Below are 57,671 nucleotides of genomic sequence, written 5' to 3' on the forward strand. Positions count from 1 at the left end.
CCGGCTGGTGTTCGAGTCTAAAGGTTTTTCGGCGTCGTGGGACGGCACCATCAAAGGTGAAGCATTGCCACCCGATACGTATTACTATACGATCGATCTTCAGTACGGCAATAAACGGTACAAAGGCATTGTTACCATCCTGAAATAATTCGCATGAGATTAACGTTTACAGGTATATTTATTTTTGTATTGGTATGGACTGTCCGGGGGCAATATATTCCCAACAGCGGGCAGATGTTCCAGTTCGCGCCGGTGTACAACCCGGCGTTTAGCGGGGTGGAGGACTTTACGGATGTGAAGCTGGGGTATCGTCAGCAAATGACGAGCTATGGCGAGAACTCCCCGAAGTTTGTAAACCTGCTGGCTAATTTCAGGCTCAAGCAACCGTTGGATATTTCGACGAATACGTTGCGGCCCAGCAACGCCAAAGCGGTATCGCGGCCGGGATTCGCTCCGGCGGGCAAACGCATGATCATTGGCGCGGGCGTGAATGTGTTTAATGAAAAGGTTGGCCTCGTGGAGCGTTTGGGTGGCGGCCTGACATACTCCATGCATTATCCGCTTTCAAAGAAGGTCCGGCTGTCGGCCGGCGTGACGGGTTTGATCGAACAGATCAACCTGGACAAGGATGGCATCTATCTGGGCCGGGAGCCTGACGCCGATCCGTTCTATGAGTATTTGATGAATGGATCGTCTAAACAGACCAACCTGAGTGTGCGCGGGGGCATGTTGTTATATGGTCAGAACTTTTATTTGGGCGTTTCGTATCTGCCTATTGTGACGCACGTGCTGAAAGCCTCGGAGGTAAATTTTTCATCGTCGTATTATCGCGCCACCGGCCAGTTTGGACTTGCGTTGCCGGCGGGTGCGGATTTTGTAGTAAAGCCGAGTGTGCTGGCCATTATGCAAATGGATAACTCGTTTTTGATAGACTATAGCGTGAAGGCGGACATCGGCCAACGCGCGTGGGTGGGGTTGACATACCGCGATATCAAGGCCGCCGTATTGCAATTAGGATTTGATTTTACCCCGGTGATAGGAGCCGGTTATTCATACGAAATGTCTGTAGGCGAATTTAAACAATTTAATGACGGCAGCCACGACCTGGTGCTGTCTCTACGTCTTAACAATTTCAAAAGCCAGCGTCAGTATACATGGTAAGATCCACGTTTTTCCTGATCGCTTGCCTGTCTGTACGCGCATTCGGCCAGGACATAAGCTTCCAGACCGTTCAGAAACTGCCGGGTACGGTAAACTCGGAGTTCGAGGAATCGATGCCGCTGCTTTCACCGGATGGTGCGACGTTGTATTTCACGCGGTTTATGCACCCATCAAATATCGGCGGCAAATACTCCGGCACGGATGTGTGGGTGAGTACGGTTGATGCGGCCCGTCGCGGCTGGCAGAAAAGCGACAACCGCAAGGTGAGCTTTAACAATCGTGGCAGCCAGGCAGTGGTGGGCATTTCGGCTAAGGGTGACGTACTGTATTTGCTCAATACTTCGTCGACCAAAAAGATCAATGGCATTTATTTTTCTAAGCTATTGTCGTCGGGTTGGACTACTCCCGAATTGGTGCCTGTGGAGGGGATCGATTCGCAGGGTTTTTTCAGTCCGTATGTATCACCCGATTTCGATGTTATCATCTTTTCGATGAAGGGAGCTGATAGCCGTGGGCAGGAGGATTTGTACGTAAGCACCAAGAATGCAAACGGACAATGGGCCAAGCCAAAGAATATGGGGCCTACGATCAATACAAGTGGTTTTGAGATCTCACCGTTTTTGTCGGCCGACAAAAAGCGACTGTACTTTTCGAGCGACGGGCATGCAGGCAAGGGCGATGCCGACGTGTTCTACAGCGACCGGATGTACGACAACTGGGAGACCTGGTCGGCGCCCAGGAACCTGGGCGAGCCGATCAACACGAAAGGATTTGATGCGTATTTTTCCCTGTATGGCGATAGTGTGGCATTTTTTGCCAGCAATCGCGAGGGTAAATTCAGCGATATCTACCGGGCTTCCGTTAATAAACAAAAAAGTGTGGCATCGGTGCAACAAACTGCCGCCGAAAACGCTTACCAAACTGTACCGAAAGCGGATTCAGTGAAGTCCAAAGAGGTTTATCTGACGAGCGCTGAAATTCAGGCGTTGTTGGGCCTGAAACTTGATACACGGATCAAGTTTACTCCGGGATCGTTTCAAGTGGAAGACAATTCGCGCGAATTACTGTTTTTTATCGCCAACAAGGTGGCGTCCCGAAAGGATGTTGCATTACGGCTGATAGGATATTCAGACAGGACCGGATCGGAGGGATACGGCCTGGAGCTTGCGCGGATGCGTGCTGCGTCAATACGTGACTTTTTTATCAGTAACGGATTGGAGTATCATACCATTGTTTCGCAAGGAAGCGCAGACAGAAATGCCAGTCAAACCGGGTTGGTCGAAATTTTATTTTACAAAAGATAGCTCATTGCTTAAATTGGTACTTTTATAAGGATTCACTATGGATGTTCTGGTTATTTGGAGGCTTTTGCTGCGGAGAAAATGGATTTTGATACTGGTGCCGACGGTAGCTGCCTCCATCGCCTTTTACTACAAGTTCACGGCCGCCCGTGAATTCCGGTCTACCTTGCAACTGGCGACCGGGTTCACCATCAATGAGCAGGTTCGTGTCAGCGACGAGCGCTTCAGTCTGTACGAAGCGGATGTAAAGTTTAACAACCTGATCGAGTCGATCAACTCGCCGCAGGCCATCGGCCTGCTGTCGTACCGCCTCATGCTGCACGACTTGCAAGACCACGCCCCCTTCCGTAGCCCCAAGAACCCGGAAACACTTCGTAACAAAGCATTCCTGGAAATTGCCGAAAAGATATTGCAGGCCAAGGCCGATTCCATGACCATGCTTAATGCCAGCAACTCGGATGAGCGCCGCGTGTCCGGCTTGTTGAAAGAGTATGGTTATGATGCCAAGTCGCTGCGGAAAAGCCTGGCTGTGAAGCGCGTCAACTTTACCGACTTTGTCTCCGTGGAGTATTTGTCGGAAAACCCGCGGCTGTCGGCCTTTATGGTCAACACGCTGGCGGACGAATTCCTGCGCTACAACCGCGTTGCCAAAAATGAACGTTCGAACGAGTCGGTGGACTTCTTCAAAGACCTGGTGACGCAGAAAAAAGAAACGCTCGACATTCTGGGTGAGAAAATGCGCCAGTATAAAGAGGCGAACAACGTATTGAACATCGAGCTGCAAAGCGCGACGAACATCGACCAGATCAGCGATCTGGAAAAACGTCGCACGGAAGTGGAGTCGGATATCAATCAGTACCGTCTTTCGATCCGCCGTCTCGACAAACAGATCGGGCAGCTGAGCGGCGTTGGTACGACGGAAAACCGGGGGAATGACAATCATAAGATCGTACGCCTCAGGAATGCCATCAACGAAATGAATTCGCGCTATATCGCGGGTGGCTCTTCCGACCGAAGGCTGTTGGATTCGATCAAGACCTTGCGCGACCAATATAGTGCGATGAGCAGCGCGTCCGCCACCACCAGCAGTGACGCCGGCGTGAGCCCCGCCGCCAAGGTGCGTGATCTGCTCGAAAAGAAAGCGGAATATGAAACTTCCCTGGAAGTGTCGGAAGCCAGCCTGGCTTCGCTTACTTCGAAACTGAATGCGCTGCGCTACAATGTGTCGGGTTTAACCAGCAAGGAGGCAATTCTGGCCGATATTCAACGCGAGATCGATGTTGCCACGCAGGAGTACCGCGAAGCGCAGGAGAAGTATAACCTGGCACAGAACACGGCGAACGTCGGTAACCCGCTGCGCGTAATTTTGCGCGGCCTGCCGCCGGCGGAACATGAGCCGTCTAAGACAATCGTCGTAACATTGCTGGCCGGTGTAGCCAGTTTCTTTCTGTGCGCGTTCACCATCATCTTCCTGGAGTTTGTAGACACCCGCGTGAAGTCGCCGTTCTACTTCCAGAAGTCGGTTAACATGAGCCTGGCGGGTACGCTGAACGTGATCAAGGGCAACACAGACTTTGCCTTCCTGTTCGATAAAAACATTACGGATAACAACCTGCTGACCTTCAAACAGCTGATCCGCAAGCTGCGCTTTGAGATCGAGCGTCAGAACGCCAAGGTGATCCTGGTGACCAGTATGAAGCAGGGTGAGGGTAAGACCTTTACCATTTTAGGCCTGGCATTTTCGCTGAGCCTGATTCAGAAGAAGGTATTGATCATCGATACAAACTTCAAGAACACGGCGCTGACCAAATTGCTGGTGAAATCGAAATTTAAAAAGTTGAAGGGGGCGAATGGCGTAACGACAGAAGGCGAAGCGAACCAGCTGTTAAGCCATGAGCCGGAAGACGACTTCAGCAAAGAGCGCGATTTTATCTCGCACACCAAATACAAAAACATTCACGTGATCGGCAGCCGGGTAGACAATGATTCGCCGTCGGAGATCCTGTCGGGTCGCGACTTCCTGGGCATGCTTACCGAGCTGAAGATGGTATATGATTATATCTTCCTGGAAGGTGCTGCGATGAATGATTTCCCCGATACAAAAGAGCTGATCGGTTATGCCGACAAGGTAGTTGCCGTATTCTCGGCAGAATCTGTGGTGAAACAGCTGGACAAAGAATCCATTGGTTATTTGAATCAGTTCAACGGCAAGGTCGTTGGTGCTGTGCTTAACCGTGTAGAAGTAAAAGACCTCGACCTGTAACCCCTAATCAATCCCATGGATTCGCGCGAATCGATTCTCCGGCAGTCAAAAGTTAAGCGAGTATTACAGTATATTGAAAAGTTCGGCTTTTTTACCGCGATGCGGCTGGTGCTCTCCCTGAAAATGGGAAAGGGTCAGACGACCTTCAAATATGGTAAGAACGTGTTGTATATACGCAAAGGCACGTCCGACGTGCAGGCGTTCGAGCAGATCTTTCTGCTGGACGATTACGATATTAACATCCAGAATTTATCACCGCGGCTGATCGTCGATGCCGGTGCCAACGTGGGCTATGCGTCGCTTTACTTCGCGAACAAATATCCCGAGGCTACGATCGTGGCGGTAGAGCCCGAGTCGCAGAACTATAAGTGGCTTTGCCAGAACACGGCGGGCTATCCCAACATCAAGGCTGTAAAGTCAGCCGTGTGGAATGAAGACACGTATCTGCGTGTGGTGGACCAGGGCCTGGGCTCGTGGGGTTTTACGGTGGAGTCGTGCGGGCCGAATGATTCGGGTGCTTTTAAGGCGACGTCTATCGGCACATTGTTGAGCGACACGGGCAAGACCCGCATAGACATCCTGAAGATGGATATCGAAGGCGCGGAAAAGGAAGTGTTCACGACGAACTATCAGCAGTGGTTGCCAAACGTGAGCGTCATGATCGTTGAGCTGCACGACCGGATCAAGGCCGGAACCTCGGACGTTTTTTACAAGGCGATCGAGGGGCAGAATTTCTCCATCCAGGAGAAGGGGGAGAACCTGATCTTGTCGAAGCGTTAATTATGAATCCCCACACACGGCATGTCCACACAGGGTAAAGGATATTGGCTCAGGTCAGGAGCATACACCATCATGCAGCGTTCCTCTATGCTCCTGTTCGGCGTAGGCAGCTTTATGATCCTGACGCGGATGTTGCCGAAAGACGAGTTCGGGATCTGGTCGCTCTTCCTTTCCATTACAACGCTGTTTGAAGTTGCCCGCAACGGGCTGATCCAAAACGCGCTGATCAAATACCTGAATTCAAATGACCATCCCGATCATCCCTCCATCACGGCGGCATCGGTATACCTCAACATTATTCTTACGCTGATCGGCCTGGTGGCGATCTACTTTCTGGCTGATCTTTCGGCTATGCTGTTTGAAACGGATAAGATCAAGCCGCTATTTTATGGCTATATGCTGATCTCGGTAATATTGGCGCCGTACTCGCAGTTTGAATTTTTACAGCAGGCCAACTTTCGGTTCCAGGGCATTTTCGTCTCTACCTTCGTTCGTCAGGGGTTATTCTTTGTTGGCGTGGTGACGGCATTCCTGGTAGGGTGGAAGATCACCTTAACGTACCTGATTCTCGGACAGACGGCTGCCCTGACAGTGGCCACCGTCGTGTCGTATTTCTTTACACGCGACTACCTGGCCCTGGACTATCGCTACCGTGCGGAGTGGATCTGGAAGCTGTTCCACTACGGCAAGTATGTATTCGGTACGAATATCAGCGGGAAGATCTTCAGCAGCATGGACCAGATCCTGCTGGGCAGCATGATCTCGACCAGCTCGGTGGCCGATTATAATGCTGCTGTGCGCATTACGATGTTGGTCGATGTGCCGACCAGCTCGGCGGCGCAGGTTGTATTTCCGCAGAGCGCACGCATTGCCAATCAAAATGACAAGCATGCCTTGCGCTTGCTGTATGAAAAGTCGGTGGCGGTCATTCTGCTGTTCCTGATCCCGTTTGTGATCGGTATATTTTTGTTTCCCAAGTTGATCGTGTACATCATTGCCGGTGGTGCGTATTATGAAACGATTGACATTCTGCGGGTGACGATCCTGTACTCGGTGTTAGTGCCGTTCACGCGGCAGTCCGGTACGATCTGGGATTCGATGGGATTGCCCCGGTTGAGTTTTTATTTTACGTTGGTCATTGCCCTGCTGAATATCGCCCTGAACTACTGGTTCATTTTGCAATTCGGTGTGATTGGTGCCGCTTACGGCACTTTTGCCAGCTACTTTATAGGCTTTGTGGTGACGCTGGTGGTGATGCGCCGGATGCTTGGCGTACGGCTGTCGGAGATCCTGCGGTATGTGGGATATTATTTCCGGTATAGCATAACCCTGGTTTCGGAACGGATCAACTCAAAACGCATTAGCAAGACCCTCTAATGATAACAGGCAAAGACTTTGTTTTTTTTGGCATGCAGTCGTGGGATACTCCCATTGGCAGCAACTGTAAAAATATTGCCATGGAGGTGGCTCGTCACAACCGGGTGCTCTATATCAATCGTGCGGCGGACCGCTATTCGTTGTGGCGTGGTGACAAATCCCCCGAGGTGGTCAATCGTCGCCGCGTGATGCGCGGTGAGCTGCCCGTCATGGAGCAGCTCTCCCCGAACTTCTGGGTGTATACACCGCCCGTTGTACTCGACTCGGTCAACTGGGTGCGCCCGCAAGCGTTGTTTGATGCCTGGACGAAGATCAACAATCAACGCCTGGCGCGTTCGATTCAGAAGGCTGTTCAACAAGTAGGCTTTAAGGATTTTTACCTCTTCAATGACAACGATTTTTTGCGCGGTCCCCATATTCAGGAGGTGTTGAAGCCGGCGGTAACGATCTACTACATCCGCGACTTCTTGCTGGCGCAAGACTACTTCAAGCGGCATGGCGAGCGTACGGAACCCGCGCTGATGAAGCAAGCCGACGTGGTGGTGGCCAACTCGACCTACCTGGCCAACTATGCGCGTCAATACAACAAACATTCCTACTTCATCGGGCAGGGCTGCGACCTCTCGGCGTTTTCGCCGGAGGCCGGGTACGCCATTCCCGACGACATAAAACCGCTCCAGCGGCCGATCATTGGCTATGCCGGGGCGTTGTTAGAATTCCGCCTGGACATTGCCACGATACGCCACCTGGCCGTTAGCCGGCCCGACTGGCACGTGGTGCTGGTTGGTCCCGAAGACGATGCTTTCCGCCGCAGTGATTTACATGGTCTGCCCAATGTACATTTTCTCGGTGCCAAGCCTTTTGACCAGGTGCCGGCGTATATCAACAGCTTTGACGTCTGCATCAATCCGCAGGCGCTTAACCTGAACACGGTCGGCAACTATCCGCGCAAGGTAGACGAGTACCTGGCGCTGGGCAAGCCGGTGGTGGCTACGGCCACGGAAGCCATGGAGCTTTTCGCCGGGCATTCGTATCTGTGTGCTAACAAGGAAGCTTATGTCGGCCAGGTCGAGCGTGCGCTCGCGGAAGACGATGCTGACCGCCAACGTGCCCGCCGGGTGTTTGCGTTGGGGCACACCTGGGAGAACAATGTAACAGAATTATATCGCGCCATCGATCTGGCTATACCTGAAGCTGTCTATGCGAAATAGTATACCGAATACCCCGAACGACAAGAAGGAGGAGCTGTCAAACAACACCAAGCTGCATGCATCGCTGGTGATTGCTTTTATCGCCACGGTCTATTTGGCCATGTTTGTAAAGATGTTGTTCCTGTAGGCATATGTTGTTTAAGAAATCGGCCACCGTTCCTAAGAGGAAAGACGCAGGAAGCAGTCACCTGAGACCGCTGATCGGCGCGGCCCTGCTTTCCTGTGCTGTTGCCTGGCTCATGGGGCACCTGGATTATAAGCTCAGCTGGGCGTTTGCCGCCGTGTTTGTGGGGCTGCCGTTCGTGTTCTTTGCCTTTACGTTTCCGCGTTTTGGTTTGATGACGGCGCTGGGCCTGTCGTACTTTATATTCTTCATCAAGCGTCTGGTCTACAACTATGAGCTGCCCGTGGGGTTGGTGGTGGAGGTGCTGCTGATCACGTCGGCGGTGGGTGTGCTGGTGCGTTCGTTTTTGCACGACGAGATGCGCCCCGACTGGTATAAAAACAGAATTACCGTCATGGTGGTGTTGTGGATTGCGTACCTGCTGTTGCAGGCCGTCAATCCGAACATGACCTCCATGAGTGGCTGGCAGCTGGCGTTTCGGGGCATCATCAGCTTTATTGCCACGTATTACGTCAGTTTTTACGCCTTCAGCTCGCTGAAGTTCGTGCGCGACTTTACCTGGTTATGGGTGGGGCTGGCAGCCTTTGCTGCGGCCTACGGTATATACCAGGAAGTGGCCGGCCTGCCGCCGTGGGACTTGAAGTGGGTGACCAGCTCGCCGACGCTGTTTGCCTTGAACTTTATCCAGGGCAAGTTCCGGAAGTTCTCGATCCTGGGGAACGTGAGCGCGCAGGGTATCTTTATGGCCTATGCCGCGATTTTCTGCCTGATTATGATGATGGGGCCGTTCAAGGCCAGGATCCGGATATATATGGCGATTTCCGCCGTGTTAATGCTATTGGCCATGGCCTTCTCGGGAACCCGTACCGCGTATGCACAGGTGCCCGCAGGCATTGCGCTGTACGTGCTGATGACGATTAACAACCGGCGCACGCTGATGCTGGCCATGGGCGCCATGGCGGTGTTTGTCTTTATTCTGTTCGGACCGATCTATACGCCGCAGATCATCCGCATCCGGTCGGCGTTTTTCCCAAATGAAGACTCGTCCATGCAGGTGCGCGACAAGAACCGCAGTCGTATACAACCCTATATCTGGACACACCCCATCGGTGGTGGTATCGGTACCAGCGGCGAGCATGGACGCGAGCACGCGCCGAACCACGAGCTGGCAGGCTTCCCGCCGGACAGTGGCTACCTGGAAGTCGCGGTGGAGATGGGCTGGATGGGCTTGTTGCTGAACATGGCCGTGAAGTTTGTCATCCTGTTCACGGGGGTGCACTTCTTCTATCGTTGTAAAGACCCGGAAGTGAAGATTCTATATGCCGCCTATATTTGTAGTTTCTTTTCGATCACGGTGGCGCACTTTGCACAGGTGGCGACGGGGCAGCTCCCCAACGGGATGATCTACAATTGTACGTATGTGATCCTGATTAAACTTATTGAATTTGATCGGTCCGATCAATCTTCTTCCTATTTTAGCAGTTAAATTCAAAATGTCATAGTATGGTAAAACGGTTATTAATCGCGGGGATAATTATAGCACAAGCCGGTGCTTTGTGCCACGCACAAGGACAGCCACAGAGTACGGTGGATTACAATAAGATCATTGTTCCGGGATCGAGCGCCAGTCTGAATGCAGAAGAGCGGTTGGTGCAGATTGCCTGGCGCAACTATCCGGATAACGAAGCGCTGTGGCACGAGCTGGAGGCAGCCGAGGCCGACGTTCGCATTACGCAGTGGGCATGGCTGGATCAGATTTTCATACAAGGCAACTTAAACGAGTTTACCATCGATCCTGACAAAGCGCCGCAAGGTGGTAACTTCTTTCCCCGCTATAACGTCGGTGTGACGATGCCGCTCGGTAAGTTTATAAGCATTCCGAACAACAAGCGCAAAGCGAGAGAGGCTTACCGAATAAAAGAGCTCGACATCAACAAGCAGAAGTTGTTTATCCGCTCGACCATCCTTGGTCTGTATACTCAATACATGACCATGCTTGAAATTTACAAGATCGAGAAGTCGACCAGCGACGATGCTGATGGTGCGTTCCGCATCGATGAACAGAAATTTAAAAATGGTGAGATTACCCTGGAGAAGTACAACGCGGCACAGGACTATCGCGGCATCAAGAAAATTCGTGAAATAACTGCCGAAAACGACTACAGGCAAGTGAAGTTCAAACTGGAAGAGTATCTGGGCATGCGCCTGGAAGATGCCTTGAACTAAGCAACTTTCCAATCTTTATTTCTTCCCTGCGACGGCAGCATTGTCTTTCCTGCGAAAGACAGTTCTGCCGTCGATTGTTTTTACCTCATCATACTCCCGCGCCAGGTACGGCGCCAGCAAACTGTAGAACGTGTTTTCGGGTAGTTTACGACTGATTATATACCGCGGCTTTTTATCGAGTATGCTGCGGATCTCATGGGCAGGGTCGATGCCGGATACATGCCGGAAGTGATCATCCAGAAAGAACGGCGGATAGGGGAACCGCGTTGGAATACGGGCACCGGTTAGATAATAGATCACGGGTTGCGCTCCCGCTACAAAGATATAATCTCCCGCTTGCAGGTCTTGTTTTACCAGTGCGGCAATCTCAGCCGAAGCGTCGTTCCAATAAGGATTCCCTTCTACCTTACGGAAATAGAGCGTCATGACGGTTTCTTCAACCACTGGCAGTACCGTTGTCAGCATGACAAATAGGGTCAGGCAAGCGACGGCAGCGAAGCGTGATGCTTTTTGCAGGTTGCTGTAAAGCGGTGCCCAGACCACAAAAAAGAGGATACAAAGGGGCGGCAGCGCTTGTAAAAAATAGTGTGCATAGAACTTTTTGGTAAGGGAGATGCTAATAACGTCCAGAAGCAGCCATGCCCAAAGCACGAGCACGGTCCATTTTTGCGCGTTTGAACGAGTACCGCGCGCAATCCAAAAAAGCGCGGCGACAGCGGAGCCCCACAGTATGAATTGGTCACGGAACTGCAGGTAGAACTTGCCGGCAGTTTTTACGATCGAGACGTCGCCGTGGGTGCGGTGTTGGACGTTTGCGCTGAGGGTGGCCGTAATCAGGTCTTGTAAGTGCCCTTGCGCATGGAAGTAGTAGAGTATTGCGGCGTTGGGTAACACAAAGCCGAGCAGGAGCAGGGCGCCGATGCGGAGCGTATTGCGCAGTGCTATTGCGAGCGGTACTGTTAGAAATTGAAAGACCGCGATGCCCCCTGCGATGGCCAGGAGGTCAAAGGCCACCAGGTATTTGATCTGAAAAGCAAAGCCCAGTAACACGCCGCCGATGATTAACAGCCATGGGCGCGAGCGCCAGGTGCCCGTGGCGACATCGACGCAGGCGACAATACACCACACACCGGCGGTAACAAAAGGGATGAAAAAGATTTCGGTGTTGGCGGCCAGTCCTTGATTGACCAGTGTAAAAACAATGTACAGCAGGCCGGGAGCGTACGCAAACGCGCCACTGTTGGGGGCTAACCGTTGACAGATGCGGTAGAGGAAATAGGCGGCAAAGGTGACGGCCAGCACGCACAGTACGCGAATGCCGAGCAGCAAGTCGCCGGCGCCGAAGATCTTACCCAGGAGAAAACACAGGTACACGCCGGGAGGCTTCTGATCCCAGATCTCCACGTATGGAATAGAACCCTGGCTCCAGGCGTCAGCAATAAGCAAATAGAGGGTTTCGTCCCAATCGATTACGGAATAAAAGAACGAATACGCGCGAAGCAACAGGGTGACCAGCAGGAACGACAGCCAGACGAGTACGTTTTTTTTCATTCAAATGATTAAAAGGTAAATCTATTGGTTTTACTCGTTAAAATTATACTACTATCTTGCGTAATTGATTCTGTCGTGGTTTTTAAGTTTGGCTTCACTTTAATCTTGTAAATGTTTTCTTTCTGGCGTACCCTCCCTGACCGTTTGTCACGTGTCACTTCCGGTGGTAAGTTCATTTCCGAAATCGACGGCTTCCGGTTTCTGGCCATTTTGCCCGTCGTGATAAACCATGTAAGTCAGCGTGTGGAAAGGCATGCCACCGTTGCGTTCGAACCGGCGCTCGACCAGGACCCATTTTTCTTCTGGATGTCGCGCGGCTATGTAGGCATCTACGTGTTTTTTGTCATCAGCGGGTTCATCCTGTGTTTGCCATTTGCCTCGCATAATCTGCTCGGCACAAAGAAGGTGCGCTTAGGCGACTACTTCGTGCGTCGCCTGACGCGCCTCGAGCCGCCGTATATCATCGCTATGACGATCTTTTTCATCGTACTGCTCATTCAGCACGCGCCGTGGGACGACCTGTTTCCGCGCTATCTCCACAGTCTGACGTACACGCACAACCTTTTCTATCTGCGCTGGTCCAAAATCAACCCGGTGGCGTGGACACTCGAAGTAGAAGTACAGTTTTACCTCATGGCCCCCTTCCTGGCCATGGCGTTTTTCAGCATACGCGACCGGTGGATCCGCCGTTGTACGCTCATTGCATTCATCATAGGCCTGGTGTGTGTGCAGCAATATTTCGGGTGGTGGAATTATCCCTGGTCGTTTTTTATTTTGGGACACCTGCATTACTTCATGATAGGCTTTGTACTGGCCGACATCTACCTGCTCGACTGGAACGTGGGAAGAAGCCCCAGGCTGCTACTGGACATCCTCTCCGTGCTGTGTATCCTAAGTCTCTTTGTGTTTACCGACCACGACATTGTCAGCCGCCTGGCGTACCCCGTCATTTTATTCTTCTTGTTTTATGGGGCGTTCCGGTCCGTGTACGTTATTCAGGCCTTCCGCAACCGTTGGATTGTAGCCATCGGTGGCATGTGTTATACAATTTACCTCATTCACCTGCCCATGGCCGAGGGCTTTGGAAAATTAGCCGGAAAATTCCCCGTCACAAATCACTATATCGTAAACCTTTTGGTGCAACTTCCCGTATTCCTGGTGTTGCTGTTTGCGGTAAGTGTGGTATTTTTCCTGGCCATCGAAAAGCCCTGCATGAACAAAGACTGGCCGAAGCAGCTTAAGGAAAAAATCGTGCAGCGTTACCGTCTTTTAAAATCGTAGGTCGTGAAGTATATCAATTTCGTTGTCGCCATCATTTTTGCATTTATCTATTACAGTGTAAAGATCCCGCCCACGGAGAAGTTTAACCTGTGGCTCTGCACCTTTGCGATACCAGTGGTATTCGTGATTAACATTGTGTTGTTTTTGCTGTATGCCGTTCTGCGGCGTGTCTCAGCGATCTTCTATTTATTGCCGCTATTGTTCAACCTGCAATTTGTCACCGAAACGTATGGCGTCAAGCGTCTGTACCGGGCCGAGACCACGTGCTCGCAAGACACGACCGCAGCCTTTTCGCTGCTTAGCTATAATGTTAGCGGTCTGAAAAAGCCTGAGCATGCCAACATGCATACCTTCGGTAGCAAGGACGACAAGGACAGTGCCACCTACAAGCTGCGCCAATGGATCCTGGAAAACGACTACGATGTGCAGTGCTACCAGGAGTTTTTCGACCACACGCAGAATTCGTATTTCAAGACGATTGAAGCCATAAAGAAAAAAGGGTACTATTACTTCTTTTCCAAGAATGCCGGTGCCAACGGCGACGCTGTGGGTTTGCTTACCGTATCACGTTTCCCGATTGTAAACAAGGGGAATATTCTGATAAGCGATAACGGGTTTAATCGTGTTATCTACACGGACATCAAGATCGGGCCTGACACGGTACGGGTGATCAATGTGCACCTGGAGTCCATGCGGATGAAGAAAGACAATCCGCTTTATACGGACGATCGCGATGCGCAAAAACACCGCGTGAAGGTGATCCTGCATAAATTAAAAGATGGTGTGTTCGAGCGCAGCAAACAAGTGGAAGAAGTGCTGGCCGTAATCGATACGTCGTCTCACCCGGTCGTTTGCGCGGGTGACTTCAATGAGCTGCCCTATTCGTATACCTACCACTCGCTTCGTAAAGAACTGAAGAACTCTTTTGAAGAGAAGGGTAAGGGTTTTGGTTTTTCGTACAATGGCAACACGCTGCAGTTTCTGCGCATCGATAACCAGTTCTTTTCGTCAGGATTGGACGTCGTGGACTTCGAGACGCGCCAGGATGTGACTTATTCGGATCACTTTCCGCTCGCGGGCAAATACGCTCTTTGCCGGGAGCAGCCGGAGTGAGGCGTCTGTTCAATAAAAAACCACCGAGATACCCGGTGGTTTTTTATTGCGGATGGTTATACCGTTGTTAATATGGAATTTATTGTTCGACCTGGTTTTCTGAAGTGCCCGGAGTAACTGCCGTTGTTTCTGCGGCAGTTTTTTTCCGGACGTACACCTCAATGGTGGCATTCGTTGGTCTTCTGGGCGCCAGGAAGGTGTCTACGCGATCGTAGTGCTCTTTCAGGCAATCTTGTACCGCATAGGGGTAGAAATTGTTGAGCATCGCTACATCTTCGAAGAGCACGACGTCATAATATTGCTTGCCAATGAGGTCGCAAAACAGGTCTACTTCTTTATCAAACATGGCCACATTCCGGTGGTACCAGAGAGGCCGCGGGGTTTCTAATTCATAGCCGATTTCGTGCGCCAGCGGTGTGAGCTCGGTCATGTTGAGAACCAGCGGTTTTTCTTTGCCTTTGATCTCGGGCCGCTCCAGCAGGCGGTTAATGCCATCGATCGTAGAGACCGGCATATATACACCCGAGAATGCTTTTAGTCCGGACGATTTCCATTCTGACATATCTACGTCGAGGGTGGTGCTGTCGGTGTTCACCATAAAATTATGGCGGGACACGATGTTGCGATCGGTTACTTCCGCGGTGCGCGGGAAGACACGGTCTACGATGCGTTGTACGTATTTGTAATATGTACCGGACCACCAGAAGAAGATCATGACCACGGTCAGCCCCAGCGGCACCAGACGGTTTAGGTTGAACGATGCTGGAACAAGTGTAATGAGATACGCAAAGGCAAAGCTGTGGAAATAGATGTTATTGTCGGGTGGTGTATAGCTTGTTACCTGGATGATCAGTGCCTGGACGAGTATGCCACAGGTGAGCAGAAAGAATGTGAATGCTTTGGAGTCCTGGAAGAAGCCCTTTATGTTGCGGAAGCTATCGGTCTTCACGAAGCCTACGAGGAGGATCAGCACGAAGTAGAACTTCGCCCATTGGGAGGCGCCGAAAATTTCGTCGATCATGTCGTGCATGCTGACGCGTGAATAGTGGGGTGGTTGACCGTAGTTAAACCAGTAGCCGATACCGTGCGACAGGAAGGGGAGAATAAGCGCCATAGCGGTCACGGCGAAGCCTGCGATAAAGACTATGATGGGAGCAAACTTGCGCTGGCCAATGGCCTGGTAGCCGAGAAGGGCCAACGCGAGCAATAGTGCCAGTGCGCCGCCATCCTGCTTGGTAAAGAATGACACGAATACAAAAAAGCCACCGAGGAATGCAAAGGCATAGCTCCACCGGCGGTTCTGAGAGAAGATACTCCTGGTGACGAAAAGCAGGCCTACGAGCTCATAGACAAAGACGGAATGGTTGTACCACGGCCAGAAGTTAAAGAAGGAGTAGGAGAGGCAGAACAGCAGCACGCTGAGGAAACGCTGGCCGCTCACCAGATCGAACTGTTTGAGCAATGACCGGAAAGAGAATCCCGCCACCAGGTTGATAAACACCTGCGCTTTTACAAGTGAGAACATGTATGGGCCGAATATTTTAAAGAAGACGGCGGGAATAACCCAATAGGCGAATCCCATGGGCAGGCCAAAATCCTTGTAGGGGACCTGTCCCAGGTACAGGCGATAGGCTCCTTCCCAGGAAAGGAAGATGTTCACCCGGTACGGGTACTGGAAGAAGAGGGGAAACAGGGAAAAGCCCACAATTACAATGATCTCTGCAATCGAAATTTTTCGATCTGAAGGGTTCAGGAGGTTGTTCATTTGGCGGAGTAAGCTGCTTTTGCGTAAGGGTTAAAATTAGTAACTAAAAAATAACTGGCAATGAGCGGGTAAGTGTTAATCTTTGATTTTATATTGTGGGTTGAAAAAAACTGTAGAGGCTTTTAATCATGAAATATCTGCGTCTTGTGCGAGCGCATCAATGGATTAAAAATTCATTTTTGTTCTTTCCACTTTTTTTTGCGGGGGACTTGTTAAACATTCCCCAGCTGTTATCGGTTGCGTATGGCTTTCTGGCCTTCAGCCTGGTGGCATCGTCCATCTATATCCTGAACGACTACAACGACATCGAGGCCGACCGGCAACACCCGACGAAGTCGAGACGTCCACTGGCCTCGGGTGAGATCAGTAAGAGCACGGGGCTGGTCGTGATGGTGATCACGCTGGTGGCCGGCTTTTTCCTGGCGTACTCCATCGACATCCGGTTTTTGTATGTGACACTTATTTACTACGTCCTTAACCTGGGGTATTCCCTGGGGTTAAAGCACATCTCCATTCTCGACATCCTGATCGTCGCCAGCGGCTTTCTTTTGCGCACGGTAGCGGGCGGTGTAATTGCCCAGGTGCGGATTTCCGAATGGTTGATGCTGATGGTATTCCTGCTGGCGGTCTTCCTGGCACTGGCCAAACGTCGCGACGACATTTTGCTGGCGCAGGAGTCGGGCAAGGTGATGCGGAAGGCGAGCGCCAAGTACAATATGGAATTTGTCAACGGGGGGCTTACCATGCTGATGTCGGTTATCCTGGTGTGTTACATCATGTACACGATCTCAGACGAAGTCACCGACCGCTTGAAAACCCATTACCTGTATGCTACCGCCATCTTTGTGATTGCGGGGCTGATGCGGTATATGCAAATCACCGTGGTGGAGAATAAGAGCGGCTCGCCGACCAAGATTCTGTACACCGACCGGTTCTTGCAAATCACACTGCTGGGCTGGATCGTATCCTTCTTTAGTATCATCTATCGTCATAATTTAATGTCACTATTCGGTTTGTCTCTGTAGGACGATCGGAAACCACTATGAAAAGCGTATTGATCTTAGGCGCCGGCTCCGACGTAGGGGTGGCGCTGGCCAAAGTATTTGCGCAGCAGGGCGCTACGGTTACCCTGGCAGGCCGCGATATTCCTTACCTGGAAACCATTGCAGCCGACTTGCGCATACGCTATACCCGCGCGTCGGTCTATGTGCAGCCGTTTGATGCTGTCGCATATGACACCCACGCGGCATTTTACGCCGGGCTACCGCAAGCATCCGATGTCACGATCTGTGTGTTTGGCTACTTGGGCGACCAGGAGAAAGCGCAGCAAGACTTTGCTGAGAGCCGCAAGATTATCGAATCCAACTATGTAGGCGCCGTGTCGATCCTGAACGTCGTGGCCGAAGACTACCAACGCAAGGGCAGCGGTGTGATCGTTGGCGTCAGCTCGGTGGCGGGTGATCGCGGGCGTCAGAGCAACTACGTGTATGGCAGCGCCAAGGCCGGCTTTACCGCGTATCTTTCGGGGCTGCGAAACCGGCTGGTGAAAAACAATGTTCATGTCATGACGCTCAAGCCCGGGTTCATTAAAACCAAGATGGTGGCGGGCCTGCACACACCGCCGGCGCTTACAGCCTTGCCCGACAAGCTGGCGGCGTATGTATACAAGGCGATCGGCAAGAAACGCAACGTGGTGTACTACCTGCCTTTATGGCGTTATATCATGACCATTATCGTGCTCATTCCCGAAAGCATCTTTAAAAAACTCAAGCTGTAACGGTATGGCGACTGCAAGCGGCGAAAAGGTGTTGGTACTGTTCGACCTGGACGGGACGCTGACAACAAAGGATACGTTTCTCGAGTTTATCAAGTTCTATCACGGAGCGCCTAAATTCTATGGAGGTTTTTTATTACTCTCGCCGTGGCTGGTGTCCATGAAGCTGGGACTTATTCCGAACTGGAAAGCCAAGGAGCGCGTGCTACGTTACTTCTTTGGTGGCGAGGACGAAGCTACCTTTCGCAGCAAAGCGGAGGCGTTTGCCGATCAGGTCATTCCCACCATGTTGCGCCCGGAGGGCTTGACAACGCTGCGCAAGCATCAGGAGGACAACCATCACGTCGTGGTCGTTACGGCTTCAGCCGAAGATTGGGTGGGACCGTGGTGCAAAGCCCGCAACCTGCAGATCATCGGCACGCAGCTGCAGCGTGATGGACAAAAGATTACGGGCACGCTGGCCACGAAAAATTGTTACGGCGAGGAGAAAGTTTGTCGTATACGCGAAACGTTGGATTTAACAGCCTACGATACAATCTACGCCTATGGCGACAGCAGTGGCGATAAACCTATGCTGGCGCTGGCGCATCATTCCTTTTACAAGCCTTTTCGGGGCTGATCAAACGATCAGCCCTCTTCTTTTAATTTTCCACCCGGCGGGTAGAACAGGAATGTCATGTTGTAGCGTCGGCAGAGGTTATAGAAGATCATCGGCACCAGGCAGCCCAGTGTGGTGCTGATGAGCGCAATGAGCCCGCCATTGGTTACGTGGAATACTTTAAAGAGTACGATGCGGATGGGCGCGCTGACCAGTACGTGCATGAGGTATATATAGAGCGAGTGGAAGCCTGCCACGCGTACAAACAGCAGCCAATCGACATTGGCCAGGTGAAAGGAGATCATGATCGTGAGCACGCTGCCGACCAGGGCAATGATGGCATATACGAAGGGCTCGAGGTTTTCGAAGTTCAGGTAAAGATACTGCGTGGCAATAAACAACGCTGTGAATACGAATAGCCAGGCGTAGGAGAGGATCGTGCTGCGGTTTTCTTTATTTAAGACGAAGGACGACGTGAGATCGCCGATGACGATATAAATAAAGTTCTCGAGTATATCATCGATAACATGTATGTCGATAAAACGGTTGATGAAATAAAAAACTATGCCAATGACGAAGAGGGCGATCTTGTTGCCTTTCGTCAGGTGGAAGAGCAAGAGATACACGAGCGCCAGGTTGAAGAGGGCATAGATAAACCAGAACTGGTCGATCGATCGCGGGTTGATGAAGACCGCGATATAGTCATGCCAGGTGCGGTCGGCATTGATGTAATTGGAGAATACAATCTGTACGGAGATTTGAATGAACGTCCAGATGAGATACGGGTATAGCAGCGTGCGCAGCTTGCTTTGGACGAACTCGCCGGCGGTACGCTTCAACAGGCTGGACCGAAGGAAGAAGCCGGAGAGAATAAAGAACAGCGGCATCCGGAAGCTGTAGGTGATATCTGCAATCGTTCGATACGCTTCGTGAATCGGAATTTCACTGCGTTCGATGCCGATGACGATGTGCCGGAAAACTACCATGATGATGGCGGCCCCTTTGGCAAAGTCAATCCAGGTAAGCCGGCTTTTCCGGATAGCAGATACGTTAAAGAGCGCGTCGAGAGAAAACATTTGTTTTTTATGGATAAAGTCGTTGTGAGATCAGATTATTTTTTACTTTGCTGAGTCTATTAGTCTATTGTCTTTTACTGGAGTATGTAGTATGGCTCAATCTAAAACGTATCTCAATTACATTCACAATTTCCGTGGTGTCGCCATCATCTTTGTGGTGGGTGGGCATATCCTGTATGGCTGGCATGATAAGTCGTCGATCGGGTACCAAATTATCAATTCTGTATTTCAAAACGGTACTGTTCTCTTCATTTTTATAGCGGGCTATCTTTTTCAGCACCTTTCCAGGGGGTTTGAATACAAGTCGTATCTGGAAAAGAAAGTGACCAATGTGTTGTTGCCTTATTTGATCGTCTCGCTGCCGATCTTATTGGTGCGGCTTTACAGCGGTGCGCCTGACTACCTGGTGGAGCTCGAACCGGACTACGCCCACTGGTCTGTGGCCCATCGATGCTTCTGGCTGCTCATCACGGGGGCACATTTGCTGCCGCTGTGGTTTGTGCCTATGATCACGCTGTTTTACCTGTGCGCACCGTTGTTGCTGGCGATCGATCGCCGGCCCCGGTACTACTGGGTTCTGATTCTGCTGGTCATTGTTTCGTTGCTGGTGCCGCGGAAAGAGCTGGAGAATATTCCGCGTATGTTTATCCATTTCCTGTCGGTATACGTTTTCGGCATGTTTTGCAGCCATTACAAAAATGAGCTGCTGGAATTCTCTAAACGCTGGTGGCAGCCGATGACGGCGCTGACGGTGGTGGTTGTGATCGCAAGTTTGTTTAAAATTCCACTGTACGATCAGATGATGTACGTGCAGAAAATGCTGCTTTGCTGGTTCTTTATTTATTGGTTGTGGCGTTGGGATGCGCATGTGCCCAAGATCACCGGCTTCCTGGCGGAAATCAGCTTCGGGATATTCTTTGTGCACTTCTATTTCGTCATTGGCCTGCGCTACTTACAAGAGCGCGTGCTGCATATTGAAATCCGGGAGATCGTCTTATACTGGTCCATCCAGTTTATAGGTGTCATGGTAACAACATCCCTATTTATTTGGGTAATGCAGAAAATCTTCGGAAAACGAAGCCGGATGCTGATTGGGTGTTAACTATACCTGTGTCCAATAAGTGCGCTTTTGGCGATTGATATGCGCCATTCACCGATGTAGTGTTCTTTCGACGCCGGAATATACTTCTATTTGCATACGCTTCGAACAACCCCATTAAAAGCCAGTCGCCCAAGGCTTTCGTAACATTATATTAGGAGTTTTATTGTGCAACGGAGATTAAAGTTATACCTTTAAGACCGGCATCGGCTTGTCTTAAGCGTAAGTATGCTGAGATCTCTCGGAGCTCTGTCTTTCAGGAGATTCAATTCACAACCAAATTAACATGATTCGCCCCTCTACGAATTCTGTCCCTACCCGGTGGTATACCCTTTTGTCTGGTATTACTATCCTCTTCCTTTTGGCATCCCTGACTACATGTGTATGGGGGCAGGGTGTTCAAGTTGAAAAGCGTAAAGGCACTACCGCGGCGCAGTATGGCTATTACGAGTATTTGCCCGTGGGCTACGACACAGACGCTACCAAGAAATGGCCAGTGCTCCTTGTTTTGCACGGCCAGGGCGAGCTCGGTAACGGTACAACGGAGCTATACAAAGCTATTGTTAACGGCCCTGGAAAGGAGATTAAGAAAGGACGCAATTTTCCGATGGTTGTGCTCTCACCCCAATCATTGTATTGGTGGGGTGCGCCAACCATCGACCTGTTTGTCGAGTATATCAAGAAAACGTACCGCATCGATACAGATCGCTTTTATTTGACGGGACTGAGCATGGGGGGTATCGTTGCGTGGGAATATGCCGCTAAATATCCCGACAAGATTGCCGCGTTGGTGGCCATTGCCGGTAACGGAAATGCGCAGGACCCCTGCCAGCTCGCGAAAGTACCTATCTGGGCTTTTCACGGTGATGCCGATAAGACGGTAGACAAATACGGTTCTATAAATATAGTAGCGGCTGTAAATAAGTGTACAAGCCCCGTAGCGAACCCGCAAGCTAGGTTGACAATGTATCCCGGTGTGGGACATGATTCCTGGACCAGGACTTACGACGGGAGCGCGGGCCATGATATTTATACCTGGATGTTGGGTTTCTCGAAGACAGGAGCGGCTAACGCACCGCCCATTGCAAATGCAGGGGCGGACAAATCGCTGCAATTACCGACCAACCAGATCATTATTACCGGCACAGGCAGTGATCCGGAGGGCGGGGCAGTAACCTATGCATGGACCAAGACCAGTGGCCCTGCGGCGACCCTGGCAAATGCAACCACGGCAAGCCTCACGGCGAGCGCGCTGGTAGCGGGTACGTATGTATTTACATTGACGGTGAAAGATAACCTCGGCAATGTAGCCAGTGATCAGATGTCGTTAGTCATCAGCCCAGCGGCGGTAAACGCGTCTCCTGTTGTCAACGCCGGGGCTGATCAGGTCATTACGCTGCCGCAGAGCAGCACCATCATTACTGGTACAGCATCGGATGATGGTACAATCGCTCAATATCTGTGGAGCCAGCGGTCAGGGCCGTCGTCCGTGATATCGGATACGCAGATGCCGCAGATTACAGTGAGCGGTCTCTCACAACCTGGCGTCTATGTATATCGCCTGACGGCAACGGACGATAAAGGTGCTACTGGTTTAGACGAGGTACAGATTACCGTGAACGCCGCGCAAGTCAATCAAAAACCGGTTGTGACGTTGGGTACAGACATTTCGATTACACTGCCACAGAACACTGTTGTTATACCCAGCGCCGCCACGGACAACGATGGCACGATCGAAGGTTATCTGTGGACGAAGATCAGTGGGCCCGCGTGGACGCCTGTCAATGAAACTACACCGGAGCTCACGGCAAGAGATTTAGTGGCCGGCATCTATGTCTTCCGCCTGACAGCGCGCGACGATATAGGCGAAGAGGGGTATGATGAAATAAAGGTGACGGTACTCGACGCTGTCAACCAGACGCCGACGGCATCGGCTGGGGCTGATAAAACTGTGGTATTGCCGACGAATACCGCCAGCCTGATCGGCAGTGGCAATGATCCCGACGGTGGCATTGTGACGTATCAATGGGTGAAAGTGAGTGGCCCGGATGCGGACCTTGTCAACGCTACGAATGCACATGCGACAGCCAATAACCTTGTCGAAGGTGTATATGTCTTCAGTCTGACGGTGACTGACGATAAGGGAGCCTCGGCCATAGACGAGATGACATTAACGGTACAGGCCGACGGCGTCAACCAACCGCCGACTGTCAACGCCGGTGACAACGTGAACGTTATATTGCCGCAGGCCGCGGTAGCCCTGACGGCAACGGCGAACGACCCCGACGGTACGATTCAAAGTTATCAATGGATAAAAGTGAGTGGTGGCGCCATTACGTTTACCGGTGCCACGACGAATCAGATTGGCGTGACCGACCTGGTGGCCGGTACGTTCCGCTTCCGTGTGACGGTGACAGACAACGATGGTGCGACGGCTTTTGACGACGTTGACCTGATCGTGTCGCCGCCAACCATCAACAATGCCCCGGTGGTGACTGCCAGTGCGAACGTAACGCTCATGCTTCCTATAAACAATACCGTACTGACGGCGGCGGCGAACGACCCGGATGGTACCATTGCAAGTTACGAGTGGATGAAGGTTAGTGGCCCGACGGCGGGTACACTGGAGGGTGCAGAAACGTCTGCGCTCACGCTTTCCGATTTAGTGCAGGGTACCTATATTTTTCGTATCACTGTGACCGACGATGCCGGCGCCAGCGCCTCTGACGAGGTGTCGGTAGAAGTACGTCCTTCGGGGACGCAGACGTGTAACTGTGACCACGTAATTGAAGCCAAGAGCGACTACATCAAGGCGATGGATATGCCTAAGCCGGTGAAGCCAGGCGACGTGGTATGTGTTCGGGCGGGTAACCGCAGTTACTTACGATTCCTGGACTTTGTAGGAACGGCGGATAAACCCATCACGTTCATTAACTGCGGCGGGCAGGTTGTGATCAACAACCCGCTTACGGACGGTTCGTTGAGCTTCACACGCTGTAAGTATTTCCGGGTAACAGGTACGGGTGATCCTAATTTCTTCTACGGATTCAAGATCGCGGTGTCTACCAAGAATACGGCGATGTTCATGTCGGACAGTGACTTCGAAGTAGACCACATCGAGATCGCTAACTCGGGTTACGCCGGGATCATGTGCAAGATTGACCCGACATGCGCGAATCCGCAGTACCACCGTGGTAACTTTGTGATGGAGAATATTAAGTTGCATGACAACTATATCCACGACACGAACGGCGAGGCCTTTTATGTTGGGTATTATGCCTATGGTGGCATTGAAAACGGGACTTGCGGAAAGATATACCCGCACGATATCAAGAATATCAAGATCTACAACAACATCATCCGCAATACGGCGGCCGACGGCTTGCAGGTAACGTGCGCGGTGGAGGGGTGTGAGATCTATAATAACTCGATCGAGAACTACGGCCTCAATCCGTTCTCGGCGGATCAAAATAACGGTATCATCATTGGTGGCGGTACGTCGGGGCTTTGCTACAACAACTACATCCGGAAGGGGAGTGGTGTGGGGATGGCTGTCTTCGGTTTGGGAGGTAATATCATTTTTAATAATATCATTACCGAGACGGGCTCACACGGTGTATACTTCGGGATAGGATCGACCATTCCGGGACGTGGCTTTAGCTTCATCAACAATACCATCATGAATACCAAGCTGGATGGTATTCGCTATGAAAACCAGGTGGCCAAAGGCAGCAAGTTCTATAACAACCTGGTGATCAATCCGGGTACGTACGACACGTATGAAAGGGCGGACTTCTGTGCGAAAGGAAAAGATGCGTTCTTCTACTCCAACTGCCGGATCGGTATGGACTACGACTCGTCCAACTTCTTTTTTGTGCGGAATATTGCTTCGGTGAAGTTTGTCAATCCCACCAACTTTGATTTTCACCTGTTGCCAAATTCGCCGGTGATCGACATTGGTCGCGATGTGTCGGCTTACAATGTCAACTTTGATCATTTCATGCTGACGCGTCCTTCGGGCCTTAAATATGACATTGGGGCGACCGAATATCAAACCAGCGGATCGACGAATAAGATTCCGATCATTACGATGCCGGCCAACCAGACATTGACCTTGCCGACCAACTCGACGACGTTGACGGCGTCGGCGGTTGACCAGGACGGCACGATCGCGGGGTATTCCTGGATACAAGTGTCCGGACCGACCGATGCGCAGCTGGCCAATGTCACGACTAAAACATTAACCGCGAGCTCCCTGGCCGAAGGCGAATATGTCTTCCGTCTGACGGTGAAAGACAATGAGGATGCTCCGGCCTCTGCGGACGTGAAGGTGACCGTGAAGGCGCTTGCCGCCAATAAACCACCCATCGTGAACGCGGGCACCTATCCGTCTATTACGCTGCCCACCAACACGATCGTGCTGAAAGGCATTGCTTCCGACGAAGATGGCACCATTGTGAAATATGCCTGGACGAAAGTGAGCGGCCCGACGGCCATCGGTTCGAGCGTGGACAAAGCCAGCGCAACGTTTAGCGGACTGGTAGCGGGTATTTATAAATTTAGGCTGACAGTAACGGATGACGATGGCGCAACGGCATTTGCCGAAGCGAGCGTGACTGTACAGTCTGCGGTGGTGAACAAAGCGCCGGTGGCCAATGCGGGGGCCAACCGTGACATTACGCTGCCGATCAACGGTCTTACCTTGAACGGTAGTGGTAGCGATGCGGACGGTACTATTACGAAGTATGCCTGGAACCAACAAGGTGGTCCCACCACGATAACGCTTACGACGACAAATCAACCGAACCTGACAATGACAGGCCTCGTGGCCGGTGTCTATACCTTCCGCCTGACGGTGACAGACAATGCCAATGCTACTGCCTTTGCGGATGTGCTGGTGACAGTGCACATGGCGGATGCGCCAAAGCCGCCGGTGGTGTCGGCAGGAAATGACCGGGAGCTCTCCTTGCCTACGAATACGGTAACGTTAACCGGTACCGCCAGCGGTGAAACGACACTCACATATCAATGGACCAAACGCAGCGGGCCGAATGCCACGTTGGCGAATGCGACCACTCCGACGCTGCAGCTAACGGAGCTCGTGCAAGGTACATATGTATTCCGTTTGACCGTGCGGGATGAAAATTCGCTGTCGGCGTTTGACGACGTGACGGTGACGGTATTGCCGGAGGCAATCAACATTTTACCTCTTGCCGATGCGGGTGGAAACCAATCCATCAAGCTTCCGACTACTTCGGTGACGCTGAATGGTACAGGTAGCGACGCGGACGGCAACGTGGTGACTCTTCTATGGTCTCAGTTGACGGGCCTGCCGGTGAGCATTACCGAGAAGATACCGGGTCAAGGCGATGTTGTTGTCGTAGAAGGTTTCGATGCAGGTACCTATACATTCCGTTTGACAGTGACGGACAACGATGGCGCCACGGACACCGATGACATGGCGGTCGAAGTAGGCACTGTGACGGCCAACCTGCGGCCGATTGCCGATGCAGGCGATGATGTCACAAAATTTCTTCCCGATAACACTGTAACGCTACGCAGCGCGGGTACTGACTCTGACGGTACGATAAAAGAGTATAAATGGGAGCAAGATTCCGGGCCGCGACCGCTGGATTTGCCGCCGCCGTCTCCTACGCCGGGTGACTTTGTTATCAACGACATGATCGCAGGCGTCTATAAAGTCTATCTGGTCGTGAAAGACGACAAAAACGCCATGGCGGCAGACACGTTGATGATCACTATTCTACCCGAAACGGTGAACCAGGCGCCGCGGGCAATCGTCGGCGAAGACATCACCGTACGCCTGCCGATCGCGCAGGTGGTGATAGAGGGTAGTGGCACCGACCCCGACGGACAGATCGTTTCGTATCAATGGACAATGACCGGGGGGGAAGGGATCACGCTGAACAATGCCGATACTCCCACGCTGACGGTAACAAACCTTCTGGCCGGTGAATATACGTTTGTGCTGACGGTGACGGACAACGACGGCGAGACAGCAACGGCCCAAATGGCGCTGATTGTGGGGCCGGAGCGCACAGGTCCCGAGGCCTTTGCCGGTGCTGATACCGTGGTGAGCATGCCCGTGGATGTTGTGAAGCTCGTAGGCTTTGGCAGTGTAACGGAAGGCGCGATCACGGAATACATGTGGGTAAAAACATCCGGTCCGGACGTGGTGTTGGAGAATTACGAAACGCCCGAGCTTGATCTTACGGGTGTACATCCGGGCGAATACACGTTCACCTTTACGGTGACGGACGACCAGGGTGCTTCCGCATCCGACGATGTCTTTGTGGTCGTGACGGAGTCGCTTGGAGCGCCGAAGGTCTTTACGCCCAACGGTGACGGACAGAACGATGTCTGGGCAGTCAAGAACGTTGCCCTGGTGAATGGGTGTCCGCTGGCCATTTATGATAAGCTTGGTAACAAGGTATATGAGTCCACCAGCTATGGCAACGAATGGGATGGGCAATATAAAGGACGTAAGCTGGAGCCTGGCCCTTATTATTACGTCTTCAAGTGTGGTGGTGCGAATGTCTTCACTGGTGGCGTCCGGTTAATACGATAAAGACCCTTGCTTTGATAAAATTCTACCGAACCATTTGCCTGAGCGGTTTACTTCTTTTGTGCTGCGCGCGCGTGCAGGCACAGAACTATCCGCTGTATAATCAGTTCTTAGCAAACCCGTATTTTTATAATCCGTCGTTTGCTGCCAACAACGGCTATAGCGAGCTGAACCTCCTCTATCGAAAACAGTGGTCGGGAATCGACGATGCCCCGGAGGTGAATGGCTTTGCCTTGCAATATGCCACACGCAACAACATCTCGCTGGGCTTTAATTTTTACACAGAGAAGTCGGTTGTGTATAAGTCTTCTTCGGGCATGCTGACCTTTGCCTATAAAGTGCCGCTGACCAGTGACAGCTATTTAAAGTTTGGGTTATCGGGCGGTCTGGGAGTGTCATCGCTAGACATGGATGCGATAAACGAAGCGGGCACCAATACCGGGCTTGATCCTGCGCTGGCGAATGCTGCCGGTACGACGTATGCCCTTCGGGGCAACTTCGGCGTGCATTATCGCTTCCGGAATTTTACTCTTGGCTTTGCCTTGCCGAACATTTTCGAATCGCACGAGAACGATACGATGCAGGTGAACGACGTAAAGGTATCCAGGCTGAGCGACCAATTGTTTACACTGAGCTATAAAGCGTTGCTGAGTGACAAGTTTACCGTGGAACCGTATGTTCTGTACCGCCGTCTGAATGCGATACAAGACCAAAAAGAAGCCTCGGTACTATTATACTATCGTAACCAGATCTGGGTAGGAGGGGGGTATCGCCTGAACTACGGCCCGACACTGACGATTGGAATGGCCTTGCGCGACATTGTACGGGTTGGCTATTCGTACGAGATCCCAGCCTCGCAGAAGGCTATTTCGACGTATGGCTCGCACGAGGTGCAGCTACAGATACGCCTGGGCAAACCAAAGGGGCCCAAGTCCAAGACGGCGGCCACAGCGTTGACGCAAGTTGAGCTCGACTCGGTGAAGGCTCAGATTGATTCGATCAAAACCGCGAAACAGGAGGCCGATATTAAAGCACGCAACGAACGGCTGGAACGCGAGGAAGCGGAGGCCGCCCTGGCGAAAGAGCGCAAGGAACGTGAGCGGTTGGAAAAAGAACGCCAGGCAACCGAGAAGGACAACCAGGTGGCTGCCCCAGTGACCGAGCCTGTGCCTCCGACACAACCTGTTGTCCCAGATAATTCCGATAAGGAAACGAAGAAAAAGGCAAACGAGGCAATCCGGCTTACGCCACCGGGTCACCTCTCGCCGGGAATTTATGTTGTGGTGGGAGCCTTCAAAGTCCATGAACATGCACTGGATTACCAGCGTAAAGCGCTGGCGGCGGGCTTCCCGACGCAGTTAGGGGTTGGGAAGAAAGGATTGTACTACGTGTATGTCTACACGTCAAATTATCTTGAAAGTTCAAGAAAAATGAGGGATCATATCCGACAATTAAGGGTACTGGATTTCAAGAAAGCCTGGGTAATGGAAGTCGATTAAAATTAGCTTGCGTGATATTTTTACAATTAAAGCACTGTATATCAGTGCTTTAATTTTTTATAGGTCCAACAATTTTTTAGATGTTTTTTGGTTACTTTTGTTCAGCCGTAGTATTTATTGCTGATGTAATATTTTTACGGTTTGTCTACTGTCTACTGTCTAGTGTCTATAGTTAATCTCCTTTAAACCTTATATGAAAAGACTGGCTTTAATCCCGCTGTTCTTAGTATGGGTATTATGGGCGGCCGCGCAATCAACGCCGTTTCCAGGATCCCAACCCAATTGGGGGCAAATCGGCCCTTGGGGGAACACAACAAATGGTACGAATTGGGACACGTCTCCCTACAAGCCCTACATTTACAAGGGTATTCCTTTCCGGGCGATGGAGCCCGTGAATTTCAACGCGGCCCGCGCTGAAAAGTATCCCCTTATTCTCTTCCTGCACGGTGCCGGGGAGGGTGGAAACGACAACAACCTGCAACTGAAGCACAGCGGCAAAGAGCAACGCGATGCGGTACAGTCGGGTAAGTTCGAAGGCTTTCTGCTTTATCCGCAAAGCTATTACAGCTCGTGGGGTGGTTCGCTGAACGACTATGTAGTAGAGATTATCAACATTTACATTCGCGACAAGAACGTAGACCCGAACCGGATCTATGTTCACGGTCTTTCCGGCGGTGGCGCCGGAACGTGGATGATGCTGGCAAAGTACCCCAAGGTATTCGCGGCAGGTCTTCCGATGTCGAACGCGCTGACTACTTTGGTGCCCGACATGCCGAAGTTTAAACACGTGCCGCTGTGGTATGCACAAGGCGGCCTGGACAAGGCGCCTCCTCCGTCGGCGGGTGAGTACATGGTGGCTCAGTTTCGTGCTGTAGGCGGTAACGTGCGTTACCAGTTCTTCCCGTATTTGGGCCACGGCACATGGACATCGATGTATGCGATGCCTGACTTCTTCCCCTGGATGCTTTCGAAATCCAAATTGACGATTCGTGTATTTGGCGACAGAACAAACTTCTGTACGGGTCAGACGATCAATGTCAACATGGGCATCACGGCCGGCTTTGACGGCTATGAGTGGAGAAAGAACGGTGTTCTGATGGCCGGTGCTACTTCCAACGAAATTCAAAATAATGGAGCCGGTTCGTATCAGGTACGCTTTAGACGTGGGAATGTATGGACAGTGTGGTCTGAACCCGTGGTATTACAGTATGGAGCTCCTTCGCCGACGCCGGTTATTCTGGCCTCTGGCGGAACAACGTTCCCGGCACTCGACGGTCGCACATCGGTTACGCTGTCTGCTCCTGAAGGGAAAGAAGTTTACCTGTGGTCTACCGGTGCTACAACACAAAGCATTACGGTAAGCGCCGCTGGTAACTATACCGTAAAAGCTACTGACTTCAATGGTTGCGAGAGTGCAGTTTCTGCGGCTGCCGTCGTAACGACTACCAATGCTGCGGGTTCGCCGGTGGCGCCTACAGGCCTGGTGGCAAGCTCTGCCTCTGAAACACAAATCCACGTGAGCTGGCTCTACAGTGCCACGAATCATAAGAAATTTGAGGTATATCGTGCAAAAGGCACCGACGCGGGGCCGTATACGCTGCTGGCCATTCCCGAGAAAGATGAGCGCGAGTACTTCGATGATGAACTCGAACCCAACACGGCTTATTTCTATAAGGTACGCGCGATCAACGACCAGGGTGGTTCAGCCTATGCTGGTATCGATGCCTTTACATTTAAGGACGTAGAAGCGCCAACCATTCCTACGGAGTTCGCTGTTACCAGCACTTCGGAAAAGAGCGTCACGCTGAAATGGAAATCATCTGTTGATAACATCGACGGCCTGGGTTCACTTACCTACGACCTGAAAGTGAACGGTCAGTCGATGACGATGAACAGCGCGAACACCATTTATTTCCCCAACAACGTAGCGCAAGGTAAGCCGGGCAACCAGTCTACCAGCGAGGCAACCAACCGTCTGGCTACTGCTGCTTTGGACGGTAACCTGAACTCCTATTGGTCAAGTGCCGCCGGTACCCTGGAACAACAGGACTGGATGTATGTCGACCTGGGCGAGCCCTACAACGTGAATTCCGTGAACCTTCGCTGGACTTCGGACTATGCTGTAGGCTATAAGGTTCAAATTTCCAGCGACGCTGCTGCGTGGAGCGATCTACAAACAGTTTCTGGTAACGCCGCAGTCGTCAACAACTTTGTTGGCCTGACTGGCACCGGACGTTATGTACGTGTACTGGCGACGCTCCGCCGCGGTAATAATAACCGCGTACGCCTGGCCGAACTGAACGTATACGGTAATAAGGTTGCCGGTGGTGACCAGACTTATATCGGCGCGGTGTTGAAGAATCTCAACCCGCTGTCCGTTTATACCTTCAGCCTCGCGGCACGCGATGCGTCCGGTAACGCATCGGGTTATACTTCGCAGCTCTCGGCTTCGACCATCAACACGGGGCTGACGTACGACTATTACGAGACGTCCGTCACGACGCTTTCCGCCCTGGCGAACGTATCGCCGCTCAGGAGTGGCACGGTGCCGAATTTCTCGCTTGCTCCCAGAACTTCTGGCAGAACGGGTGATTTCGCCTTTATCTACAAAGGTTTCATTACGGTGCCGACACAAGGCCTGTATACCTTCTATACCACATCGGTGGATGGTAGCAACCTGTACATCTCCGACTACCTGATTGTGAACAACGACCTGGTGCATGCTTCTCAAGAGCGGTCGGGCCAGATCGTACTGGCACCGGGTACATATCCTATCCGTGTAGATTATTTTAAGAGAGGTTCGGGTACGCTCCAGTTGGAAGTTCGGTACGAGGGCCCTGGTATCACCAAGGTGCTGATTCCGGATGCTGCCATGAACAGCACATTTACACCGCCGGCGAAGCCTACAGGACCGACCAGCATCACCGCGGTGGCGGCATCACATAAGTCTGTCCAGCTGGATTGGCAATACAGTGGTGCGGCAACGACAGGTTTTGAAATCTATCGCAGCACAACCCGCAATGGTACGTACGCACTTGTCGGCACAGCTGCTGGTTCAGCCCGCACGTATACGGATGCTAACAATCTTACGCCACTGACGCAATATTTCTACAAGATCAAGTCGATCGGTGGCTCAGGTGAATCAGATCTGATTCAAGGTAATAACCTGAGCGCAGGTCTGGCCTACAAGTATTATGTCGGTAATTACACGACGCTGGCTGAGCCCTTGTTTGGCGGTGTTGCACCGACTTCTACCGGCACATTGCCGAACTACGCGCTGACACCGAAAACACAGAATACCAATTTTGGTTTTGCATTCGAAAGCAACATCACGATTCCGACAGCTGGTGTTTATACATTCTATAACAAGTCGGATGATGGCAGCATGCTGTATATCGACGGTACGGCAGTCGTGAATGACGATTTCACCGACGGTACTACCGAGCGTTCCGGCACGATCACGCTGACGCCCGGTGTTTATCCGATCCGGGTTACATTCCGCCAGAATTCAGGTTCTTCCGCACTGGAAGTACGGTATGCAGGCCCCGGCATTACGAAACAGTTGATACCGAACACGGTCCTGGCACAATTCACCTACCTGGTAGCAACAACACAGGCTATCCCGTCGGCTCCGGCACTGCCCACAGCACTGGCGGCGACTGCCGGTGGTAGCAAGAAGATCAACCTGTCGTGGACTCCTGCCGCAACAACGGAAGGTGTGAAGATCTTCCGTTCGGAAACTTCGGGCGGTGCGTTCACACAGATCGCTTCGGTGAAGAACGTGACGGCATATGCTGACACGACGGTGTTGTCACGCAAGACGTACTATTACAAGCTCAGCGCCTTTAACGATGGAGGCGAATCGGCTCAGACGGCAGCGGTGAACGCGGCTACGCCGAATACTGCGCCGACCGTAGAGGCGATTCCCGACCTGAACATGCTGATCCTCACCAACACCGTGATCGAGGTCAACGCACAGGACGCCGATGGTGATGAATTGCAGTATGCTTTCACGAACCTGCCTTCCTTTGGCACGTTTGAAAACTTCGGCGGTGGCCAGGCCAACCTGACCCTGGCACCGGGCGCGACCCACGCCGGTACGTTTAACAACATTATCCTGACCGTAACAGATGGTTTCGGTGGCATCGCCCGCGATACGTTTAAGATCGTGGTCAATGGCAACCACCTGCCGGTATTCCAAACGGTTGCAAATCAGTCGATCACGGCGGGTAAGACCGTGGTGTTGCCGATTGTGGCAACCGACGGAAACCCGGCTGACGTTCTGACGATCACTTCACAGAACCTGCCTTCGTTCGTTACGATGGCGCCGGTGTCGAATGGCAGAGTTAACCTGACCATTGCGCCGCCACTGGCTGAGCGTGGCACATACAACGATATCCAGCTGATGGTGGATGACGGTCAGGGTGGCGCGACCAGCGTACGCTTTAACCTCGAGGTAAAAGAAGCCAAGACCGGCTACACCGTGTCAATCGACTTCAACGACCGCTTTGACGCGGCGCCTCCAGCCCCCTGGAACGGTACACAACGCTACCCGAACGCCGGCGAAGTGATCAGCAACCTGCTTGACCACGACGGCGCTAACTCAGAGATCTCGTTGACGTTGGAAACTGCGTGGGGTGTAAACTACACCGGCCCGGTAACCGGCGCCAACACGGGTATCTATCCGGACAACGTCATGAAGACTTTCTACTACATCTGGGATAACCGTGTAGAGTCGATCAAGATTGGCGGTCTGAACCCGAGCCTGAAGTATGCTTTCAAAATGCACGCGGGTACTACAAACGCTTCGGTAGGCGGTTCTACCCTCTACACGATCGGTACGCAGACGGCCCTGCTGAACCCGCTGAACAATACAGCCAACATAGCGACGATCAGCGATATTACCCCTGACGTGAATGGTAACGTGTGGCTGAAAGTGCAAACCGGCCCTGGCGCGATCTATAGCTACGTAAACGCAATGCAGATCATTGCATCGTTCGACGACGGTCTGCCTCCGGCTACACCGACCGACGCGGTAGCCGCGATCTCGGCACAGCAAAACTCGGTGGCCCTGACCTGGAAAGACAACTCGCCGAGCGAAACCGGCTTCAAAGTCTTCCGCTCATTGACAACAACCGAAGCGGACTACGCAGAGGTGGCTTCCCTGCCGGCAAACAGCCAGGAATATGAGGACGTAGCGATCGCTTCGAACACGACGTATTATTATAAGGTATCGTCTTCGAATACTTACGGTACATCGGCCTACAGCAACGTGGCTACTATTACAACGCCTGTATTGGCGCCTTCACTGACGCTGAGCTCTGACTCTGTGTCAATGGAAGCCACACAATCGGTGGTCATCAACATTACTTCGACGGACGCCGGCAACCAGGCGGTGACGATCTCGGCTACAGGCCTGCCTTCGTTCGCACAATTTGCGACCACGGGTGCGGGTACTGCTACGCTGACGCTGCTGCCGGGTGTAAACGATCTGGGCGATTTCACCGCTACGATCACGACTCAAAACACAGGTGGTGCTTCCAGCGCACGTACGGTGAAGATCAACGTGACGCCGAAGCAGGTGAAGATCATATACGTGAACTTCAACTCCAGCGACCCTGCCGGTACTCCCTGGAACAACACGAACCTGGCACCCCTTGCCAATGCTACTTTCAGCAACCTGAAAGACGCGCAAGGTGTTGTTAGCGGCCTCACGATCAAGTTTATCGAATCTTGGGGTGGTGTAAACAACGTCGGTACGGTAACCGGTAACAACTCCGGAATCTATCCCGACGCTGTTATGAAAACACAGTTCTGGGAGTCGACAAACAACGTGAAGAACGTTCAGGTAAGCGGCCTGGATCCTCAGAAAGTATACGACTTCTCGTTCTTTGGTAGCCGCGAGGGTACTGGTGACAGAACTACTGTATACACGATTGGTACCAAGTCTGTATCCCTGAACGCTTCAAACAACACAACACAAACGGCTGACATCAGCGGTATCATTGCACCGAGTGGTACGATTACCTTCCAGGTACAAAAAACCGCTGCGTCGAGCTTTGCTTACCTGAACGCCCTGGTGATACGTGCGTATGGTCAGTCGGCCGTACCGGAAGCGCCGACCAACGTTGCAGCCAAGGCGAAGCACAAGACCAAGGACGCTATCGAGCTGAAGTGGGTAGACCGCTCTTACAATGAGACGGGCTTTGAGATCTACCGCGCGACGCTGGCGAATCCTACCTTCGCGTTGGTAGGTACAACCGGTGCTGATGTATCGACATACACCGATGGCTCGCTGCAAAGCAACACCACGTACCAGTATAAGGTCCGTGCCATCAATGGTAGCTCGGCATCGGTTTACAGCAACGTAGCCAGCGCAACGACGATCCTGTACTATGTGTACATGAACTGCAATAACGGTTACAACGTGGGAACTCCCTGGAACAACCTGAGCTTTGGCCCTCCGATCCCCGGCTCGAACAGGACAAACCTGCGGGATGACGCCGGTGTCCAAACAACTGTATCATTTAGAGTAGTAGAGCATCCGAGCGGAACCACCTTTGGCGGTGCGAACCCTTTCGGTAGGATGACCGGTAATAACTCGGGTATCTATCCGGACGATGTACTGCGTACGTTCTTCTTCACAGAAGCAACCGAAACCGCCCGCGTGGTGATCGGCGGTCTGTCACAGAACTACAAATACAACTTTGTATTCTTTGGTAGCCGTGATGGTGACGGCAACCGTGCCACGAACTACACCATTGGAGGTACAACAGTAACACTCAATGCAGCCCTCAACACCAGCGCTACGGTTCAGATCGATGCGATCCAGCCGGCGGCTGACGGTACAGTGACATTCGACATGGTGTCGGCTCCGGGTTCTGTATACGGCTACCTGAACTCCCTGGTATTGGAAGTATACACCGAAGTACCGATCGTAGGTGGTAGTGCGAATGCCAGAACAGCGAGCACTGAGGTTCTGGCTGAAGAGTCGGTCGCTTTCAGCGCGTCTCCGAACCCCTTCCAGTCTGACCTGAGCATCTCGATCAACGGCATCGGCGAAGCCACCAGCTTCAACGTGTCGCTGCTCAACCAACTGGGCATGAGCATGCACGAAGAAACGTTTGGTCTGGATCGACTGGATTCCGGCAGCGGAGACCTGCGCTTCACGCTGAGTAACCTCGATGTTCCGGCAGGTATCTACTTCGTGAACATTGCGACGAACACCAACGTACGGAAAGTGATCCGCGTGGTGAAACGATAATCGCCATAAGCGAATACTAAAAAAGCCATCCGGTAAATTCCGGATGGCTTTTTGTTTTTAATAAGGGCAGCGATTGGCTGCCTTTCGTTTATCGTACAGATTATAGGTTGCCGCGTAGCTCCTGCTCGCGTTCGATGGATTCAAACAGAGCTTTGAAGTTACCTTTGCCAAACGACTTGGCCCCGTTTCGCTCGATGATCTCGAAGAACAGTGTAGGGCGGTCCTGGATCGGTTTGGTAAAGATTTGAAGTAAGTAGCCTTCTTCATCCCGGTCGATGAGGATGTTCTGTTTCTTCAGCTCCTGGAGGTCTTCGTTGATCGTTCCTACGCGGTCCAGCACATCCTCATAATAATTGTCGGGAACGTACAGAAACTCTACACCACGTTCGCGCAGGGCACCGACAGTATGAATGATGTCGTCCGTTGCGATGGCGATGTGTTGTACGCCGGGACCTTTGTAGAAGTCGAGGTACTCTTCGATCTGTGATTTCTTTTTGCCGTCGGCCGGCTCGTTGATGGGGAACTTGATATAGCCGTTACCGTTGGATACAACCTTTGACATCAGGGCGCTGTACTCGGTAGAGATGTCGCTGTCGTCGAACGTTACCAGCAGCTCGAAGCCCATGACCTTCTCGTAAAACCCTACCCACTCGTTCATTTTGCCCAGCTCGACGTTGCCTACGCAGTGATCGATGTATTTTAAGCCGATGGGTGTCGTCTTGAATGTGCTCTTGCGGGGTTTGTAGCCAGGCAAGAAAGGGCCAGTGTAGTTCTTTCGCTCCACGAAAGTGTGAATAGTTTCGCCGTAGGTTTTGATCGATGCCATGACCACTTCGCCAAACTCGTCTTTAAGCACCGTGGGCTCGGCGGCCGGCTCGGCTCCGCGCGTGACGGTTTCCATAAAAGACTTGCGGGCGTCGTCAACCCAGAGGGCCAGCACCTTCACGCCATCGCCGTGCTTGCTTACGTGATCCGCAATAGGCGAGGAGGGTTGCAGGGCGGTGGTCAGGACAAAACGTATTTTGTTTTGTTGTAACACGTAGGAGGCCTTTTCGCGTACGCCCGTTTCCGGACCTGCATACGCTACCAGCTCGAAGCCAAGGCAGTGCTGATAATATAGCGCGGTTTGTTTGGCGTTGCCGACGTAAAATTCGATATGGTCGGTGCCATTAATGGGAAGGAAATCCTCTTTCATTCTTTTAACAATTAGGGTTGGTCTCTAACAATCGTTGTTTAGGTAAAAGTACAGGTTCACTGGCCGGGAGTAAAGCGATACAAAGGAGATTCCGTCAAATGGCTTTTTGGGCGCTTTTATTGGCAAAGCCTTTGGCAAACGGGCCAGGAGGCAGAATTTTATAGTGGCTTACCGATGATTTTTTTTTGGTGCTTTTCAAATCCAATGAATTCTTTAATCTTTGGGGAAAATAATAGCCATGGATATTAAGGCACTTGACAAGGCCCTGCAAGAGATCGTCGCAAAGCGTAAGGAACTGGAAAAGATCGATTATAACAATCCGACGTACGACGACCTGGAAGAAGCACTGCACGACCTGGAGGACGCGTTTCAGGACGAGTACGGCGAGTACCTCGAAGAGGTACTGCAAGAAGTGCATGATACGCTCTGCCCTGATAACGATGTGCTGATGCCGATTGCTTACCTGGGCAAAGGGGTGTTTGTTGAAGTCGACAAGTATGCTGGTAAAGACACCAAGCTTGTATTGGAAGCTAACCCGCCGCGCGTTCTGCTGACCGTGGGTAAAGACAAGCAGGAAGTTGTTTGGACAGCAAAATGATATAAAGCAAAGAGCCTCCGATCGGAGGCTCTTTTAAATGGCTTTACGAATAGCCTAGTTTCTGTCGAACGCGGCCCAGGACCTCCCGCGCGATTACACGCGCTTTTTCTTCGCCTTTTTCCAACTTGCGGTCCAGTTCGTCGAGGTTGCTCATATAGTGATTAAAGGCCTCACGCTCTTTGGCAAACTTCTCGAGGATAAGCTCGTATAGTTCTTGTTTGGCATGGCCATAACCGAAGTTCCCAGCTTCATATTTCGCACGCAGGGCTTGCTTTTGATCGGGTGTCGCCAGCAGGCTATATAAGGTAAACGTCGTGTCTTTGTCAGGATTCTTCGGCGCCTCCATGGGCGTGCTGTCGGAGATAATTGATTTGATTTTTTTCAGCAACTCCTTTTCGGGCAGAAAGATATCGATGGTATTGCCATACGACTTGCTCATCTTCAGTCCATCCGTACCGGGAATGGTTTTGACTTGCTCCTCGATACGCGCTTCGGGTAGAACAAACGTTTCACCGTACGTGCGGTTAAAGCTCGCCGCAATGTCGCGGGCGATCTCGACGTGTTGTAGCTGATCTTTGCCTACCGGTATATAGTTTGCATCGTATAGGATGATATCGGCAGCCATCAGCACGGGGTATGTAAATAAACCCACGTTCACATCCGACAGCCGCTCGGCCTTGTCTTTAAAAGACACGGCGTTCTGCAGCATCGGGAAGGGTGTCATGCAGCTTAGATACCAGGTAAGCTCGCACACTTCGGGTATGCGAGACTGACGATACAGGTAGTTTTTTTCAATATCGAAACCAAAGGCGAGCCATGCCGCTGCCACCGCGCGGACGTTGTTGACACGCGTCTCGGCGTCTTTGATGGTGGTCATGGAGTGTAAGTCGGCAATGAAGAAGAATGATTCATTGCCAGGCTTTTGCGATAGCTCGATGGCAGGCATGATCGCTCCGAGCAAGTTGCCCAGGTGCGGTCGGCCGCTGCTTTGTATACCGGTTAAAATTCTGGCCATAATTGTGCAAAGAAAATAAAATAAAGCAGAATTGAATTAGTTTTAACTTTGCAGTGCTTAAAAATGAAGGTAAATGAAAAAGTTGTTCTTTCTGATGTTTTTAGTGGTGGCAGGCCGTGTGGAGGCGCAGCAGCTCAAGCCGATGCAGTTCCGCGAGGAGATCTTCGACTTCGGCATGGTGGCGGAAGAAGGCGGGCCCGTTGACCATGAATTTGTATTTACCAACGCCAGTGGGCGTCCTGTCAAGATATTAAATGTGCAGGCATCCTGCGGATGCACGACGCCCGGTTGGTCAAAAGACCCTGTGCCGTCCGGCAAGACCGGTTTTATCAAAGCCAGTTATAATCCTAAGGGCAGACCAGGCTATTTCAATAAGACATTGACGGTGACTACCGACCTCGATGCCACGCCCCTGGTATTGCAGATCAAGGGCCAGGTGAGCTCGCAGGCACAGTCTGCCGCGGAGTTTCCGATTGCTGTGGGTAACTGGAAATTAAAGACCGGTTCGTTTAATCTGGGCAAGGTGTACCGGAAAGATGAATTTACAAGCCGTGACTTTCAAGTGATTAATGCGGGCACAAAGGCCATCACCTTCACCGGCAAATATGTGGGGCCGGCGTATATCAAGGTAGATGTAACGCCGAAGGTGCTGGCTCCCGGTGCTAAAGGTAATATCAAGGTCAGCTACAACGGTAAACAGAAAGATTCTTATGGATTTCAGTCCGACAATATTGAGATCACGACAGACGATGAGCTGCAGCCGGTAAAATCTTTTTCAGTATACGCTACGTTGGAAGATTATTTCGAGCCTCTGGGACCGCAAGAGCTGAGCAAGGCGCCGCAGATGAAGCTCAATACCACGTCATTTGAATATGGACGCGTGACGCAAGCCGGCGCCACCCGTGAGCTATTGTTCACCAACACGGGTAAAAAAGACCTGCAGGTTAAGGCCGTGCAAGGCAACTGTACCTGTATTACGGCGCAGGCTAATAAAACGATCGTAAAGCCCGGTGAAAGCAGCTCGATTCGCATTACCTTCCAACCTCAGGATCGCACGGGCACGCTGCAGAAAGCGGTGACGGTGTATTCCAACGACCCGCAGAATCCGGTACAACGTATTACATTCTCGGCATATGCCGACTAAGCCAATAGGCCCGACGATGCAGGCGATACTAAAAAAGCCCATGGGAGTAACCCAGGGGCTTTTTTAGTACATGGCTGTAAAGAGTCTTATGCTTTCAGGTATTTAATGGCTTTTTGTTTTACCATATCACGGTCAGCAGTGATAGAAGGGTCGCTGTATACGTGCTGAGAGATTTCGCCTACTACCGTCTTTTTAAAGCCGAGCTTGTCTGCGATTTGCTCGCAAAATACGATCTCACTACGGAACACCTGGCCGTCCATCTTCATTAATTGGATAAGGTGATACAGGTGTTCGAATTTTTCGTCGTTGGTCAGGCTGGAAATATTGCCGATGGGTTGAGGGTTGCTCAACATGGTATCAACCTCTTCCTTGCTAATGCCGTTTGCTTTGGCAATGATCTGGATGAGTTTTGACTCCCGGTCTGCCACCTTCCGGTCGCTGGCAGCCAAATTGATCAACACATTAAGTTCAGCTTTTTTGTCAAAGATCATAGATGCTCTTGGTTTGAAATGCAAATGTTAGAAAATCGGCTATGAAATTTAGTGTAAAATACGAGGATTTCGTACATCCTCAAAATAATTAACGATGGTGGCCGGTCATGCAACCTTTATATTTGCCGCCGGTCTTTACGACAAATATTTAAACAGCTATGAAGAACATACTCAGCATACTGATACTGGTGATTGGCGTTGCAGAAGTGTTTGGACAGGAATCCCAAACACGGAATGTGGGGGCATTTTCCGGGGTAAAAGTAGCCGAAGGCGTGGATGTGTACCTGCGTAAGGGCGATAAGGAGAGCGTGCGTGTAGAGGTGACAGGTACTAAGCCCGAAAACGTCGTGACCGAAGTATCAGGATCATACCTGAAGGTACATATGCGCGACGGCAATTTTCGCAATAACGTGGATGTAAAGGTATATGTTACGTTTGTCAACCTCGATAAGCTTTCGGCCAGCTCGGCAGGCAGCATCTTCTCGGAAGGCGCGGTGACCGCAAAAGAGCTGGAAATCAGTGCCTCCAGCGCAGGTACGATTGAAGTGGCCCTCGATGCTGAGGCGGTAGAGGTAAACGCATCCAGTGCGGCCGATATTGAGCTGAGCGGTAAGACACGGTCGCTCGCGGTCGAGGCCAGTAGCGCCGGTGAAATCGATGCCTATGGGCTGGAAGCACAAAAAGTGACAGCGGAAACAAGCAGTGCGGGTTCGGTGAAGATCACGGTGGTGACCGAATTGATCGCACACGCCAGCAGCGGTGGCAGCATTCGCTTCCGCGGAAATCCAAGCAAGTCGATTACCGATTCGAGCAGCGGCGGGTCCGTTAAGAAGTCGAACTAATCATTACATCGGGTCGGCATCCAGGATAACCCGGGTGCTGCGAAATTCCTTCTGCTGTGTCAACGATTCGGTGAGCGACAGCAAGGTGCTCTTGATCTGCCCGAGGTTGGCGGTAGCCCGCGGTACCTTGATCAGAATATTCATCAGGAATTGGTTTCGTATTTTCGAAATGGCCGGCTCACCCGGTCCCAGAATATAGACCGAAGCCAGATTGGCACGACAGGCCTCTGCCAGCGTCTCTGCCGCTTGTCGGCATACGCGTTTGTCGGCATGCTTGAGGGTGATCTCGATCAGACGGGAGAACGGCGGATAATGATGTTGTAGCCGGTCGGCCAGTTGCACCTCGTAAAACCCGCGGTAGTCGTGCCGCAGGATAAGTTGCAACAGCGGATGCTCGGGGTCGGAAGTCTGAACGATTACCGTGCCGGGCTTGTCTCTTCGACCGGCGCGGCCACTCACTTGTGTGATCAGCTGGAAGGCCCGCTCATACGAGCGGAAGTCGGGAAAGTGGATCATGCGGTCAGCATGAAAGATGCCGACAAGGCTTACATGGTCGAAGTCAAGCCCTTTGGTGACCATCTGTGTGCCGACCAGAATGTTGGTCTCACCCCGTTCAAATTGATCAATGATCGTTTCGTAACTGTTTTTGGAACGTGTAGTGTCCAGGTCCATGCGCTGTACCTGGGCGTTGGGAAAATGTAAGTTGAGCTCTTCTTCTAATTTTTCGGTTCCATAGCCCACCGTCTTTAGCCGCGCGGAAGTGCAGGTAGGGCATTGCTGCGGCAGATTTTCTTTATATCCGCAATAATGACACACGAGTGCGTGGCGATATTGGTGGTATGTCAGGCTCACGGCGCAGTTTACGCACTTGGGCACCCAGCCGCAATCTTCACAATTTACCATGGGCGAATACCCGCGGCGGTTCTGGAAAATAATGACTTGTTCCCGTTGTTGCAGGGTCTCGTCGATCTTGCGTAGAAGCAGGCTCGTGAAGTCGCCTTTTAGCGTCTTCTGACGCCGTTCGCGGCCAATGTCGGCCAGGACTACCTGCGGCAGCTGCGCGTCGCCATAACGTTTGTCGAGCGTTACAAGGCCATATTTGCCTTGCTGTGCCTGATAGAATGATTCAACGGATGGAGTTGCCGAACCCAGCAATACTTTCGCGTGGTGCATGTGCGCCATCATCATGGCTACGTCGCGGGCGTGATAACGCGGGGCGGGTTCTTGCTGTTTATACGACGAGTCGTGCTCTTCATCCACGATCACCAGTCCGAGGTTGTCGAAGGGAAGCAATATCGATGACCGCACGCCCACGACAAACTTAAAGCGTCCGGATAATACGCCATTCCACACCTCCACCCGCTCGGCGTCGGAGAAACGGGAGTGATATACGCCCATCGTCGTACCAAAGACCTTTTTCAGCCGGTGTACGATCTGTGTGGTGAGCGCAATTTCGGGCAACAGGTATAATGCTTGTGATCCGCCTTCGATCGCCTGACGGATCAGGTTGATATAGATCTCGGTTTTACCGCTGCCGGTAACGCCGTGCAGCAGCGTGTAGTCATGCGTGGTAAACGACTTTAGAATGTCCTGGTGCGCTTGCTGCTGCAGCAGGCTCAGGGGCACAATGGGCGTGCTGCCCACGTCTTCATCGGGAAACCGTGACACGATGACATCAAACTCTTCGAAGACACTGTGTTTAACCAGTGTCTTGATCGATGAATCGGAAAGCTCGGGGTCGTCGGTCAATACTTTACGGGAAAGACCGGCGGAATTGGAGATCGGGTCTTGCATGACGTGTACAAGCTGCAGGTATCGTAATAGTACGGCTTCCTGTAATGGCTTCGTGGCGAGCGTCTGGAATAGGTCTTCCAGTGGCTTGGCCGTTGTGTACGCCGTCGTCAGCCGGATGCGGCGATCGGTCTTGGGGCGATATTTCTCCCGTAATTCTTCGAATAGGATGATGGCTTCCTTGGCAGCAAGCGATTTGAGAATGTTGTAAGGATTTTTTACGCCGAGTAATGTCGCAATGGTCGTATAGTCCATCGATTCGCCGGCGAGCGTGCGCAGCAACAGGGCCTCCTTTTCGGTAAAGGAATATGGTGTTTCTTCAAATGAGAAGGCGGGGTGTAGCTGCACCATGCTTTCGCTGGACAGCTTCAATCCGCTCGGTAAGGCTGCATTTAATACTTCGCCCGCTGTGCAAAGGTAATACGAGGCGATCCAATGGAATAGCCGTAGTTGTACGTCGCTCACGACCGGGAAGGTGTCCAGCAGCTCGAGGATATACTTGGCCTCATATTCCTGCGGTGCTTTCTCGTGTATGGAGGTAATGACACCGGTTACTACCTTGCGCTCGCCGAACGGCACGATGGCACGCTGCCCGACGCGGATGTTTTCCTGGGAGACACGGGGTACGCGGTAAGTGAACAGCCGGGGAATTGGAACGGGGAGAAGGAGCTCGGCAAAAAAAGTCCGGATGTCGTCGTGCTGTTCAAAGATTTCCACCATCAAAAAAGCACATTTTTTCGCCGATAGGCAACGCCCGGGTGGGCCATTTGCTATCCGGGCATACTAAAACGGGCCGACAGCTGTTTATGAGCTTGCTGTACCTTGCGACTGCCCGACTTGCTTTCGATGCGTAGGATTCTGTTGGGTTTTTCTTCATTCCAAAAAAACAGGCACAACACGCCTCCACCGCTTATCAGGGCAAAGGTTTGAACATCGCTTGCCGAGGTGATCTTTTGCAGTGTTTCAAAGGCTTTGCTGCTCAAGGTGATATCGAAAAAGATGAGATTTTCGTCGTGGGCTTCGTACAGTGTACTGACCGATTCCACGGCCGAAGCTCCCAGAAATGGCTGGTCTGCCAGGCAGACTGACTGTGTGATGAGCGAAATGGCCACGGGCATCGGGCGGTCGGAATAACGTGAGCAGGGGAGAATAAAATACAGGCCATCCGGATATTCCTGTTCAACGGGTGAAAATCCCAGGAACAAGAATGTCAGCAGAAGCCCGGCCGCTTTTAAAAGACCTGTCTTTCGTACAAGGGAAACCGTATGGGGGAGTAGGCTTTTCACAGTACATCCGCTGTGCGGCATAGGGAATATACTGTATTCTATGCGGATGTACCAGCAAAGCCGGCGCAATTAGCATAAAAGGCGGCTAATGCCGGATCGAATCCCCCTAGTCGGGGCAGAAAACAGTGTGCGTGAGCGCTCGCGGAGCTAAAGTTCTAACGACGCTGAGTCTGTTGGCGCTTCCACCCGCGCGTTGCCAAGGCTGTCTACCGAGAAGCCGCGAAGGCTATCGGTCAATACCGGAATGGGTGTCTCGGGCCGGCCAAGCTTCTCCTGATATTCGCGGAATTCTTTGGCAAAGATCTCGGGCGTATCGTAGCGGTTGATATTCGACTTGGATTTCAGCATGATGATGATCTCTACCAACTCGTCATCTGAAAACTGCTCGACGGGTTTATAGATAAAACTAAACAGACTGCGGTCGGCCCACGTGCGCAGGCGGGCAATCTTGTGGTTCATGACATAGTCGAAGCACTTCTCGGGCGAGGAGTATTTTTCCATACCGAAACCATACTCCAGATCCTGTAAGCGGCCATCCCATGTGATAGAATCCAGCGCGGGGTTTTCCATGCGTTGGAAATCATATACCAGGTCGCAGAAGCAATGGGCCTTGGTGTCGATGTCGTGTATGCGGAGGACGTAGCGCTCGCCGTAGTTGATAAAGACCTGTTGGGCAAGGGTTGTATGATAGTGATTGGGGAACCGGGCTTCGTAGATACGCATGAAGTTTGCGGGCATCGGCGGAGCGGCGTCGATCTCTTGGGCAAACTCTGTCATCTGTTCCTTCGGCACCAGCAGGTACCAACGGGAGCTGATGAGCCAGTACGCCACACCGATCTCCATGAGCGTAAGAATGGCCGAACTGATTATAAAGTACTTCAGCAGCCGTAGAAACTTCCGGAGCTGTTTAAATCGTACGGCAGGGTCTTGTACGGGTGTGCCGGGCGCTTTGGGAGAAAACGATAACAGGGGAAACTTTTTCTGGCTCATGTGCTTTATTCCGCGGCGAAAATACTAATATTTTGGTTGAGTAGAGGACAGGCTAGGTGTATCATGTCTCAGTTGTTCCAAGGCTTCCGGTACCGTGTATACAGGCAGGCGACAAGCCTTGTTGTAGCAGACGTATACCGTTGTTTTTCCATCGGTTACTGCCTTGTCGGCTATCAGGGGCAAATCGCTGTCGCTGATAGCGCCCATAAACACGGCAAACGGCAGATATTCCCGCTGCAATTCCTTGCGTACATCCTCCAAGTCCGCGCCAAGTAACACGATCTCCGCCATTCCTTTTTCCATTTCCAGGTAAACGGTGGCCCAATAGGCCATATAATTCGGTTCATCCGCGATCAAACGGCTAAATCCGGAGACAAGTGTCCTGGCCTTTTCTTTCCAGTCGTCGCGATTTAATAGCACACCAAGATGCCATAGGTTCTGCGCCATCAGTGCATTGGACGAAGGAATCACGTTGTCGAAGATCTCCTTTTTCCTGGCAATCAAGGCTTCTCCATCGTGTGCGGTGTAGTAAAAACAATGATCGGTGGGGTCGAAGAATAGCGTAAGGGTTGTTTCCAGGAAGAACGCTGCCCGGTGTAGCCAGTATTCGTTAAAGGTTACTTCATAAAGTTTACGATAGGCCTGAATGAGGTATGCATAATCGTCGAGGAAGCCGCGCGTATGCGAACGACGGTCTTTGTAGGACCGGTATACGTGTTGCCCTTCCAGTAGCTCATTTTCCAGGAAGCGCATGTTCTGCTCTGCCAGGGTGAGCAGCTCAGGGGTGCCCAGCGCCCGGTAGGCGTCGGTCAGGCCGACGATTGTCATAGCGTTCCAGGCGGTAATGATCTTATCGTCCAATCCCGGGCGGGGGCGTCCTTCCCGTTTTTGAAGCAGGGTATCTTTGGTCTGTTGCAAGATGGTTTGCCAGGCGGCGGCTGTCAGTTCCTGTTGTTTGAGAAAGTCTTCATCGGGTAGGAGACGCGTCAGGATGTTCTGGCCGTGTTCCCAGTTTCCGGTGGGTTGCGCGGCATAGTACTCGGCTACCAGAGGCGCATGCTCGCCCAGGGCCTCTTCCAAATCACGGTAGGTCCACACGTAGTACTTGCCTTCCTCACCTTCGCTGTCGGCATCGAGGGCGGAATAAAAGCCTCCGGCCGGGCTTGTCATTTCGCGGGTTAGCCAGCCGACGGTTTCGGTAATGACGGTTCGGAATTCGGGGTCGCGGGTTAGGGCATAGGCTTCGGCATATAGACTTAGCAACTGGGCATTGTCGTATAGCATTTTTTCAAAGTGGGGCGCGAACCATTCGCCATCTACGGAGTAGCGTGCAAAGCCGCCGCCAATCTGGTCGTAGATTCCGCCCATGGCGATCTTTTTTAAGGTCAGGAGCGTATGGTGTAGGGCCTCCGGTTGCGCCGTCAGTACATGATAGCGTAGCAGCCATTGCCAGACCGCCGGCATGATAAACTTCGGCGCGCGACTCATGCCGCCCCACACCGCGTCGAACTTGGGCGACAGCTTCTGGTAAAGTCCCTGCGCCACCGCGACAAGCTCGGCTTCTACCGGGGCCTGCCGGAACCGTTCCACATCTGAGCGTAGCAAGTGTAGCCGTAATTCTTCAGCGGTAGCTTCTACCTGCGTCCGGTTAGCCTGGAAAGCAGCGTGCAGGTTGGTAAGTATTTGCGTCCACGACGGCGGGGCGAAATAGGTGCCGCCAAAGAAAGGTTTTTGCTGTGGCGTCAGAAATACATTCAATGGCCAGCCGCCATTGACACCGAGTGCCTGCACGGCGTCCATGTATATCTGGTCAATATCGGGACGCTCTTCGCGGTCTACTTTGATGCAGACAAAGCGCTCGTTCATCACCCGGGCAATGTCTTCGTTCTCGAATGACTCACGTTCCATCACATGGCACCAGTGGCACGAGGAATAGCCTATGCTGACCAGGATAGGTTTGTCCTCTTGCACGGCTTTGGACAACGCCTCGGTGCCCCATTCATACCAGTCGACCGGATTGTGCGCATGTTGCAGCAAGTACGGAGAAGTGGAGTGTATCAGACGGTTGGTGTGTTTCATGGTAGCGGGGTTCATGAGATGAGCTGCAATTTTATTGAATTGATTTCCTCTTCAACATCTACGAACGATTTTAGTTCTTCCAGCCGGCGCACGGTGTCACGCAGGAATCTCTGGTGTGCCCGTGACGCCGGATGAAATGGACGATGGGTCAACGCCTGTTGGATACTGGTCCACTTGTCGGCAAAGGCCAGCAGGGCGTTATCAAAATAACGTGCCTTGAACTGTTGCCAGATATAGGCCTCTGCTTCCTCGGTAGGATGAAGCAGATCGGCTTTGTAGAAACGATAGTCGCGCAGGTCGTCGAGCATGATCTCAAATGCCGGAAAATACTCCACATAGTCAAAGCGCTCTTGTAACGTATGGCATGCAACGCGAAGTACGCTTTTGCTTACACTGTTCAATGCCAACGTGTCCTTAATATGACGTACCGGGCTGACTGTTAAGATGACACGCAGATTGGGATGTTGCGCACGCAGCGTAGTAAGCGTTGATTCAAATGAAGCTACAATCGCCTCGGCGGTGAGTAGGGTCTTGTCAAACAGCGCGGCGGATTGTTTATGGCAGTTGGCCACTACTTCGCCCGTGTCCCGGCGGGTATAGGCCCAGGCGGTGCCATACGTCAGCAGCAGATAGTCTGTTTGCTGTAGAAAGGCATGGGCCGTCTCTACCCGATGTTCGAGGCGGTGAGCCAGGGCGTCGTGCGTTAATGCCGATAGTTCGGAATGGAAGTCATAGTTCAAATGAACGTCGTCGTGCTGCAGGTAGGTGTGCGCGGGAATGGACGTGGCCCGTGCAGCGTAGTCCAGGGCTTTGTGAATCGATAGGGGATTGTACAAGGTGCCGAAGGGATTGGCCAGGGTGGGGAGCTTGAGGGCGGCCAGCCGCGAGCCGATGGAATCCGCAAAGCAGGAACCCAGGGTGGCGATCCGCGAGGTGATGGCCAGTGTGTGTGTCGACACACCGGCATTTACGATAGTTCTGAAGCTGTTCATAAATTATGTTACCGCAAACACTTGAAAATTTCGCATACTTTGAAGTATTTTTGAATCATAGAGGGACAATAATTCTGAATAAAAATAGGAAATGCCCATCTTCGATAAGAACCGTATCATAAACCATTTATATCGATGAATAACGACCTCACAGCATTTGAAAAGATTCCGGTGAGCATTTTTAAGAGCTCGGAGGAGGCTTCTCTTTCTTCGGCCCGCGAGATTGCTACCCTGATCAAAAAACGCCAGGCGGAAGGCAAGCACGCCGTTCTGGGACTTGCCACCGGCTCTACGCCGACGCGTGTATACGCGGAGCTGGTAAAGATGCACCAGAAAGAGGGGTTGAGCTTTAAAAATGTATACACGTTCAACCTGGACGAGTATTACCCGATGCGGCCTGACTCGCTGCAAAGTTACGTTCGTTTTATGAACGAGCACCTGTTCAACCACATCGATATCCCCAAGAACCAGGTGCATATTCCCGACGGCACGTTGCCGAAAGATAAGGTTGCCGACTTTTGCCGTGAGTATGAGCAGAAGATCGACAGCCTGGGTGGCATCGACATTCAGCTGTTGGGTATCGGCCGCACGGGCCACATCGGCTTCAACGAGCCCGGTTCGAGTGAAAAATCGTTTACCCGCCTGGTGACACTCGACCAGATGACGCGTATCGACGCGGCGAGCGACTTCTTTGGCGAGGAGAACGTGCCGCGTAAAGCTATTACAATGGGCGTAGGTTCCATCCTCAAAGCCAAGCAGGTGATTATGATGGCCTGGGGCGAAGGCAAGGCCAGGGTGATTAAAAAGGCCGTGGAAGGCCCGATCACTGACCAGATTCCTTCATCATTCTTACAAAAGCATACCAACTGCCACATCGTGCTGGACGATGCGGCTTCCTCTGAGCTTGTGCGGATCAAAACACCCTGGTTGCTGGAAAGCGTCGAGTGGGACGAAGTAAAGATTCGCAAAGCGGTGGTATGGCTGTGCCAGACCATACAGAAGTCCGTATTGAAGCTCACCAACCACGACTACATGGAGCATGGCATGGGCGATATCATTACCGAGTACGGCTCTGCCTACCAGGTAAACATCAAAGTATTCAACTACCTGCAACATACTATTACCGGCTGGCCGGGGGGTAAACCCAATGCTGACGATACCCATCGTCCGGAGCGTGCCACGCCGTTTCCGAAACGTGCGCTGATCTTCTCGCCACACCCTGACGACGACGTGATCTCGATGGGCGGTACCTTCATCCGTCTGGTAGACCAGGGCCACGAAGTACACGTAGGCTATCAGACCTCGGGTAACATCGCTGTATTCGACGACGACGCTGTACGCTTTGCGGACTTCGTGCGCGATTTCAACGAACAGTTCGGCCTGAGCAAAGGCGACGGCGAGAAATTCTACCAGCAAATCGTAAAATCCATCCACGGGAAAGGACCGGGCCAGAACGACAGTCCCGAAGTATTGTCTATAAAAGGCCTGATTCGCCGCGGCGAAGCAAAAGCGGGTGGCCGCTACGTTGGTATCCCTGACGAGCAAATGCACTTCCTCGACATGCCGTTCTACGAAACGGGTGCTGTGAAAAAGAAGCCCCTCGGTGAAGAGGATATCAAGATCACGATGGACCTGATCGAAAAAATCAAGCCCCACCAAATCTACGCGGCCGGTGACCTTTCCGACCCGCATGGTACACACCGTGTCTGCCTCGCGGCGGTTATGGAAGCTGTAAGACGTCTGAAAGATAAAGATTGGATGAAAGACTGCTGGGTGTGGCTGTACCGTGGTGCATGGCAGGAGTGGGACATCGACCAAATCGAAATGGCCGTGCCGCTGAGTCCTGACGAGCTGATGCGCAAGCGTCGTGCAGTCTTTAAGCACCAGTCGCAGAAAGACAGCGCCATGTTCCCGGGCAGCGACAAGCGCGAGTTCTGGATGCGTGCCGAAGATCGTAACCACGCCACCGCGCAAGCGTACAATGCGTTGGGTCTGGCAGAATACGAAGCGATGGAAGCCTTTGTACGCTACAAGTTCTAAGAACGAAACTCCTGATTTCAGATAACAAAAGCCTGGCAGTAACGCCAGGCTTTTTAGTTTACTGCTGTTGCTGCTGCATTTGCATTTCCTGGTGGTGGCGAAACGAGTTACGGCTGGCGGGCTGTGTGCCGCTAGGCTGCACATAGGCTACTACATCGGGAGTAATGGCCTGGCCATCTTCATAGGCAACATTCACCGTAACGTCCAATGAATGGCCGGACGTGCCGCGATATGTACCCTTTACCGGCGAGCAGTCTGAAAAGTTCTTGCCTGCCGCCAGCTTTACATGCGTTTCGTTCACGAGACAGTCGTTGGTAGGGTCAAGTCCCAACCACCCGTAAAAAGGGATATAAGCTTCTACCCAGGCATGGGTTGCACCTTCACCCCGCATGCCATTTTCTTTCGGACAGATATAGCCACTGATATAGCGGGCGGGAATATCCAGAAAACGCAGGACGATCGACAGCAGGTGAGCAAAGTCCTGACATACTCCTGACTTCAACTTCCAGATCTCGTCAGGTGTGGTTTCGATCGTGGTAATGCCTTTGCGATACTCGAAGTTTTGGTAGATATACCGACTGAAATACTGTGCGGATTGAAGCGGTGTATGACCGGTTTGCAGCTCTTGCGCCACCAGCGCCAGAATTTCGTCTGCGCCTTCGAAGCGATCCTTTTTCAAAAAATCAATAAAGTCGATGTGATGGCGCAGGCTTTCGAGCGCCTGCCATTGTACGGCAGCGGGCTGATCGTCGGTCGGAATAGCACGCGGTTTGGTGTTTACGAGCAGGTAAGAGTCTATCACCAGCTCCCGGTGGGGGTGCACCTGTGTAAAAGTTCCTACGTCGTTGCCAAAAATATCTATGTGTAGCTCGATCATCGGGTTGCCGGTGACATGTATGGTATGTTGCAAGACCGACTGGAAGGGATCTTGAACCGGGTAGAGCATGATCTGGTTGGCGCTGTCGCGCACACTGTTTTCGTATTGGTAACGCGTGATGTGCCGGATCTTAAAGGTCGACATGGAGATGAGAATTAACTGTAGGCAAAATAGTATTGGTTCAATGTGTGGCCGATCGCATGGATGTCGGCTGTGATCTCGGTCAGATAGTGATGCAGGCCGATGCGTGAAACACCCTGTACGTCGGAATACTGTAACCGGCTTTTGAGCTTGCCGATGAGGAAGTCCACTTTGGCATAACCTTCCTGATTCTGATCGCCTCGCAGGCGCCCGAAGTAACGGTGCAGCTGATTGACCGAGTAAAGAATGGACCGCGGGAAGTCTATGTTAAACAACACCTGGTCCACCACGTTGCGCGCTTCGAAACCCGATCGGTACCGCTTGAGGTACAACGCATATCCGGAGACCGACATTAAGAGGTATTTCCAGTAGGTTGTGTCCGTGGGCTTATCAAGATCGTACGACAGGTCATGGAACTTCAGGTCAAGGATATCGGCCGACTGAATGGTGCGCTCGAGATACTTGCCGAGGTTCATGAAGCACAGCCCTTCACCCCGGAACATGGTAATGTCTGCCACGCCGTAATACAACATACATTGTTTTATCAGCGAGTCGAGTACTGTTACGGGGTCCTCGTATTGTAGTGCATGCTGCAGTCGGGGTTCGCGTACAACATGGTAAAATTCATTCAGGCATTGCCAAAGCTCTTTGGTAAGATTGTCTTGCACGGAGCGCGCGTTCTCGCGTGACTGGACCACCATGTTGAGCACCGAGTTGGGATTGTCGCGGCCGAGCACCATGTATTGCAATACCTGCCGGCCGTTGCGTTCAATGCGGGCAATCTCTTCTTCCTGGAGCTCGGTGAAAGCCCGCAATACCGGACGCCACGTAAAGGCCTGCACGTCGTCCTGCGACGACAGGTGGTTGATCATGAGAATTCTTAACAGACTGTCGGTTCGCTCCATGTAACGCGACATCCAATACAACGAATCGGCCACACGGCTTAGCATACGGTTGGTGGTTTACGTTCTTTTATCATCTTCCTATACAGACAATACCCAGGTGTCTTTGCTGCCGCCACCTTGCGACGAGTTAACGACCAGCGATCCTTCCCGTAGCGCTACGCGGGTGAGTCCGCCCGGTACAATTTCGATACCGTCAGGGCCACACAATGCGAACGGCCGGAGGTCTACGCGTCGCGGCTGCACCTTGCCATCGATGTAGCATGGCGATGCCGACAGACTGATGGTAGGCTGCGCAATAAATTGCCGGGGATCGCGCAGGATCTGTTTTTTATACTCGTCAATTTCCTGCTCGCTGGCAGCATGGCCCATGAGCATGCCATATCCACCCGATTCGTTTGTCTTCTTCACGACCATGGTGTTAATACTTGACAATACATACTCACGCTCGTCGGGCTTGCCCAGTTGGTAGGTCGGTACATTTCGAAGAATGGGCTCTTCGTTCAGGTAATAGCGAATCATATCCGGGACATACGCGTAAATAGCTTTGTCGTCGGCTACGCCGTTGCCGATGGAGTTGACGATGGCTACGTTGCCTTTGCGATAGGCGGAGAGAATGCCGGATACACCCAGTACGCTGCTCGGGTCGAACACCAACGGGTCAAGATAATGGTCGTCTACGCGGCGGTAGATCACGTCTACCTGCTGCAACCCCGCGGTAGTCTTCATATATACCTTGTGATTCTCTACAACCAGGTCGCGTCCTTCCACCAGCTCCACACCCATGAGACGGGCCAGAGTAGTATGTTCGAAATATGCGGAGTTATAGATGCCTGGCGTTAGCAAGACGATGTTGGGCGACGCTACCTTACGCGGCGAGAGGGCCATTAGGTTTTTATAGAGAATGGTGGGGTAGTGCGTTACCGGGCGTACGTGATTCTGCGGGATAAGATCGGGAAAAATGCGTTTGGTGATTTCGCGGTTCTCGATCATGTAAGACACCCCCGAGGGTGTGCGCAAGTTGTCTTCCAGCACGTAAAACGTTCCGTCATAGTCGCGGATCAGGTCGATACCGGCAATGTGTACATAGATATCGTGCGGCACGTTGATGCCCTGCATTTCGCGCAGGTAGTGTGGGCACGAATAGACAAGCTCGACGGGAACAACCCCGTCCTTGAGAATAAATTGCTCGTGGTATACATCGCGCAAGAACAGATTCAATGCCCGCAGCCGTTGTTTAATCCCTTGCTCGATAAACGTCCATTCGGTGGAGGTGATGATGCGCGGAATAATGTCGAAGGGAAAAATCTTTTCAATGCCTTCACCGCTGGAGTATACGGTGAAGGTAATGCCCTGGCTCATGAAGAGCCGTCGGGCAAGCTCTTCCTTTTTGGAAAGCTCAGTGGGTGAAATATTCGTGAGGAAGTCGGCTATGCCGCGGTAGTGCTGGCGGATGCCGTCGCTGCCGAACATTTCGTCCCACAGGGGAGAATGGCTGATGCCATAGTGCTGGAATATTTCGGCATCCTGCGTCATGGTGTTTAGGTTCGGTTTAACCTAAAGTACCAAGCAGGTGGGGCATTTTATCTGTATGTTAAAACAATATTTCTGCAATCGAATGAGCGGCCTCCAGGGATATAAAAGCAAAGAGCCCCGAGGGGGGCTCTTTGTATGTTCACAATGACGAAGTCGTTGTTAATCGGCTACGACGCTTACCTTAATCTCGTGCTTCACTTCCTTGTGGAGGTCCAGGCCCACGGTGTAAGTACCGAGTTGCTTGGGAGGTTCCTTCAGGTGCACTTTTTTACGGTCGATGTCAAAGCCTTTCGCTTTCAGCGCATCAGCAATCTGCAGGGCTGTAACGGCACCGAAGATCTTACCAGTTTCACCGGCTTTCGTCCGGATCTCGATGGTCAAATCACCCAGGCGGCCAGCCAGTGCTTCTGCGTCTTGCTTGATCTTAGATGCTTTGTGAGCAGCCTGGCGTACGTTTTCGTTTACCAGTCTTTTGTTCGAGTCGTTGGCGATGAGGGCGTAGCCATTGGGAATCAGGTAGTTGTTACCATATCCGGCTTTCACCTTCACAATGTCGTTCTTATAGCCAAGGCCCAATACGTCCTGTTTCAAAATTACTTCCATGTTCGTATATCGTTAAGGGTCCTGGAATTGTTATTTCAAAGAGTCGCCAGTGTACGGAAGAATGGCCAGGTGGCGGGCACGCTTCACAGCTTGCGCTACTTTCTTCTGAAATTTCAGGCTGGTGCCAGTCAAACGGCGGGGCAGAATCTTGCCTTGCTCGTTGATGAACTTCAGCAGGAAGTCGGGATCTTTGTAGTCGATGTACTTGATACCGTTCTTCTTGAAGCGGCAGTACTTCGGCTTAACCTCTGCGCGCTTGATGGGTTCGTTCATTAATGTCATTTTACGCGCTCCTCCTCGGCTTTTTTAACAGCTTGTTTTTTGTTTTTGAATTCGCCTTTGCGTCTGCGTTCGTTGTAAACGATAGCGTGCTTATCCAGCACGGTTGTCAGAAAGCGCATAATGGATTCGTCCCGTCTGTACTCAGTCTCCAGGGTGTCGATAACGGGCGCGTCGGCCGTGAATTCGATCAGGTTGTAGAAGCCAGTAGACTTTTTGTTGATGGGGTAAGCCATCTTCTTCAAGCCCCAATTCTCGATGTTCAGTACATCGGCATTGGCTTTCTTCAACACTTTCACGAACTTATCGACAGTATCCTTTGCCTGATCTTCAGACAAAACGGGATTTAAAATGAATACCGTCTCGTAATTTCTCATGATAGTTTTTTATTTGAGGCTGCAAAGGTAGGGAAAATCATGGAATTGAGAAATGAATGACCCAAAAAATCGGGTGATTTATGCGGTTTTAGGCCTTTTCAGCTGTCTTCGCCAGTCACCCCATTATTTCACTACAAACTGGCCAGAGCCAATTTTGTAGTCGTTGCAGTAGATTTCGAGGGTATACGTACCGGAAGCGTAGTCGGAGCCTTTTTCATACGTGTAGATCAATTTCTGCTTGGTGTTATCAAACAGAATCTCCTGGGAAGCTGTGTAGAACTCCTCTTTGCCGTTGTAAATGAAGGTGCCAGAGCCACGGGCTACATCGAAGATGACCTGGCCGTTTTCGTCTACGATGCGGATCATGATCTTTTTGCCTTCGATGGGGGCGACGTTGTTCTCGGCAATGTTGAATTCGGCCTTGAGCTTGCTGATCTGGCGGCTCTTGAAAGGCGAATCACGCTCCTTGCCACGGTCACTCAGGGCCACGATACGGACGTTCTCAGCTTTGAGCTCAGAGGCAATGGCTACCTTGGTGGCCAGCTCTTCCTTGGTTTGGCTCAGGCGATTAATGGAGTCGCCAAGCTGGTTCTTTTGTGTTTTAAGCGAGGTATTTTCGGTCAGCAGGGCCTTGTTAACGTGCTTCAGCTTATCAATCTCTTCATCCTTGGTCTTCAACAGCAGCTCGTAGCCTTCCACTTTATCTTTGAGGGCTTTGATCTCTTTGCCGGTGGCGCGCTTGGAGCGTTTCAGCTCGGCGTCTACCTCAGCCTTGGCTTTTTCCAGGTCAGAGATGTCTCCACCCAGCTTTTTAACTTCGGCGATCTTGGCGTCGAGCTCCTCGCGGATCTCGGTCATGCGTTGCATGGTAGAGGCCAGCTCTTGCTCGGTGGAGGTCTTTTCAGCCACTAGTGTCTGGTGCTCGCGGCTGTCGAGAAATATCTTTACTCCCTGTACAACGATGATGACCGCCATCAGCGCAATGATGATGGCATTCTTGTTCGACTTCTTCGGAGTCTGTTCTACAGGAGAAATGTTTGTCGGTTCGCTCATAGTGGGCTTTTGTTCAACCGCAAAAATAAAATTTCTTCCGGTGTAATTCAATGATTAATACTGCAATACAACGTGCTGTTTGTTCAATGACGGGTCAAAAAACAAAATTCCACAGCGGTACAGGTCGGCACTGCCATACACCAGTGGATGTCTCCGCATCTCTTCCCAGGCTTGTTGCATGCCCGGCGTGTAGTGTATATCATCAAAGATGAGCATGCTTTGTGCGTGTACTTTCTGCAGCAGCTGCTGAAAGTAACGTACGGTGGGCTCATAACGATGGTTGGCATCGACAAAGGCCAGGTCGACCTTGCCTGACGACACCAGGTAGGCCGGCAGCGTGTTTGTAATATCACCTTCCATCAGGCGTATGCGTGCTGCGGGTTGTTGTGCAAAGACGCCACGCGCTACACCGGCTATTTCGGGGGCACCTTCAAAAGTGGTGACCTGGGCGCCGGCCGCGGCCAGGTAAAGCGTATTGAGGCCCAACGAAGTGCCCAATTCAACGACGTGCGCATGGCCGAAGTGGCGGACAATGCGATGATATAAATGCGCAAAGCGTTCGGGGCTGATGCTCGTGCGGGCGATAGACTGTACTGTGCGCGAGGTGGTCCGACCCTGTTGTGGACCGGCACCCAGGTCCTGGATTGTGAGGTGGGTGGTGTTTTGTAATAGCGACGTGCGTATGGATTCCAGCGTTTCAAGCCGCGATGGACGCGGTGTAGGGACCACTACGCGGGTATAAAAGTCAAAGAAAAAAGGTGAATGCAGCGAGTGCCTGTTAACGGCGTCCAGCCAGTAAGTAAAGTATGTTTGAAATTGAAAGCGCGTGGGCATGCAGCGGGAGAGCGGGTAACGGGTACCGATTGCGCGACGCTAGTTCAGACGGATGGGGGCGACCATGGTAAACGACGGAATATTGACCTCTACCTTTACGCCGTCCACAACACGTTCCATGAGGTAGGTACCAACCATTTTACCAATGCCTGACTTCAGGTTGCAGCCGGAAACATATTGATGGGTTTGGCCGGGCTCCAATACAGGTTGCTGCCCTACAACGCCTTCACCTTCTACTTCGCGCGGACTAAAACCGGCATCGTGAATGTGCCAGTGACGACGCAGCAACTGGATGGTGTAATCACTCTGATTTTCGATCGTGATGCGGTACGTGAAAACATAATGGTATTGGCTCGGGCTGGAATATGCCGGCTGATACTCCGTCTCCACTGTTACTTTGATCCCTTTGGTGATTTCCGTTACCATGTAAGCATCAAAAATATCAAAATTTTAGAATTCCCAAGTGGAGGGCGTTAATACTTGTTTAAGTGATTGAAAATCAGTGGTATTATTTGCATTCCGATCCCTGGAAGATGCTTTTTCTTGTATCGTTTAAC

At 51.9% G+C, this 57,671-nt stretch carries 43 protein-coding genes (1 of these 43 running past the window's edge); 23 read left to right on the forward strand and 20 right to left on the reverse strand.

Going from position 1 to position 57,671, the window contains the following annotated elements; all coding sequences use genetic code 11:
- The 10 genes in view from KK062_RS04265 to KK062_RS04310 are tightly spaced (at most 37 nt apart) and all read left to right on the forward strand, a layout consistent with a single transcriptional unit that may run on beyond the window.
- Positions 1-148: the end of a tandem-95 repeat protein gene (locus tag KK062_RS04265; RefSeq protein WP_254083010.1), read on the forward strand. Its footprint begins 4,979 nt before the window's first position; 148 of the gene's 5,127 nt are visible here — the last part of the coding sequence; its start codon lies beyond the left edge, outside the window; it ends in the stop codon at positions 146-148.
- Between the two features lie 5 nt (positions 149-153).
- The gene (locus KK062_RS04270; RefSeq protein WP_254083011.1) at positions 154-1,161 is read left to right on the forward strand and encodes a PorP/SprF family type IX secretion system membrane protein; all 1,008 of its coding nucleotides are present in this window, start codon (positions 154-156) and stop codon (positions 1,159-1,161) included.
- Entirely contained in the window at positions 1,155-2,465 is a 1,311-nt protein-coding gene (locus KK062_RS04275; protein ID WP_254083012.1) for an OmpA family protein, read from the forward strand. The genes KK062_RS04270 and KK062_RS04275 overlap by 7 nt, the downstream gene beginning before the upstream one ends.
- 37 nt (positions 2,466-2,502) lie before the next feature.
- Positions 2,503-4,725 (forward strand): GumC family protein, encoded by a 2,223-nt coding sequence (locus KK062_RS04280; protein ID WP_254083013.1) that lies wholly within the window; start codon positions 2,503-2,505, stop codon positions 4,723-4,725.
- Between the two features lie 15 nt (positions 4,726-4,740).
- Positions 4,741-5,505, forward strand: coding sequence for an FkbM family methyltransferase (locus KK062_RS04285; RefSeq protein WP_254083014.1), 765 nt, complete (start codon positions 4,741-4,743; stop codon positions 5,503-5,505).
- 21 nt (positions 5,506-5,526) lie between these two features.
- A complete protein-coding gene (locus KK062_RS04290) occupies positions 5,527-6,882 on the forward strand; it encodes a flippase (RefSeq protein WP_369075168.1) in 1,356 nt (451 codons plus the stop codon).
- Entirely contained in the window at positions 6,882-8,093 is a 1,212-nt protein-coding gene (locus KK062_RS04295; RefSeq protein ID WP_254083016.1) for a glycosyltransferase, read from the forward strand. Before KK062_RS04290 ends, KK062_RS04295 begins: the two co-directional genes overlap by 1 nt.
- Positions 8,083-8,220 carry a hypothetical protein gene (locus tag KK062_RS04300; RefSeq protein ID WP_254083017.1) on the forward strand — a complete coding sequence of 46 codons (138 nt, stop codon included), beginning with the start codon at positions 8,083-8,085 and terminating at the stop codon, positions 8,218-8,220. The genes KK062_RS04295 and KK062_RS04300 overlap by 11 nt, the downstream gene beginning before the upstream one ends.
- Before the next feature lie 4 nt (positions 8,221-8,224).
- Entirely contained in the window at positions 8,225-9,703 is a 1,479-nt protein-coding gene (locus KK062_RS04305; protein ID WP_254083018.1) for an O-antigen ligase family protein, read from the forward strand.
- A 17-nt stretch (positions 9,704-9,720) separates the two neighbouring features.
- Positions 9,721-10,443 (forward strand): TolC family protein, encoded by a 723-nt coding sequence (locus tag KK062_RS04310; RefSeq protein ID WP_254083019.1) that lies wholly within the window; start codon positions 9,721-9,723, stop codon positions 10,441-10,443.
- Between the two features lie 15 nt (positions 10,444-10,458).
- Here the strand turns inward: KK062_RS04310 and KK062_RS04315 are convergent, their stop codons facing one another.
- On the reverse strand, positions 10,459-11,994 hold the full coding sequence (locus tag KK062_RS04315) for an ArnT family glycosyltransferase (protein WP_254083020.1): 1,536 nt from the start codon (positions 11,992-11,994) through the stop codon (positions 10,459-10,461).
- Positions 11,995-12,138: 144 nt separating this feature from the next.
- Between KK062_RS04315 and KK062_RS04320 the strand changes: the two genes are divergently transcribed.
- Positions 12,139-13,275, forward strand: coding sequence for an acyltransferase family protein (locus KK062_RS04320; protein WP_254083021.1), 1,137 nt, complete (start codon positions 12,139-12,141; stop codon positions 13,273-13,275).
- A 3-nt stretch (positions 13,276-13,278) separates the two neighbouring features.
- Positions 13,279-14,388 carry an endonuclease/exonuclease/phosphatase family protein gene (locus KK062_RS04325; RefSeq protein ID WP_254083022.1) on the forward strand — a complete coding sequence of 370 codons (1,110 nt, stop codon included), beginning with the start codon at positions 13,279-13,281 and terminating at the stop codon, positions 14,386-14,388.
- A 79-nt stretch (positions 14,389-14,467) separates the two neighbouring features.
- On the opposite strand, the gene KK062_RS04330 is transcribed toward KK062_RS04325, so the two are convergent.
- Positions 14,468-16,153, reverse strand: coding sequence for a hypothetical protein (locus KK062_RS04330; protein ID WP_254083023.1), 1,686 nt, complete (start codon positions 16,151-16,153; stop codon positions 14,468-14,470).
- A gap of 128 nt (positions 16,154-16,281) precedes the next feature.
- Between KK062_RS04330 and KK062_RS04335 the strand changes: the two genes are divergently transcribed.
- From KK062_RS04335 to KK062_RS04345, 3 genes are read left to right on the forward strand one after another with little or no spacing between them, the layout of a single operon-like run.
- Positions 16,282-17,178, forward strand: coding sequence for a UbiA prenyltransferase family protein (locus tag KK062_RS04335; RefSeq protein ID WP_254083024.1), 897 nt, complete (start codon positions 16,282-16,284; stop codon positions 17,176-17,178).
- Positions 17,179-17,195: 17 nt separating this feature from the next.
- The gene (locus KK062_RS04340) at positions 17,196-17,930 is read left to right on the forward strand and encodes an SDR family oxidoreductase (protein WP_254083025.1); all 735 of its coding nucleotides are present in this window, start codon (positions 17,196-17,198) and stop codon (positions 17,928-17,930) included.
- A gap of 4 nt (positions 17,931-17,934) precedes the next feature.
- Positions 17,935-18,546, forward strand: coding sequence for an HAD-IB family hydrolase (locus KK062_RS04345; protein WP_254083026.1), 612 nt, complete (start codon positions 17,935-17,937; stop codon positions 18,544-18,546).
- 8 nt (positions 18,547-18,554) lie between these two features.
- Here KK062_RS04345 and KK062_RS04350 read toward each other — a convergent pair whose 3' ends face one another.
- Positions 18,555-19,601, reverse strand: a complete 1,047-nt coding sequence (locus KK062_RS04350) for an acyltransferase family protein (protein WP_254083027.1) — start codon at positions 19,599-19,601, stop codon at positions 18,555-18,557.
- A gap of 91 nt (positions 19,602-19,692) precedes the next feature.
- Between KK062_RS04350 and KK062_RS04355 the strand changes: the two genes are divergently transcribed.
- From KK062_RS04355 to KK062_RS04370, 4 genes are all read left to right on the forward strand, one after another.
- Entirely contained in the window at positions 19,693-20,703 is a 1,011-nt protein-coding gene (locus KK062_RS04355) for an acyltransferase family protein (protein ID WP_254083028.1), read from the forward strand.
- Between the two features lie 358 nt (positions 20,704-21,061).
- Entirely contained in the window at positions 21,062-27,289 is a 6,228-nt protein-coding gene (locus KK062_RS04360; RefSeq protein WP_254083029.1) for an alpha/beta fold hydrolase, read from the forward strand.
- A gap of 11 nt (positions 27,290-27,300) precedes the next feature.
- Positions 27,301-28,785, forward strand: a complete 1,485-nt coding sequence (locus KK062_RS04365; RefSeq protein WP_254083030.1) for a PorP/SprF family type IX secretion system membrane protein — start codon at positions 27,301-27,303, stop codon at positions 28,783-28,785.
- Positions 28,786-28,978: 193 nt separating this feature from the next.
- A complete protein-coding gene (locus tag KK062_RS04370; RefSeq protein WP_254083031.1) occupies positions 28,979-36,049 on the forward strand; it encodes a PA14 domain-containing protein in 7,071 nt (2,356 codons plus the stop codon).
- 100 nt (positions 36,050-36,149) lie between these two features.
- On the opposite strand, the gene hppD is transcribed toward KK062_RS04370, so the two are convergent.
- The gene (gene hppD, locus KK062_RS04375) at positions 36,150-37,244 is read right to left on the reverse strand and encodes a 4-hydroxyphenylpyruvate dioxygenase (protein WP_254083032.1); all 1,095 of its coding nucleotides are present in this window, start codon (positions 37,242-37,244) and stop codon (positions 36,150-36,152) included.
- 238 nt (positions 37,245-37,482) lie between these two features.
- On the opposite strand from hppD, the gene KK062_RS04380 reads away from it, so the two are divergent.
- Complete coding sequence (locus KK062_RS04380; RefSeq protein WP_254083033.1) at positions 37,483-37,842, forward strand: hypothetical protein; 360 nt, start codon at positions 37,483-37,485, stop codon at positions 37,840-37,842.
- Positions 37,843-37,885: 43 nt separating this feature from the next.
- Here the strand turns inward: KK062_RS04380 and trpS are convergent, their stop codons facing one another.
- On the reverse strand, positions 37,886-38,857 hold the full coding sequence (gene trpS / locus KK062_RS04385; RefSeq protein ID WP_254083034.1) for a tryptophan--tRNA ligase: 972 nt from the start codon (positions 38,855-38,857) through the stop codon (positions 37,886-37,888).
- Between the two features lie 73 nt (positions 38,858-38,930).
- On the opposite strand from trpS, the gene KK062_RS04390 reads away from it, so the two are divergent.
- Positions 38,931-40,001, forward strand: coding sequence for a DUF1573 domain-containing protein (locus KK062_RS04390; protein WP_254083035.1), 1,071 nt, complete (start codon positions 38,931-38,933; stop codon positions 39,999-40,001).
- An 86-nt stretch (positions 40,002-40,087) separates the two neighbouring features.
- On the opposite strand, the gene KK062_RS04395 is transcribed toward KK062_RS04390, so the two are convergent.
- Positions 40,088-40,492, reverse strand: a complete 405-nt coding sequence (locus tag KK062_RS04395; RefSeq protein WP_254083036.1) for a TerB family tellurite resistance protein — start codon at positions 40,490-40,492, stop codon at positions 40,088-40,090.
- A gap of 158 nt (positions 40,493-40,650) precedes the next feature.
- On the opposite strand from KK062_RS04395, the gene KK062_RS04400 reads away from it, so the two are divergent.
- Positions 40,651-41,334, forward strand: a complete 684-nt coding sequence (locus tag KK062_RS04400) for a head GIN domain-containing protein (RefSeq protein WP_254083037.1) — start codon at positions 40,651-40,653, stop codon at positions 41,332-41,334.
- Positions 41,335-41,337: 3 nt separating this feature from the next.
- On the opposite strand, the gene priA is transcribed toward KK062_RS04400, so the two are convergent.
- From priA to KK062_RS04425, 5 genes are all read right to left on the reverse strand, one after another.
- Positions 41,338-43,845, reverse strand: coding sequence for a replication restart helicase PriA (gene priA, locus KK062_RS04405; RefSeq protein ID WP_254083198.1), 2,508 nt, complete (start codon positions 43,843-43,845; stop codon positions 41,338-41,340).
- A gap of 50 nt (positions 43,846-43,895) precedes the next feature.
- Complete coding sequence (locus KK062_RS04410) at positions 43,896-44,411, reverse strand: hypothetical protein (RefSeq protein ID WP_254083038.1); 516 nt, start codon at positions 44,409-44,411, stop codon at positions 43,896-43,898.
- A gap of 147 nt (positions 44,412-44,558) precedes the next feature.
- Positions 44,559-45,401: a hypothetical protein gene (locus KK062_RS04415; protein ID WP_254083039.1), complete on the reverse strand. Its 843-nt coding sequence runs from the start codon at positions 45,399-45,401 to the stop codon at positions 44,559-44,561.
- Between the two features lie 24 nt (positions 45,402-45,425).
- Positions 45,426-47,480: a thioredoxin domain-containing protein gene (locus KK062_RS04420; RefSeq protein WP_254083040.1), complete on the reverse strand. Its 2,055-nt coding sequence runs from the start codon at positions 47,478-47,480 to the stop codon at positions 45,426-45,428.
- An 11-nt stretch (positions 47,481-47,491) separates the two neighbouring features.
- Positions 47,492-48,472, reverse strand: coding sequence for a GSCFA domain-containing protein (locus KK062_RS04425; RefSeq protein ID WP_254083041.1), 981 nt, complete (start codon positions 48,470-48,472; stop codon positions 47,492-47,494).
- A 135-nt stretch (positions 48,473-48,607) separates the two neighbouring features.
- Between KK062_RS04425 and nagB the strand changes: the two genes are divergently transcribed.
- Positions 48,608-50,512 carry a glucosamine-6-phosphate deaminase gene (gene nagB / locus KK062_RS04430; RefSeq protein WP_254083042.1) on the forward strand — a complete coding sequence of 635 codons (1,905 nt, stop codon included), beginning with the start codon at positions 48,608-48,610 and terminating at the stop codon, positions 50,510-50,512.
- 58 nt (positions 50,513-50,570) lie between these two features.
- Here the strand turns inward: nagB and KK062_RS04435 are convergent, their stop codons facing one another.
- From KK062_RS04435 to apaG, 9 genes are all read right to left on the reverse strand, one after another.
- The gene (locus KK062_RS04435; RefSeq protein WP_254083043.1) at positions 50,571-51,533 is read right to left on the reverse strand and encodes a transglutaminase family protein; all 963 of its coding nucleotides are present in this window, start codon (positions 51,531-51,533) and stop codon (positions 50,571-50,573) included.
- Positions 51,534-51,544: 11 nt separating this feature from the next.
- On the reverse strand, positions 51,545-52,480 hold the full coding sequence (locus KK062_RS04440) for an alpha-E domain-containing protein (RefSeq protein WP_254083044.1): 936 nt from the start codon (positions 52,478-52,480) through the stop codon (positions 51,545-51,547).
- Positions 52,481-52,513: 33 nt separating this feature from the next.
- Positions 52,514-53,968 (reverse strand): circularly permuted type 2 ATP-grasp protein, encoded by a 1,455-nt coding sequence (locus KK062_RS04445; RefSeq protein ID WP_254083045.1) that lies wholly within the window; start codon positions 53,966-53,968, stop codon positions 52,514-52,516.
- Positions 53,969-54,127: 159 nt separating this feature from the next.
- Positions 54,128-54,571 carry a 50S ribosomal protein L9 gene (gene rplI, locus KK062_RS04450; protein ID WP_254083046.1) on the reverse strand — a complete coding sequence of 148 codons (444 nt, stop codon included), beginning with the start codon at positions 54,569-54,571 and terminating at the stop codon, positions 54,128-54,130.
- Positions 54,572-54,601: 30 nt separating this feature from the next.
- Positions 54,602-54,853 (reverse strand): 30S ribosomal protein S18, encoded by a 252-nt coding sequence (rpsR, locus tag KK062_RS04455; RefSeq protein WP_254083047.1) that lies wholly within the window; start codon positions 54,851-54,853, stop codon positions 54,602-54,604.
- Complete coding sequence (gene rpsF, locus KK062_RS04460; protein WP_254083048.1) at positions 54,850-55,227, reverse strand: 30S ribosomal protein S6; 378 nt, start codon at positions 55,225-55,227, stop codon at positions 54,850-54,852. The genes rpsR and rpsF overlap by 4 nt, the downstream gene beginning before the upstream one ends.
- 123 nt (positions 55,228-55,350) lie before the next feature.
- Positions 55,351-56,280, reverse strand: coding sequence for a coiled-coil domain-containing protein (locus KK062_RS04465; protein WP_254083049.1), 930 nt, complete (start codon positions 56,278-56,280; stop codon positions 55,351-55,353).
- 54 nt (positions 56,281-56,334) lie between these two features.
- The gene (locus KK062_RS04470) at positions 56,335-57,114 is read right to left on the reverse strand and encodes an O-methyltransferase (RefSeq protein ID WP_254083050.1); all 780 of its coding nucleotides are present in this window, start codon (positions 57,112-57,114) and stop codon (positions 56,335-56,337) included.
- A 39-nt stretch (positions 57,115-57,153) separates the two neighbouring features.
- Positions 57,154-57,540, reverse strand: coding sequence for a Co2+/Mg2+ efflux facilitator ApaG/CorD (gene apaG / locus KK062_RS04475; protein ID WP_254083051.1), 387 nt, complete (start codon positions 57,538-57,540; stop codon positions 57,154-57,156).
- Positions 57,541-57,671 lie beyond the last annotated feature (131 nt).

Source organism: Dawidia cretensis, assembly GCF_018598175.1.
GTDB classification, from domain to species: Bacteria; Bacteroidota; Bacteroidia; order Cytophagales; family Cyclobacteriaceae; genus Ohtaekwangia; species Ohtaekwangia cretensis.

Bases quoted from the DNA above. Each gene is read 5' to 3' on its own strand.
- KK062_RS04270 (WP_254083011.1), top strand. From the start codon at position 154: ATGAGATTAACGTTTACAGGTATATTTATTTTTGTATTGGTATGGACT.
- KK062_RS04275 (WP_254083012.1), top strand. From the start codon at position 1,155: ATGGTAAGATCCACGTTTTTCCTGATCGCTTGCCTGTCTGTACGCGCA.
- KK062_RS04280 (WP_254083013.1), top strand. From the start codon at position 2,503: ATGGATGTTCTGGTTATTTGGAGGCTTTTGCTGCGGAGAAAATGGATT.
- KK062_RS04285 (WP_254083014.1), top strand. From the start codon at position 4,741: ATGGATTCGCGCGAATCGATTCTCCGGCAGTCAAAAGTTAAGCGAGTA.
- KK062_RS04290 (WP_369075168.1), top strand. From the start codon at position 5,527: ATGTCCACACAGGGTAAAGGATATTGGCTCAGGTCAGGAGCATACACC.
- KK062_RS04295 (WP_254083016.1), top strand. From the start codon at position 6,882: ATGATAACAGGCAAAGACTTTGTTTTTTTTGGCATGCAGTCGTGGGAT.
- KK062_RS04300 (WP_254083017.1), top strand. From the start codon at position 8,083: ATGCGAAATAGTATACCGAATACCCCGAACGACAAGAAGGAGGAGCTG.
- KK062_RS04305 (WP_254083018.1), top strand. From the start codon at position 8,225: ATGTTGTTTAAGAAATCGGCCACCGTTCCTAAGAGGAAAGACGCAGGA.
- KK062_RS04310 (WP_254083019.1), top strand. From the start codon at position 9,721: ATGGTAAAACGGTTATTAATCGCGGGGATAATTATAGCACAAGCCGGT.
- KK062_RS04315 (WP_254083020.1), bottom strand. From the start codon at position 11,994: ATGAAAAAAAACGTACTCGTCTGGCTGTCGTTCCTGCTGGTCACCCTG.
- KK062_RS04330 (WP_254083023.1), bottom strand. From the start codon at position 16,153: ATGAACAACCTCCTGAACCCTTCAGATCGAAAAATTTCGATTGCAGAG.
- KK062_RS04335 (WP_254083024.1), top strand. From the start codon at position 16,282: ATGAAATATCTGCGTCTTGTGCGAGCGCATCAATGGATTAAAAATTCA.
- KK062_RS04340 (WP_254083025.1), top strand. From the start codon at position 17,196: ATGAAAAGCGTATTGATCTTAGGCGCCGGCTCCGACGTAGGGGTGGCG.
- KK062_RS04345 (WP_254083026.1), top strand. From the start codon at position 17,935: ATGGCGACTGCAAGCGGCGAAAAGGTGTTGGTACTGTTCGACCTGGAC.
- KK062_RS04350 (WP_254083027.1), bottom strand. From the start codon at position 19,601: ATGTTTTCTCTCGACGCGCTCTTTAACGTATCTGCTATCCGGAAAAGC.
- KK062_RS04355 (WP_254083028.1), top strand. From the start codon at position 19,693: ATGGCTCAATCTAAAACGTATCTCAATTACATTCACAATTTCCGTGGT.
- KK062_RS04370 (WP_254083031.1), top strand. From the start codon at position 28,979: ATGAAAAGACTGGCTTTAATCCCGCTGTTCTTAGTATGGGTATTATGG.
- hppD (WP_254083032.1), bottom strand. From the start codon at position 37,244: ATGAAAGAGGATTTCCTTCCCATTAATGGCACCGACCATATCGAATTT.
- KK062_RS04380 (WP_254083033.1), top strand. From the start codon at position 37,483: ATGGATATTAAGGCACTTGACAAGGCCCTGCAAGAGATCGTCGCAAAG.
- trpS (WP_254083034.1), bottom strand. From the start codon at position 38,857: ATGGCCAGAATTTTAACCGGTATACAAAGCAGCGGCCGACCGCACCTG.
- KK062_RS04390 (WP_254083035.1), top strand. From the start codon at position 38,931: ATGAAAAAGTTGTTCTTTCTGATGTTTTTAGTGGTGGCAGGCCGTGTG.
- KK062_RS04395 (WP_254083036.1), bottom strand. From the start codon at position 40,492: ATGATCTTTGACAAAAAAGCTGAACTTAATGTGTTGATCAATTTGGCT.
- KK062_RS04400 (WP_254083037.1), top strand. From the start codon at position 40,651: ATGAAGAACATACTCAGCATACTGATACTGGTGATTGGCGTTGCAGAA.
- priA (WP_254083198.1), bottom strand. From the start codon at position 43,845: ATGGTGGAAATCTTTGAACAGCACGACGACATCCGGACTTTTTTTGCC.
- KK062_RS04415 (WP_254083039.1), bottom strand. From the start codon at position 45,401: ATGAGCCAGAAAAAGTTTCCCCTGTTATCGTTTTCTCCCAAAGCGCCC.
- KK062_RS04420 (WP_254083040.1), bottom strand. From the start codon at position 47,480: ATGAAACACACCAACCGTCTGATACACTCCACTTCTCCGTACTTGCTG.
- KK062_RS04425 (WP_254083041.1), bottom strand. From the start codon at position 48,472: ATGAACAGCTTCAGAACTATCGTAAATGCCGGTGTGTCGACACACACA.
- nagB (WP_254083042.1), top strand. From the start codon at position 48,608: ATGAATAACGACCTCACAGCATTTGAAAAGATTCCGGTGAGCATTTTT.
- KK062_RS04435 (WP_254083043.1), bottom strand. From the start codon at position 51,533: ATGTCGACCTTTAAGATCCGGCACATCACGCGTTACCAATACGAAAAC.
- KK062_RS04440 (WP_254083044.1), bottom strand. From the start codon at position 52,480: ATGCTAAGCCGTGTGGCCGATTCGTTGTATTGGATGTCGCGTTACATG.
- KK062_RS04445 (WP_254083045.1), bottom strand. From the start codon at position 53,968: ATGACGCAGGATGCCGAAATATTCCAGCACTATGGCATCAGCCATTCT.
- rplI (WP_254083046.1), bottom strand. From the start codon at position 54,571: ATGGAAGTAATTTTGAAACAGGACGTATTGGGCCTTGGCTATAAGAAC.
- rpsR (WP_254083047.1), bottom strand. From the start codon at position 54,853: ATGACATTAATGAACGAACCCATCAAGCGCGCAGAGGTTAAGCCGAAG.
- rpsF (WP_254083048.1), bottom strand. From the start codon at position 55,227: ATGAGAAATTACGAGACGGTATTCATTTTAAATCCCGTTTTGTCTGAA.
- KK062_RS04465 (WP_254083049.1), bottom strand. From the start codon at position 56,280: ATGAGCGAACCGACAAACATTTCTCCTGTAGAACAGACTCCGAAGAAG.
- KK062_RS04470 (WP_254083050.1), bottom strand. From the start codon at position 57,114: ATGCCCACGCGCTTTCAATTTCAAACATACTTTACTTACTGGCTGGAC.
- apaG (WP_254083051.1), bottom strand. From the start codon at position 57,540: ATGGTAACGGAAATCACCAAAGGGATCAAAGTAACAGTGGAGACGGAG.